Source organism: Pseudomonas moraviensis subsp. stanleyae, from assembly GCF_036283065.1.
Taxonomy (GTDB): domain Bacteria; phylum Pseudomonadota; class Gammaproteobacteria; order Pseudomonadales; family Pseudomonadaceae; genus Aquipseudomonas; species Aquipseudomonas stanleyae.
On record NZ_JAADJI010000007.1, the window covers coordinates 1 to 57,671 of the forward strand.

Here is a 57,671-nt window from a genome sequence, read left to right on the forward strand (position 1 = left end):
AGAAAGTTCTTACAGCCTTCGCAGACCTCGTCCGGCTGTCACAGCCGGACGACAATGCTAAGGTTCTGCCTCGGCTTTAGCGATTTTCCAAGGAATCCATATGTCGGACGCCCAGTCCCTCAACGCTGCATTCATGGTGGTTCAGAGCAACAGTCTCGATGAGCTGCGCAGTCTTGTGGTCAGCATCATGCGGCGCTACCCACTGGCACCCTTGGAGAACGAAATCGCCTTGGTGCAAAGCAACGGCATCGCCCAATGGCTCAAACTGGCATTGGCCGAAGATCCTGAAGACGACGACCTTGGCGGTTGCGGGATCGCTGCGGCGATTGACGTTCAACTACCCGGCAGTTTCATGTGGCAGCTCTATCGCATGGTCTTAGGGCGAGAAGAGATTCCGGCGAAATCCCTGCTCGATAAAGCTCCGCTGACCTGGCGCCTGATGCGCCTTTTGCCACAGGTAATCGACCGGCCACATTTCGAGCCGCTGCAACGCTTCCTCACCCATGACAGCGATCTACGCAAGCGCTATCAATTGTCAGAGCGTCTGGCCGATCTGTTCGACCAATATCAGGTCTACCGGGCCGACTGGCTGGAAGATTGGGCGGAAGGCCGCCACCAACTGCGCAATGTGCGAGGTGAAATCAAGCCTCTGCCTGCGACCAGTTGCTGGCAGGCAGAGTTGTGGCGAGCGCTGCTGGATGACGTCGGCGAACAAGGCATGGCGCAGAGTCGTGCCGGCGTGCATCAACGCTTCATGGAGCGCATCAACACACTCGACAAGGCTCCCGCGGCGCTGCCACCGCGAGTGATCGTCTTTGGTATCTCTTCGTTGCCTGCGCAGGTACTTGAAGCGCTCGCCGGTCTGGCTCGCTTCAGCCAGGTACTGCTTTGCGTACACAATCCTTGCCGTCATCACTGGGCGGATATCGTCGCCGACAAGGATCTACTGAGGCATCAATACAAACGGCAACAGCGCAAAAGCGGAATGCCCGTCGTGCTCGATGCCGAGACCCTGCATCAGCACGCGCATCCCCTATTGGCCGCGTGGGGCAAACAAGGTCGCGACTATATCAACCTGCTCGACAGCTACGACGACCCTAACAGCTACCGCGCAGCCTTCCGTGACGGCCGCATCGACCTGTTCAGCGAAGCCCAGCCGCACAACATGCTTAACCAGCTTCAGGACGACATCCTTGAATTGCGCCCCCTCAACGAGACTCGTGAGCTCTGGCCTGCTGTCGACCTGGCACAAGACCAATCGATCCGTTTTCATATCGCCCACAGTGCCCAGCGCGAAGTTGAAATCCTGCACGATCAACTCTTGGCGCGTTTCAGTGCCGACCCGGATCTGCGCCCACGGGACGTGATCGTCATGGTCCCTGATATCGACAGCTATGCGCCGCATATCCGTGCGGTTTTCGGTCAGCTCGATCGCCATGATCCACGCTTCATTCCGTTCACACTGGCGGATCAGGGCCAACGTGGACGCGACCCTTTACTGATCGCCGTCGAGCATCTGCTCAAATTGCCGGATAGCCGTTTCCCCGTCAGTGAGATCCTCGACCTGCTCGATGTTCCGGCCCTGCGTGCTCGCTTTGGCGTAGAAGAACGCGACCTGCCAACTCTGCACCGCTGGATCGAAGGCGCCGGCGTGCGTTGGGGCATGAGCGCCGAGCAACGGGCCGGTCTCGGTTTGCCGGAGGAACTGGAGCAGAACAGCTGGCATTTCGGCCTGCGCCGAATGCTGTTGGGTTACGCCGTCGGCAGTGCCGACGCGTGTGCCGGGATCGAGCCTTACGACGAAATTGGTGGGCTTGACGCTGCCTTGATCGGGCCGCTTGTCGCGCTGCTGGATGCCTTGGAAATTGCTCACCAGCAACTCACCCAACCAGCTCAACCTAAGGAATGGGGCATGCGCTTGCAGGCGCTGATGCAGGTGTTCTTCCAGGCCAGCAATGAGCACGATGACTACCTGCTGACCCAGCTGGAAGAGCTTCGCGAAACCTGGCTGGAAACCTGCCAGGCGGTCGGGCTGACTGACGAGCTGCCGCTGACTGTCGTGCGCGAAGCCTGGCTCGCCGGGCTGGATCAGGGGCGGTTGTCGCAACGATTCCTCGCCGGCGCGGTAAATTTCTGCACCTTGATGCCGATGCGTGCCATTCCTTTCAAACTGGTCTGTCTGCTGGGCATGAATGACGGCGATTATCCCCGCGCCCAACCGCCCCTGGATTTCGACCTGATGGGCAGCGATTACCGCCCGGGCGATCGCTCGCGGCGTGAAGACGACCGCTATCTGTTACTCGAAGCGCTGTTGTCCGCACGCACCCAGCTCTATATCAGTTGGGTCGGTCGCAGCATCCGCGATAACAGCGAACGACCCGCCTCGGTGCTGATCGGCCAGTTGCGCGATCACCTCGCCAGCGGCTGGCGTTCAATAGACCCAAACCAGGACCTATTAGAGGCGCTGACGGAAGAACATCCTCTGCAACCTTTCAGCGCCCGCTATTTCCACGAAGGCGAGCAGCTGTTCAGCTATGCCAGTGAGTGGCAAGTGTTGCATCAAGAGCAAACGCATCAAAGCGAGACGCCATTACTCGCGCCGTATGTTCAGGAAGAACCGCTGACGCTGGCCTTACTGCAGGATTTTCTGCGAAACCCGGTGAGGCATTTTTTCACCCAGCGACTCAAGGTTTACTTCGAGGCCGCGCAAGCGCCGTTGGCCGATGAAGAACCTTTCGTGCTGGACGCGTTGCAGCGCTATACGCTGAGCGACAGTTTGCTGGAAGCCGCGCTCACCCAGCCGGAGAATATCGATCAAGCACTGCAAGCCCGGGCGCTGCGCTTGCAAAACAGTGGTCTGCTGCCTATGGCGGGTTTCGGCGAATGCCTGCAGCGTGAACTGATCGAACCGCTGCCGGATCTTCTGCAACGTTATCAGCAGTTGCTGACGTTATGGCCGACGCCGTTGACCAGCGCGATCCCGGTCAGTCTCGATTTGCAGGGGCTGCGTCTGGAGGGATGGCTCGCAAGTCTGCACCAGCGCGCCGATGGCGGACTGCTGTCAGTCACCACCATTCCCAACAGCATCGGCTCGATCAAAACGCGCAAGTGGCATCGGCTGACCAAACCGTGGGTGACCCATCTGGTCGCCTGCGCCAGCGAGCATGCGTTGACCACAGCATTGGTCGCGAGCGACGACACACTGTTGCTTGAACCCATGGAGCGAGACCGAGCGCTGCGGTTCCTCGGTGACCTGCTACTCGCCTGGCAAACCGGCATGTGCCAACCCTTGCCGATTGCGATAAAAACCGCATTCGCCTGGCTATCTCAGACTGATCCGGTCAAAGCCGAAGCCGCGGCGCGAAAAGCCTATGAGGGTGACGGACAGACCAGCGACGGCGAGCGGCGTGAAAGCCCGGCGCTGCTCCGACAATATCCCGACTTCGGTGCATTGTTGGCAGACGAAACCTTCAACGGCTGGTGCGACGCCCTGTACCGCCCATTATTCGAAGCGCCGTGGCGTTCCTTGTCCAGCGAAGGTGCACGCGCATGAGTACCAAGACACCGTTGGCTCTGGCGTTCCCGTTGCGCGGTAGCCAACTGATCGAGGCGAGCGCCGGCACCGGCAAAACCTTCACCATCTCGGCGCTTTATCTGCGGCTGATTCTCGGCCATGGCGGTGAGACAAGCGGTTTCGCGCGCGAATTGCTGCCGCCGCAAATCCTAGTAGTCACGTTCACCGACGCTGCCACCAAAGAGCTGCGTGAGCGCATTCGAACCCGCTTGGCCGAGGCCGCGCGTTTCTTCCGCGATGAAATAACCGCCCCAGACGGACTGATCGCCGAACTGCGCTATCAGTTCGATTCGCAGCAGTGGTCGGGCTGTGCCAACCGCCTCGATATCGCCGCGCAGTGGATGGACGAAGCTGCCGTCTCGACCATTCACAGCTGGTGTCAGCGCATGCTGCGTGAGCACGCGTTCGACAGCGGCAGCCTGTTCACGCAGTCGCTGGAAACCGATCACAGCGATTTGCTTGGCGAAGTGCTGCGCGATTACTGGCGACTGTTTTGCTACCCGATGCAGGGTGACGCGCTGAACTGGGTGCGCAGTAATTGGGGTGGCCCCGCAGCGTTGTTGCCTCGGGTCCGCGGCTTGTTCGCCAGCGAGCGTGACACCGATGAAGGAAAGGTGCCGGCGGACCTGATCGCTGAATGTTTGCTGGAGCGGCGAGCGGCGTTGGTCGAACTGAAAATGCCTTGGCGGGACTGGGCAGACGAACTGCTTGCTCTCTGCCATGAGGGCGTGGCCAGCAAAACCGTCGATGGCCGCAAGATGCAGGCGCGTTATTTCGAGCCCTGGTTCGAGAAGCTCAAGACCTGGGCCGAAGACGAGTCGCTTGAGCAACTGGACATTGGCACTGGTTTCACCCGGCTGACACCCGATGGCATGGCTGAAGCCTGGAAAGGTCAGGCTCCAAGTCACCCAGGGCTGGACGCCATGTCCGGACTCAAGTCGAGCCTCGACGCTCTGCCGACGCCCGATGCCGCGGTGCTGCAACACGCCGCCAAATGGGTCGGCGCGCGTTTTGAAGAAGAGAAGCGTCGCCGCGCGGAAATGGGCTTCGACGACATGTTGTTGCGTCTGGATGCCGCGCTGCAATCGGAGGGCGGCGAGCGTCTGGCGACGCTGATCCGCGAGCAGTTTCCGGTGGCACTGATCGATGAATTCCAGGACACCGATCCGGTGCAATACCGCATCTTTGAGAGTATCTACCGCATCGAAGACAACCATCCTGACACCGGCCTGTTCCTGATCGGCGACCCCAAGCAGGCGATCTATGCCTTTCGCGGAGCTGACATCTACACCTACCTGCGCGCACGTCAGGCCACCACCGGACGTTTGCATACGTTAGGCACTAACTTCCGCTCCAGCCACGGCATGGTCACAGCGGTCAATCACGTATTCGAACGCGCCGAGTCCCGAGAACAGGGACGCGGCGCGTTTTTGTTTCGCGAGGAAAATGGCGAGAACCCGGTGCCGTTCCTTCCCGTCGAGTCCCAGGGGCGCAAGGAAACCCTGCAGATCGCCGGGCAAGACGTCGCGGCGCTGAATGTCTGGCTATTGCCGAGCGATCAACCGCTGTCCGGTGCAATCTATCGCCAGCAAATGGCCGCGGCCTGTGCCAGTCAGATCACCGCACTGCTCAATGGCGGGCAAACCGGCAGCGCTGGGTTTATCCAGGCAGACGACTTCAGAGGTTTGCGTCCTTCGGACATCGCGATCCTCGTCCGCGACGGTAAAGAAGCCCAAGCCGTGCGAGCTGAACTCGCCGCCCGCGGGGTACGAAGTGTTTATCTCTCGGACAAGGACTCGGTCTTCGTCGCGCAAGAGGCGCATGACCTGCTCTCTTGGCTGAAGGCTTGCGCCGAACCCGATGTCGAGCGTTCGCTCAAGGCCGCGCTGGCATGCGCCACGCTGAACCTGCCGCTGATCGAGCTGGAGCGCCTGAACCAGGATGAAATGGTCTGGGAAGCCCGGGTCATGCAGTTCCGCGGCTATCGCGAACTCTGGCGCAAACAGGGCGTGTTGCCGATGCTGCGCCGCCTGCTTCACGATTTCCACTTGCCGCAGACCCTGATGCAGCGCAGTGATGGCGAGCGCGTGCTGACCAACCTTTTGCACCTCTCGGAACTGATGCAGCAAGCCGCCGCGGAGCTCGACGGTGAGCAAGCGTTGATCCGCCATCTGGCCGAGTTGCTGGCACTGTCCGGTCAGGCCGGCGAAGAACAGATCCTGCGTCTGGAAAGCGACGAGCAACTGGTCAAGGTGGTGACCATCCACAAATCCAAAGGCCTGGAATATCCGCTGGTATTCCTGCCATTCATTTGCTCGGCGAAACCGGTGGATGGCAGCCGTTTGCCGTTGCATTACCACGACGCTGCGGGCAAAGCGCAGATCAGCCTCAAGCCGACCGCCGAGTTGATCGCACAGGCTGATGATGAGCGTCTGGCCGAAGACTTGCGTCTTCTGTATGTCGCATTGACCCGGGCGCAACATGCCTGTTGGCTGGGCGTCACTGACCTGAAGCGCGGCAATAACAACAGCTCGGTGCTGCACCTGTCTGCGTTGGGTTACTTGCTGGGGGGCGGTGCTGCTTTGGGCGAGTCCAGCCAATTGAATCGATGGCTGCAGGATCTGCAGCAAGACTGCCCGGCCATCGGTATCGGCGAAATGCCTCATCCCACTGAGGAGCATTACCAGCCGCCGCGCAATGATGCAGTTTTGCGAGCCACGCTTCGGCCCAAGCGCAAAGCCAGTGAGAACTGGTGGATCGCTTCCTATAGTGCTTTGCGTATCAGCGATGTATTAAGCGTCGGCAGCGATGAAGCACCGGACAGTCCGCAGGCGCAAAAGCTCTTTGACGACGAGCGCCTCGATCCCGACGCGCCCCGAGAAATCATCAGCGGTGGCGCCGATATTCACCGTTTTCCTCGCGGACCGAATCCCGGCACGTTTCTGCATGGCTTGCTCGAGTGGGCGGGCGCTGAAGGTTTTGCGGTTACCCGCGAAGCGCTGGAAGATGCGATTGCCCGGCGCTGCAACCTGCGAGGCTGGCAAGGCTGGATAACCACGCTGACCGACCGGCTGCAGCATTTGCTCAAGTCGCCTTTGCCGATCGCGGGCGGGCAACCGCCGGTGGTTTTCGAGCAACTGAAGCAATACCGCGTCGAGATGGAATTCTGGTTCGCCAGCCACAAAGTCGACGTGCTCAAGCTCGACGAACAGGTGCGCCAGCACACCCACAATGGCGTCGCCCGCGTGGCGGCAGAGCCGGTGCAACTCAACGGCATGTTCAAGGGTTTTATCGACCTGACCTTCGAGCACGCCGGCCGCTATTACGTCGCCGATTACAAATCCAATTGGCTCGGTGTGGATGATCAGGCCTACACCGTGCAGGCCATGGAGCAGTCGATCCTCGACAATCGTTACGACCTGCAATACGTGCTGTATCTGTTGGCTTTGCATCGCCAGTTGAAGGCGCGGTTGGCGGATTACGATTACGACCGGCATGTCGGTGGGGCGCTGTATCTGTTCCTGCGCGGGACGCGTGCGGAGAGTCGCGGGGTGTACTTCGTGCGCCCGCCACGGGAATTGATCGAACGCCTCGACCGGATGTTCCAGGGCAAACCCGAACCCAAGTCCGAACCCGCCTGGGAACAGGGAGTCCTGCTATGAGCCGCACATTCGCCGATCTGCTGCCGACACCACTGGAAGCGGACAGCCTGTCGAAACTCTCGCCGCTGACTCGCGCCGATGATTTGCTGTTGTTGCTGAGCCGGTGGGTCGAGCGAGGCTGGTTGCGTGCGCTTGACCGGGCCTTTGTCGCCTTCCTGCACGAACTCGAGCCCGAGACCGATCCGCTGGTGCTGCTTGCGGCGGCGCTGACCAGCCACCAGCTCGGCCATGGTCATGTGTGTCTGGACCTGTTCGAGACCCTCAAGGCGCCGGATTTTGCACTGTCATTGCCGCCCGAAGGCGACGTGCAGGGCGGTGTGTTGTTGCTGCCTTCGCAACTGCTCGAAACGCTGGACGGGGCTCATTGGTGCAAAGTGCTGGCAAGCAGCTCGCTGGTGGCCCTGGCCGCTGACGCGAGTGATACGGCGCAGACCCGGCCATTGGTGCTGTCCTCGAAACGCCTTTACTTGCGCCGGTACTGGACGTACGAGCGCCGCATCGATGCCGCGCTGCGCCAGCGGCTGATGCAGCAGGAACCGACGCCGGATGATCTGCCGCAACGCCTCAATGAGTTATTCGGCGGGGCGAAGTCCGCAGCTGTCATCGACTGGCAGAAACTCGCCTGCGCAATCGCGACACGTAGCGCCTTCAGCATCATCACCGGCGGCCCGGGCACTGGCAAAACCACCACGGTGGTGCGCTTGCTTGCGTTGCTGCAGGCACCGGCCGTCGAGGCTGGCCATCCGCTGCGCATTCGTCTGGCGGCACCGACCGGCAAGGCCGCTGCACGCTTGACCGAGTCGATCAGCCAGCAAGTGCAGTCGCTGCAAGTCGCCGAAGCGGTGCGCGCGGCTATCCCTAGCGATGTCACCACCGTGCACCGTTTGCTCGGCAGTCGACCGGGTACCCGTCACTTCCGTCACCATGCCGGTAACCGCTTGCCGCTGGATGTGCTGGTAGTCGACGAGGCTTCGATGATCGACCTGGAAATGATGGCCAACGTGCTCGACGCCATGCCGGCCCATGCACGGCTGGTGCTGCTGGGCGACAAGGATCAGTTGGCTTCGGTCGAGGCCGGTGCGGTGCTGGGCGATCTGTGTCGTGACGCCGAGGGCGGTTGGTACAGCCCGCAGACGCGGCAGTGGCTGGAGTCAGTCAGCGGCGAGTCGTTGCAAGGCAGCGGTTTGCATGAAGACCGCGACGGCGCCCATCCGCTGGCGCAACAAGTGGTGATGCTGCGTCACTCGCGCCGCTTCGGCGAGGGCAGCGGCATCGGTCAGCTTGCGCGACGGGTCAACCAGCAATCGGCCGACGAGGCGCGCCAGTTGCTCGCTACCGGTGGCTATGAAGACGTGTATTCGCTGCCGCTCAAGGGTGAGCATGATCACAAGCTTGAACGGCTGTTGCTCGAAGGTCACGGCAACGGCCCGCAAGGTTATCGCCATTACCTGAGCGTCCTGCGCGATCAGCGTCCAGCGTCGACGCGGCCACTGGAGCATGCGGACTGGACCGACTGGGCCCGGGAAGTCTTGCAGGCGTTCGATACGTTCCAGTTGTTGTGCGCCGTGCGCAAAGGCCCATGGGGCGTTGAAGGCCTGAACCAGCGCATCACCGCCGCGTTGCTCAAGGCGCGTCTGATCGAGAGCGATCAGCAGTGGTACGAAGGTCGGCCGGTGCTGATGACACGCAACGACTATGGTCTGGGCCTGATGAACGGTGACATTGGCATCGCCCTGAAACTGCCCGAGCGCGATGGGCCCGAGATCGGCAAAACGGTTTTGCGCGTGGCCTTCCCGCGTAACGATGGTCAGGGCGGCGTGCGCTTCGTGTTGCCGAGTCGGCTCAATGACGTCGAAACCGTGTATGCCATGACGGTGCACAAATCCCAGGGTTCGGAGTTTGCACACACGGCGCTGATCCTGCCGGATGCGCTGAATCCGGTGCTGACCAAAGAGCTGATCTACACCGGAATCACTCGCGCCCGGCATTGGTTCACCTTGATCGAGCCGCGTGCCGGCGTGTTCGAGGAGGCGGTGCAGCGCAAGGTCAAGCGTCTGAGCGGGCTGATGCTGGAACTGGAGGAGGGCGCCGAGCCTCGGGAATGAAACGCTGAATGATCGGCAACGATTACTGACCAACCGGTCAGGGCCCGGCGCCTCGCTGGCGTTCTGGCGCTGTGCTATCGTTGCGGCATCATTTCGTTACGCTCCAAGAGAATCCCTGCATGAAGGTCGCCGTCCGGACGACAGAGCGTGTGGTTGCCTGCCAGCGCGCCTTGCTGATCGTTTTGCTCTGGTTGTTGACGGGCAGCGCCCTCGCACAAGCGCAAACCGGGCCGGCCGAGCAACGGGCCAAAGCGGTGACGCAGGTGGTCCTTGGCATCCTCAGTTATGCACGCTGGCCAGTGGAGCCGGCGCAGTTGCGCCTGTGCATCGTCGGCCCCACCGAATACACCGATGACCTGGTCAAAGGCACTACACAAGCCAGCGGCCGGCCGGTGGCGGTGCGTCGTCTGCTGGCGAACAATCCTGCCATCGTCAGCGAGTGCGACGCGGTGTACATCGGCAAGCTCACCGCCGATGAACGCAGTCGCCTGTTCGCATCGTTGATCGGGCATCCGGTGCTGAGCATCAGCGAAGCGGACGATCAATGCACGGTCGGCAGTCTGTTTTGCCTGCGCGTCGGTGATGAGCAAGTGTCGTTCGAGGTCAATCTCGACTCAGTAGCTCGCAGCGGCGTGCGCATTCACCCCAGCGTGTTGCAGTTGTCCCGTCGCAAAGCGGCGGCGCCATGAAGCTGTTCAGCTGGAAGGCTCGCCCGACCCTGGGCTCGGTCATTGGCCGTGGGCATTTGATCGTCGCGCTGGTAGCGGTGGCGATGGCCAGTGTTTCGCTGACCTTGCTGGGCGTGCTGGCGCTGCGGGTGTATGCCGATCACAACCTGCACTTGATCGCCCGTTCGATCAGCTACACCGTCGAAGCGGCCGTGGTGTTCAACGACAAAGCGGCGGCAACCGAAGCGCTGGCAATCATCGCCGCCACCGAAGAGGTCGCGGATGCCCGAGTGCTGGACGCGCAAGGCCAATTGATTGCGCAGTGGCAGCGCGCTGAAACCGGTTTGTTCTCCGAGCTGGAAATGCAGATCACGCGGGCTCTTCTGGAAAAACCGGTCAGCCTGCCGATCGAACATCAGGACCGTGAAATCGGTCGCGTCCTGCTCATCGGTCACGGCGGCAGCCTGATGCGCTTCCTCCTCAGTGGCCTGGCCGGGATTGTGCTGTGCACCGCGATCAGCGCCTGGGTCGCGCTCTATCTGGCGCGACGGCAACTGCGCGCAATCATCGGCCCATTGCACAGCCTCGCCTCCGTCGCTCATGCCGCCCGCAGTGAGCGAGCGCTGGATCGGCGCGTGCCGCCGGCACAAATCGCCGAACTGGATAATCTCGGCAACGACTTCAATGCCTTGCTCGGCGAACTCGAGTCCTGGCAAACCCATCTGCAAAACGAAAACGAAACCCTCGCCCATCAAGCGACCCACGACAGCCTCACCGGGTTGCCCAACCGCGCGTTTTTCGAAGGCCGCTTGATCCGCGCATTGCGCAACGCGAAAAAACACGATGAGCGGGTCGCCGTGCTGTTCCTCGACAGCGACCGCTTCAAAGGCATCAACGATAATTTCGGTCACGCCTCGGGCGACGCAGTGCTGGTAGCCATTGCCAATCGTGTGCGCGCGCAATTGCGCGAGGACGATCTGGTCGCGCGGTTGGGCGGCGACGAGTTCGCCGTGCTGCTCGCGCCGCTGCACACTGTTGAAGACGCTGAGCACATCGCTGACAAGATCCTCACCAGCATGGACATGCCGATCAGCCTGCCCGGCGGAACCAGTGTGATGACCTCGCTCAGTATCGGCATCGCTGTTTACCCCGATCATGGCGCCACGCCGGGCACCCTGCTCAACGCAGCCGACGCGGCGATGTATCAGGCCAAGCGCCTGTCACGCGGTGCGCAATTCACGGCCGGGTCGGAGCACCCGGTCGATTCCGTTCACACCAGGAGCTGATGTTCGTGTTCACATTTCCCGTTCGACATTTTTCCGCATTGCTGTTGCTTGTCGCGCTGACCCTGAGCGGTTGCCAGACCGCCCCGCAAAAGGGCCTGACACCGGCGCAGGTCGCCGTGCTCAAACAGCAGGGTTTCGAATTGACCGACGACGGCTGGGAGTTCGGCCTGTCGGGCAAAGTACTGTTTGGCAGCGACGTCGAAAGCCTGAACGCACCCAGCACTGAAATCGTCGAACGCATCGGCAAGGCGCTGCTCGGCGTGGGTATCGAGCGGGTGCGCGTCGATGGCCACACCGATGCGTCGGGCAAGGAAACCTACAATCAGCAACTGTCACTGCGTCGGGCCAAGAGCGTCGCCAACGTCCTCGCCACGGTCGGCATGAAGCAGGAAAACATCCAGCTGCAAGGCCTCGGCAGCAGCGAACCGGTAGCCTCCAATGACACCGCAGCGGGGCGCACGGAAAATCGCCGGGTGTCGATCGTGGTCAGCGCCGACTAATCGGCAAAACGCATCTCCCGCGTTTCCCCCATCAACAACGCCTGATTACGCTCAGTCACCTCGCGAATGTAATCCCACAACAACGTAATCCGCTTCAACTTGCGCAGATCCTCCCGGCAGTACATCCAGAACTGCCGGGTGATGTCGACTTCCTCCGGCAACACCGGCAGTAAACGCGGGTCCTGGGCGGCGAGGAAGCACGGCAGGATCGCCAGTGAGCGCCCCTGCTGGGCGGCGACGTATTGCGCGATCACGCTGGTGCTGCGCAAATTTGCGCTGGCGCCGGGCAGCACGTTGGCCAGATAGAGCAGCTCCGAGCTGAATGCCAGATCGTCGACATAACTGATGAATTGATGCTTGCTCAAGTCTGCCGGGCGGCGGATGGGTGGGTGTTTGTCGAGATAGTCCTGGGTTGCATACAGCTGCAAACGGTAGTCGCAGAGTTTGCAGCAGACGTACGGCCCATGCTCCGGCCGTTCCAGGGCGATGACGATGTCGGCCTCGCGCTTGGACAGGCTGATGAAGTGCGGCAGCGGCAGGATGTCCACCGAGATTGCCGGGTAGGCGTCGACGAAATGACTGAGCTGCGGGGTGATGAAAAAACTGCCGAAGCCTTCGGTGCAGCCCATGCGCACATGCCCTGACAGCGCCACGCCCGAGCCGGAAACCTGCTCGCAGGCCATGTGCAACGTGCTTTCGATCGACTCGGCATAGCCGAGCAAGCGCTGGCCTTCGGTGGTCAGGACGAAGCCGCTGGTGCGGGATTTTTCGAACAATAGCGTGCCGAGCGCCGCTTCCAGCGAACTGATCCGTCGCGACACCGTGGTGTAGTCGACGGCCAGGCGTTTGGCGGCGGTGCTGGCCTTGCGGGTGCGGGCGACTTCGAGGAAAAACTTCAGGTCGTCCCAGTTCAGCGAGCCTAGCGAGGTGATGTTTTTTTGCATGATGGACGGGCTTATATGTGCGTTCTTATTAGAAGTTTGCACATCTATACTCCAAAAACCGTCCGACAACCATTCTGGACACACGCCTCATCTCAGGGCGAACCTTTCGCCTTGGCTCCTACGATAAAAACAAGTTCTGGAGACCAGCATGAACGCATCGCTTACGCCCAACGACACCACGCTGCAAAAGGTCAAACTGCTGATCGACGGCGAATGGGTCGAGTCGCAGACCACCGAGTGGCACGACATCGTCAACCCGGCGACCCAGCAAGTGCTGGCCAAAGTTCCGTTCGCCACCGCCGCTGAGGTCGATGCTGCTGTCAGCGCCGCCCAGCGCGCGTTCCAGACCTGGAAACTGACCCCGATCGGCGCGCGGATGCGCATCATGCTCAAGCTGCAAGCGCTGATCCGCGAGCACTCCAAACGCATCGCCGTGGTCCTCAGCGCCGAGCAGGGCAAGACCGTTGCCGACGCCGAGGGCGATATTTTCCGCGGTCTCGAAGTGGTCGAGCACGCTTGCTCGATCGGCACCCTGCAAATGGGCGAGTTCGCCGAAAACGTCGCCGGCGGTGTCGACACCTACACCCTGCGCCAGCCGATCGGCGTCTGCGCCGGCATCACCCCGTTCAACTTCCCGGCGATGATTCCGCTGTGGATGTTCCCGATGGCGATCGCCTGCGGCAACACCTTCGTGCTGAAGCCTTCGGAACAGGATCCGCTGTCGACCATGTTGCTGGTGGAACTGGCGATCGAGGCTGGCGTTCCTGCAGGCGTGCTCAACGTCGTTCACGGCGGCAAGGATGTGGTCGATGGCCTGTGCACGCACAAGGACATCAAAGCCGTGTCGTTCGTCGGTTCGACCGCCGTCGGCACCCATGTTTATGACCTGGCCGGCAAACACGGCAAACGCGTGCAATCGATGATGGGCGCGAAAAACCACGCCGTGGTGCTGCCCGATGCCAACCGCGAACAAGCGCTGAATGCCTTGGTCGGTGCCGGTTTCGGTGCCGCCGGGCAACGCTGCATGGCCACCTCGGTGGTGGTTCTCGTTGGTGCGGCGAAACAGTGGCTGCCGGACCTGAAAGCGCTGGCACAAAAACTCAAGGTCAACGCCGGCAGCGAGCCGGGCACCGATGTCGGCCCGGTAATCTCGAAAAAGGCCAAGGCGCGGATCCTTGAACTGATCGAAAGCGGCATCAAGGAAGGCGCCAAGCTGGAGCTCGATGGTCGCGACATCAGCGTGCCGGGTTATGAACAAGGCAACTTTGTTGGCCCGACCCTGTTCTCCGGGGTGACCACTGAGATGCAGATCTACACCCAGGAAATCTTCGGCCCGGTCCTAGTGGTGCTGGAGGTCGATACCCTCGATCAGGCGATTGCGCTGGTCAATGCCAACCCGTTCGGCAACGGCACCGGCCTGTTCACCCAGAGCGGCGCTGCGGCGCGCAAATTCCAGACTGAAATCGACGTCGGTCAGGTTGGCATCAACATTCCGATTCCGGTGCCGGTACCGTTCTTCAGCTTCACCGGTTCGCGCGGTTCGAAACTCGGCGATCTCGGCCCGTACGGCAAGCAAGTGGTGCAGTTCTACACCCAGACCAAAACGGTTACGGCGCGCTGGTTCGACGACGACAGCGTCAACGACGGCGTGAACACCACCATCAACCTGCGCTGAGGATTCGATCATGAAAGTCGCATTTATCGGGCTGGGCAACATGGGCGCGCCGATGGCGCGCAACCTGATCAAGGCTGGCCACTCGCTGAACCTGGTCGACCTGAACAAAACCGTGCTGGCGGAACTGGAACAACTGGGCGGCACCATCCGCGCTTCGGCGCGCGAGGCGGCGGAAGATGCCGAACTGGTGATCACCATGCTCCCGGCCGCTGTGCATGTGCGCAGTGTCTGGCTGGGTGAGGAGGGCGTGCTCGCCGGCATTCGCCAAGGCGTACCGGCGGTTGATTGCAGCACCATCGATCCGCAGACCGCCCGCGACGTCGCAGCGGCCGCCGCCAAACACGGCGTGGCCATGGCCGATGCGCCGGTCTCCGGCGGCACGGGCGGTGCGACGGCCGGCACATTGACCTTCATGGTCGGCGCCACCCCGGAACTGTTCGCCACCCTGCAACCGGTGCTGGCGCAGATGGGCCGCAACATCGTGCATTGCGGTGAAGTCGGCACTGGCCAGATCGCCAAGATCTGCAACAACCTGCTGCTGGCGATCTCGATGGTCGGCGTCAGTGAAGCGATGGCTTTGGGCGATGCGCTGGGGATCGACACCGGCGTGCTGGCCGGCATCATCAACAGCTCGACCGGCCGCTGCTGGAGTTCGGAGATGTACAACCCGTGGCCGGGCATCGTCGAAACGGCGCCGGCCTCGCGAGGTTATACCGGCGGTTTCGGCGCGGAGCTGATGCTCAAGGATCTCGGGCTGGCGACGGAAGCGGCGCGGCAAGCGCACCAACCGGTGGTGCTCGGCGCGGTGGCGCAGCAGTTGTATCAGGCGATGAGCCAGCGCGGTGACGGTGGGAAGGATTTCTCGGCGATCATCAACAGCTATCGCAAACCGCAGTAACTGTTCAAAAAACTGAGGTGAAAGGGTTTTTTGTGGCGAGGGAGCTTGCTCCCGCTGGTCTGCGCAGCAGACCTGAACACGGCAGATGAGGTTCTTCAGAAAAACCGCATTTGCTGAAGTTACGTCTGCTGCGCAGCCGAGCGGGAGCAAGCTCCCTCGCCACAGGGGATTTCCCGGCTTTTTTGTGCAGGAAGAAAAGATCGCAGCCTTCGGCAGCACCTACATGGGAATGCGTTTCTGTAGGAGCTGCCGAAGGCTGCGATCTTTTGCTTTGTCAGGCGAAGACGAAATACTTGCGCACGGTTTCGACCACTTCCCACGTGCCTTTCATGCCCGGCTCAACCACGAAGATATCGCCGGCGCGCAGGTGAATCGGCGCCATGCCGTCCGGGGTGATCACGCAGTAGCCTTCCTGGAAATGGCAGTATTCCCACTTCACATAATCGACGCGCCACTTGCCCGGCGTGCAGATCCAGGTGCCCATGATCTTGCTGCCGTCTTCGCTGGTGTAGGCGTTGAGGTTGACGGTGTGCGGGTCGCCTTCGAGTTTTTCCCACTTGCAGGCATCGAGTACTGGCAGCGGGTGAGTGTCGCGCAGAACGGTGATAGGGGCGGTCGCGGTCATGAGGGACTCCGGGCAAGTGGACTTGAGAATTGAAGTCGCACCCTATAGCGCCCGGTCGTCGCTCGGTTGTCTGGGGTCGACATCGGAGTGCTCAGAAACGCGCGCAGCGGTGAGCGCTTGTAACAATGCCTGGGCATAACCCGGTAGCGCGGCGAAGTCTCTCGCGCAAAGCAATAACGTGCGGCGCGCCCACGGTTCATTGAGCGCCACACATTTGAAGCGTTCGACCGTCGAGCGTTCGACAGCGGCCAACGGCACGATGGCCAGTCCGGCGCCTCGGGCGACCATGCGCATCGCCCCGTCGAAGCCATCGGCGCGAATGCGCACCTGCATCCGTGCGCCGCTGTGCAGCGCCTGTTCTTCCAGATAGATCGCCAGTGCGCTGTCGGTACTCAGTCCGACAAAGTCATGCTGCAACGCGTCGCTGAAACTGACCTCGGCGGCGTCAGACAACGGGTGGTCAAGCGGCAGAATCAGCACCAGCGGATCGTCGCGAAACGCCTGGGTCTGTAGGCCGTTAATGTCGACCGCGTCGGACACAATCCCCAGATCCGCTGCGCCTTCACGCAAGGCATGGGTGATCCGCGCGCTCGGCAGTTCCTGTAGATCGATGTCGAGATTGGGATGGCTGCGCAGAAAATCCGCGAGCACTTCCGGCAGGTATTCGGTGATCGCCGTGGTGTTGCACAACAGCCGCACCTGGCCTTTGACGCCTTGTGCGTATTCAGCGAGTTCCTGTTGCAGACGTTCGGTCTGTTGCAAAAGAATGCGCGCGTGGCGGGCGAGGGCTTTGCCAGCGGGCGTCGGGGTGACGCCACGCCGACCGCGTTCGAGGAATTCGGCGCCCAGCGAGGCTTCCATCGCGCGGATTCGAGCGCTGGCGGCGGCGAGGGATAAATGACTGCGCAGGGCCCCGGCGGTGATGTTGCCGGTGTCGAGGATATGCAGGTAGAGGCGCAGGTCGGTGAGGTCGAAGTGCATGGGTTCGCCTGTGGTTTTTGTGGTGTCTGGGCTGGCCCTTTCGCGAGCAGGCTCGCTCCCACAGGGACTCATGTACACCGCAGATCCCGTGTGGGAGCGAGCCTGCTCGCGAAGAGTCCAGATGCTTCGAAGTCGATTCCAGCCTCTTGCAAAGGAAGAGGCAGCCTCAGTATATGGCAGATTTTCACCCGCTCCGGATCAGCGCACATTACCCCAATGCACATGCTAACCGACTTCTACCAAACCCTCGGCCTGACCCTTTCGCTGCTGGTCGTTGCCACCTTCATCCTCGCCGGCATGGTCAAAGGCGTCATCGGCCTCGGCCTGCCCACCGTTGCCATGGGCCTGCTCGGTCTGGCTATGGCGCCAGCGCAGGCAGCCGCGCTGTTGATCATCCCCGCGACCCTGACCAACCTCTGGCAACTGGCCTTCGGCGGGCATCTGCAAGGATTGATCAAACGCCTCTGGCCTATGCTGCTGATGATCTTCCTCGGCACCGGCGTCGGCACCCTCGGGATCGGCATGTCCAGCGGACATTGGGTGGTGCGCGGACTTGGCGCGGCGCTGTTGCTGTATGCGTTGAGCGGACTGTTTCTACCGACGCTGCACGTCAACCCGCGTCATGAACGCTGGCTCGGCCCGCTGTGTGGCCTGATCACCGGCGTCATCACCTCCGCCACCGGCGTCTTCGTGATTCCGGCGGTGCCGTATCTGCAGGCCCTGGGGCTGAGCCGCGATGAGCTGGTGCAGGCGCTCGGTCTGTCCTTCACTGTTTCGACCTTGGCGCTGGCGCTTGGGCTGCTCTGGCACGGCGCACTTGGCGGTGGCGAATTGAGCGCGTCGCTGCTGGCGCTGATCCCGGCCATGCTCGGCATGTGGCTTGGCCAATGGCTGCGTCAGCGTATCAGTGCGGCGCTGTTCAAGCGGGTGTTCTTTATCGGACTGGGCGCGCTCGGCGCCCACTTGCTGGTCAGCGGCTAGCCGACGATTCGCTGAGCATGTCGATCGGGCGGATATCGAAATCGCGTTCCAGGTACTCCATGCGTTTGGCGAAAAACTCTTTCATGTGCGGCAACGCTGAGTGCACATCCAGATGCGCCTGGCTTGCCCAGATCTCGTAGAAGATAAACAGCGTCGGATCCTGCTTGTCGCGCAGCATGTGGTACTCGATGCAGCCCGGTTCGGCGCGGCTCGGCTCGACATAGGCGCGAAACAGCGCTTCGAACTCGGCGGCTTTTTCCGGGCGGGTCTTGGCGTGCAGGATGAAACCCTGTCGTTCACTCATCACAACTTCCTCGGATGCAGAAAGCGCCGAATCTTACGGCAACAATAGGTTATTGATTCGTGCGTTTTGATCAAATGTATTTTGCGTCGATGTGGCTGTTTCCGCGCGAGGTCGATGGTTAATCTGCCGCCATTCCATTTAATGTTGCCACCAGCCCCAAGGGCTGCGCCGAGGTTTTCCGATGAAAAAAGTCCTGTTGCTCAATGGCGGTAAAAAATTCGCCCACTCCGATGGCCGCTACAACACCACCCTGCACGAAACTGCGCTGAGCGTGCTCGATCGCGGCGGTGTCGACGTCAAGACCACCTTCATTGATGAGGGCTACGACGTTGCTGAAGAAGTGGCGAAATTCCTTTGGGCCGACGTGATCATTTATCAGATGCCGGGCTGGTGGATGGGCGCGCCGTGGACGGTGAAAAAGTACATCGACGAAGTTTTCACCGAAGGCCACGGCAGCCTCTACGCCAGCGACGGCCGCACCCGTTCCGATGCCTCGCAGAAGTACGGCAGTGGTGGTCTGATTCAGGGCAAGCAATACATGCTGTCGCTGACCTGGAACGCGCCGCAGCAAGCCTTCGATGATCCGACGGATTTCTTCGAAGCCAAAGGCGTGGACGCGGTGTACTTCCCGTTCCACAAGGCCAACGAATTCCTTGGCATGACCGCATTGCCGACCTTCCTCTGCGTCGACGTGATGAAGCGTCCGAACATCGAGAATGATGTGGTGCGTTATGAGCAGCATCTGACTGAGGTGTTTGGCCTCAAGGCTTGAGGCTTTCAGGCTAATATCGGGGTCACAGCAAAAGATCGCAGCCTTCGGCAGCTCCTACAGAGGGCATGGCGCCTGGCTGCGATCGGCGATTCCAGCGAGGACACCCGTGAAAGCCAGATCCGATGAGTTGCAGATTTTCGTCTGCGTGATCGAATGCGGTTCGATTTCCGCCGCCGCCGAGCAGGTCGGGCAGACGCCGTCGGCCGTCAGTCGCACGCTGTCGAAGCTCGAAGCCAAACTCGACACCACGCTGATCAACCGCACCACGCGGCGCATGGATCTGACCGAGGAGGGCAAATATTTCTTCGAACAGGCCAAGCTGATTCTCGATCAGATGGACCAACTCGAAGAACGCCTGTCCTCGCGCCAGCAAACCCCGTCCGGACGCCTGCGCATCAACGCCGCCTCGCCGTTCATGCTCCACGCCATCGTTCCCTACATCGACGAATTCCGGCAGTTGTATCCAGACATTCAGCTCGAACTCAACAGCAATGACCTGATCATTGACCTGCTGGAACAAAGCACCGACGTCGCCATCCGCATCGGCACCCTCGCCGATTCAACGCTGCATGCGCGTTCGCTCGGCTGCAGTCCGTTATTGATTGTCGCCAGCCCGGCCTACCTGAAAAAGCACGGCGCGCCCCGGCAAGTCGCAGACTTGAGTGAGCACACGCTGCTCGGCTTCACCCAGAACGAAGGCCTCAACCAATGGCCGCTGCGCTATGTGCATGGCGATCGCTGGCCGATCACCCCGGCGATCAGCGCCTCCAGCGGCGAGACCGTGCGTCATTTGGTGCTGGAAGGGCAGGGCATCGCTTGTCTGTCGCACTTCATGACCATCGACGATATTCGCGCTGGACGCCTGAAAGTCCTGCTCGGCGAATTCAACAGCGGCTACCGCCAGCCGATCAATGCGGTGTACTACCGCAACTCGCAACTGGCGTTGCGTATCCAGTGCTTCCTCGACTTCATCCAGGGCAAACTCGCCGCCTACGCCAGCGCCGAATTCAAGGGCTGATTCGTGATCCCTGCGCAAGAGTGAATTGGCCTGTGGCGGGTTTTTCGCTGGGGTTCATCGGCCGATACTCGTTGCATCACTTATTCACGCAGGGGGTTTCTCCATGAATGTTTTCGTTACCGGCGCGGCCGGTTTTATTGGTGGTTCCATCGCCACCGGCCTAGTGCAGACCGGGCACAAAGTTACTGGTCTGGTGCGTAGTGCCGAGCAGGCGGATGAGCTGAAAGCATTGGGCATGCATGCGGTGATTGGCACCCTTGATGACAGCCAGTTGCTGGCGGAACAGGCGCGTGCTGCCGATGCGGTAATCAACGCCGCCAGCAGCGATCATCGCGGCGCGGTTGAAGCGTTGCTCGACGCTTTGCGCGGTTCCAATAAAGTTTTTCTGCACACCAGCGGTTCAAGCATTGTCGGCGATGCTTCCGGCGGCAAATCCAGCGACGTCATTTACTACGAAGACAATCTGCCGGAACCGACCGTCGATAAAGCCGATCGCGTGGCCATCGACAACCTGGTGCTCGCGGCGGCGAAGGATGGCGTGAATTCGGCGGTGATCTGCAACACGCTGATCTACGGCCACAGCCTGGGCGTAAAACGCGACAGCGTGCAATTGCCGCGACTGCTGAAACAGGCGCGCAAGAGCGGCATCGTGCGCCACGTCGGGACAGGGCAGAACATCTGGTCCAACGTGCACATCGAAGACGTCGTCGCCCTGTATCTGCTGGCGCTGACCAGGAATGTGCCGGGCACGTTCTACTTCGTTGAAAGCGGTGAAGCGTCGTTCATCGACATGACCACCGCCATGGCCGAAGCCCTCAACCTGGGCAAGCCGCAAGACTGGCCACTGCAGGACGCCGAAGCCGAATGGGGCTACGAAATGGCCAACTACGGCCTCGGCTCCAACAGCCGCGTACGCGGCAAACACGCCCGCGAACTGCTGGGCTGGACGCCGAAGCGCACCTCGGTGGTCGAATGGATTCGTAACGAAATGGTGTGAGTCCAGTGCACACCGAGTGAAGCCATTCGCGAGCAGGCTCGCTCCCACAGGTTTATCGCGATGTAGCTGGAGGAATGCGATCCAAACTGTGGGAGCGAGCCTGCTCGCGAATGCGGTGGGTCAGTCAGCAGAGATGTTGGATGTGAAGCCGTCTTCGCGAGCAGGCTCGCTCCCACAGGTTTATCGCGATGTAGCTGGAAGAATGCGATCAAAACTGTGGGAGCGAGCCTGCTCGCGAAGGCGGTGGGTCAGTCAGCAGAGATGTTGGATGTGAAGCCGTCTTCGCGAGCAAGCTCGCTCCACAGGTTTATCGCGATGTAGCTGGAAGAATGCGATCAAAACTGTGGGAGCGAGCCTGCTCGCGAATGCGGTGGGTCAGTCAGCAGAGATGTTGGATGTGAAGCCGTCTTCGCGAGCAGGCTCGCTCCCACAGGGTATGCGTCGATCTGAAATGCCATGAAAATCCCGCCGCGCAATTTTCATTAATCACGACACGCCATACCCATCAGCGACACACCTTATCTCTCCACGAAAATTACTTTCATGCGGTTTGAAATCTCGATCTCGAAATGATTTATGAGTTTCACAACCCATTCGAACGTGACCCTTTCGAGGAGTACCGCATGACGCCTTCCTTCGGCTATTGGCTGCTGGTCTACGCCGCCGTGGCCATCATTGCGCTGATCGTGTTGATCGCCCGTTACCGGCTCAATCCGTTTATTGTCATCACCCTGATTTCCCTGGGCCTGGCGCTGGTGGCCGGGATGCCGCCGTCGGCGGTGGTCGGTGCGTATGAGGCTGGCGTCGGCAAGACGCTGGGGCATATTGCGCTGGTGGTGGCGTTGGGGACGATGCTCGGCAAGATGATGGCCGAGTCCGGTGGGGCCGAGCAGATGGCGCGGACGCTGATCGAGCGATTCGGCGAGAAGAACGCGCACTGGGCGATGGTCTGCATTGCGTTCCTGGTCGGCTTACCGCTGTTCTTCGAGGTCGGTTTCGTCTTGCTGGTGCCGATCGCCTTCACCGTGGCGCGCCGCGTTGGCGTGTCGATTCTGATGGTCGGTCTGCCGATGGTTGCCGGGCTCTCGGTGGTGCATGCGCTGGTGCCACCGCACCCGGCGGCGATGCTCGCGGTGCAGGCCTATCAGGCCTCGGTCGGGCAGACCTTGCTGTACGCCATCGCGATCGGCATTCCGACCGCGATCATCGCCGGCCCGCTGTACGCCAAGTTCATCGTGCCGCGCATTCAATTGCCGGCGGACAACCCGCTGGAAAAGCAATTTCTCGAGCGCGAACCGCGCGACAAACTGCCGGGTTTCGGCATCACCATGGCGACCATTCTGCTGCCGGTGGTGCTGATGCTGATCGGCGGCTGGGCCAACCTGATATCCATACCCGGCAGCGCGTTCAACCAGTTTCTGCTGTTCATCGGCAACTCGGTGATCGCGCTGCTGCTGGCGACTTTGCTGAGCTTCTGGACGCTGGGCATTGCTCAGGGCTTCAACCGCGAATCGATCCTCAAGTTCACCAACGAATGCCTCGCGCCCACCGCCAGCATCACCTTGCTGGTCGGCGCTGGCGGTGGCTTGAACCGGATTCTGGTGGATGCCGGTGTGACCGATCAGATCGTCGGCCTCGCTCACGAATTTCACCTGTCGCCGTTGATCATGGGCTGGTTGTTCGCAGCGCTGATGCGCGTTGCCACCGGTTCTGCAACCGTGGCGATGACCACCGCATCAGGCGTGGTCGCGCCGGTGGCCATCGGTCTGGGTTACCCCCACCCTGAGCTTTTAGTGCTAGCGACTGGCGCCGGCTCGGTTATCTTTTCCCACGTCAACGACGGCGGCTTCTGGTTGATCAAGGAATACTTCAACATGACGGTCGCGCAGACGTTCAAGACCTGGACCGTGCTTGAGACGTTGATTTCGCTGGTCGCTTTCGCGCTGACCGTCGGCCTTTCCTACTTGCTGTAACCGGAGCCCGCCGCCCATGGACATCCTCTACCAGATCCGCGCCCGCCAGGATTCCTTCAGCGCCGGCGAGGGTCGCATCGCCCGGCTGATGCTCGACGATGTCGGGTATGCCGCGAGCGCCAGCCTCGAAGACCTCGCGCAACGCGCCGAAGTCAGCACCGCCACGCTGTCGCGGTTTGCCCGCACGGTTGGCTGCCGCGACCTGCGTGACCTGCGCCTGCAACTGGCCCAGGCCAGCGGCGTCGGCAGCCGTTTTCTCGACCCGGCGGGCACGCCCGAGCAATCGGCGTTCTACGGGCAGATCGTCGGCGATATCGAAACCACGCTGCGCCAGCATCTGGCCGGTTTCGACGAATCGCGTTTTGCCGACGCAGTGAAATTGCTCAGCCAGGCGCGGATGATTCACGCGTTCGGCATGGGCGGTTGCTCGACTTTGTGCAGCGATGAATTGCAGGTGCGACTGGTGCGGCTCGGCTACCCGATTGCGGTGTGTCATGACGCGGTGATGATGCGCGTCACCGCCGCCAGCCTCAACGCTGAACAGGTGCTGATCGTCTGCTCGCTGACCGGCATCACCCCGGAGCTTTTGGAAACCGTGGAGCTGGCGCGAAACTACGGCGCGCGCATTCTCGCCATCACTCGCGGCGATTCACCGCTGGCGGAACTGGCCGACGTCGTGCTGCCGCTGCAAGGCGCGGAAACCTCGTTCATCTACAAACCGACGGCGGCGCGCTACGGCATGCTGCTGGCCATCGACGTGCTCGCCACCGAGCTGGCGCTGGCCAGCCCTGAAGACAATCAAGAACGTCTGCGGCGAATCAAACTCGCCCTCGACGAATACCGTGGCGGCGACGATCACCTGCCGCTGGGAGACTGACATGCAGTACGACACCCTGATCCGCAATGCCCTGGTCATCGACGGCAGCAACACGCCGGGCTACCGCGCAGACGTGGCGATTCTCAATGGTCGCATCGAGCGTATCGGCGATCTGCCTGACGCCCGCGCCACGGAAGAAATCGACGCCGCCGGCCGGGTGCTGGCGCCGGGTTTCATTGACGTGCACACCCACGACGACACCGTGGTCATCCGCCAGCCCGAGATGCTGCCCAAGCTCAGCCAGGGCGTGACCACGGTGATTGTTGGCAACTGCGGGATCAGCGCTTCGCCAGTGAGTTTGAAGGGCAATCCGCCGGATCCGATGAACCTGCTCGGCACTGCCGCAGCGTTTGTTTATCCACGTTTCAGCGACTATCGCGCCGCCGTCGAAGCGGCCAACCCCACGTTGAACGTCGCCGCACTGGTTGGCCACACCGCACTGCGCAGCAATCACCTCGACGACTTGTTCCGCACTGCAACGCCCGGCGAAATCACTGCCATGCGCGAGCAGTTGCGCGACAGCCTCGAGGCTGGCGCGTTGGGTTTATCCACAGGTCTGGCCTACGCCAGCGCCTTCAACGCCTCGACCGATGAAGTCATGCAGCTGACCGAAGAACTGACGGCGTTCGGCGCGGTGTACACCACCCATTTGCGCAGCGAATTCGCCCCGGTCTTGGAGGCGATGGATGAAGCATTTCAGATCGGCCGCCACGCGCAGTCACCGGTGATCATTTCCCACCTCAAATGCGCCGGCGTCGGCAACTGGGGACGCAGTCCGCAATTGCTCGCAGCGCTGGAAGAGGCAGCGAAAACTCACCCGGTCGGCTGCGATTGCTACCCGTACGCAGCGAGCTCTTCGACGCTGGATTTGAAGCAGGTTACCGACGCCCACCGCATCACCATCACCTGGTCGACACCGCACCCGGAAGTCAGCGGGCGCGACCTGATCGACATTGCTGGCGAATGGAAGCTGTCGCTGGAAGAAACCGCGAAACGTCTGCAACCGGCCGGCGCGGTGTACTACGGCATGGATGAGGCCGACGTCAGAAGAATCCTCGCCCATCCGCTGTCGATGGTCGGTTCTGACGGACTGCCGGAAGACCCGTTCCCGCATCCGCGCCTGTGGGGCGCTTTCCCACGGGTGCTCGGCCATTTCAGTCGCGATGTCGGCCTGTTTCCGCTGCACACCGCCGTACACAAGATGACCGGCCTGTCGGCGGCGCGTTTTGGCTTGCAGGAACGCGGCGAGATTCGTGAAGGACACTGGGCGGATCTGGTGTTGTTCGATCCGCAAACCGTGCGGGATGTGGCCGATTTCAATGATCCGCAACGGGCCGCGCAGGGGATTGACGGGGTTTGGGTCAACGGCGTGTTGAGCTATTGCGACGGGCAGGCGAATGGGGCGAGGGCAGGGCGGTTTTTACCGAGAGACGGGAGTTTGCGCGAAGGGTTTCGTTGATTCGAATGACGCCAAAAGATCGCAGCCTTCGGCAGCTCCTACAGGTGTACGCCCGGCTGCGATGTTTTGATTTTATGCGGTGATGGCACTATGAGATTAAAGAAAGCCATCAACAAGCCGATTTGCTGACATCCTCCCCGTCTACACTGTGGGGCCAATCAGTCAGGGAGCACCCCATGAGCTTCGGCAAAACCACCCCGATCCTGCGGATCTTCGATGAGGCCAAGGCTGTCGAGTTCTACGTCGATTTTCTCGGTTTCAAGATCGACTGGCAGCATCGCTTCGAAGCGAATTATCCGCTGTATCTGCAGGTGTCGCGCGGTGAGTGTGTGCTGCATTTGTCCGAGCATCACGGCGATGCGTGCCCGGGTTCGGCGTTGCGTATCGAGACCGATGAACTGGAAGTGTTTCAGCAGCAACTGATGGCCAAGGACTATAAGTTTTCCCATCCGCAGATTCAGGCGATGCCTTGGGGGAGTCAGGACATGACCATTGCCGATCCGTTTGGTAATCGGTTGGTGTTTACCAATGCGATCAGTCTTTGAGCTTGGCGCCCAAGATCAACAGCCCCTCACCCTAGCCCTCTCCCGGGGGGAGAGGGGACCGACCGAGTTGACCGTGCTTCAAACGTCGACCTGAACGACCGTGTCGAATATGGATTCACAGCGATCATTTCAGGTCGGCGTATTTCGTGAGCATCGCACGGTCGGCCCCCTCTCCCTCTGGGAGAGGGCTGGGGTGAGGGCAACCCCTGACACCCCACCAAAACCAGCCCACACCAAATCCCCCAAAAATCCTCAATCAGTCGGCACCAACCGATCCAGCACGCGATTCACCGCCATCTCCGCGACCATCACAATCTGCGCGATGCCCTGCAAAGTCTTGCGCTGCGAGCCGTTCACCAGCCCCGCCTGATCGTTGAGCATCACCGTCGCCGACCCCAGGGTTTCGCAGGCATCGGCCAGCAGCGATTCGTTGTCGGCGTCGGGATTGGCCATGTACAGCGTGTTGGGTTTGTAGGGCGGGGCCATGAATTCGGCGCTGGATGGGCCGAGGTAATGATCGAGGGCGCGGTCGGCGGCTTCGTGGAATTTCTTCGAGTCGGGGGATTCGTAGGGCGATGCGGGGTCAGTGGTTGGCGGGTTTGGGGTTACTTTGAACATATCCAGATCCTCATTTTGGCTGGCCACCGCTTTCCTACTAAAGAAAGTGGAGGCAGCTGTGCGCAGGTTAGTAGACCGGGGATCTGGGAAACCGGCGCGCCCGAGGGCGCCCTGCGCACAACCACCATTAAGTTCAGGCGAGACCTGACTGTCTGATGAGCTATGCACCCCAAATACTCCGGGCTACTAAACCCGATCACTGATGGGCAGTGACGCAATCACAGTAGCGATGAGGTCTGGGGCGCACAAGCCGGCGGATTCTGGCGCAGGCGTAGGCAGCGGCGCAAGGAATTGTGGGTGGTTTCGCGGAATGCCTGGCGGTTTTAAACAGTTGTGCCAAGACGTGTTTAATCGGTGTGGCGAATGACGCCTTCGCGAGCAGGCTCGCTCCCACAGGTGGGCGGCGGTGAGTTCGGAAATGCAGGCAACCGAGAACTACTGTGGGAGCGAGCCTGCTCGCGAAGAAGCCATCAGCATCACCGCCGATTCCGCAGCCGAAACTCCCCCGGCGGTATCCCGCGCCAGCTCTTGAACGTGCGATGAAACGAACGCGGTTCTGTAAAGCCCAGATACTGCGCAATGTCCTGAATCGGCAACGTGCTGTTGAGCAAATAGTGCTCCGCCAGTTCCTGACGCAGCTCATCGAGAATCTGCTGATACGACGTCCCGGCCTGCTGCAACTGCCGCTGCAATGTGCGCACCGACACGCTGAGCTGTTCCGCCACTTGCTCCTTGCGCGGCAAGCCCTCCTTGAGCAAACCGCGCAGAATGTTCTTCACCTGCTGCGCCAGCGACGCCTCTTCCAGCGTCGCCAGCAAACCCATCGCATGTTCTTCCAGGGCTCGCAGCAATTGCGCATCGGCCTGGCGCAGCGGCAACTGCAAATACGCCAGCGGCACCACCAGCGCCGAATACGCCTGACCGAACAGCACCGGGCAACCGAAAAACGCTTCGTACTGGGTCTGCGTCACCTCATCCGGCCGCGCATGCTCCAGCCACACGCTGGCCGGCGACAGCTGCGTGTCGGCGATCCAGCGCGCGTAGTGCAGCCACGAACCGAGCACGTTTTCCACCAGATGTCGGCGAATCCGTGGCCGCTGGTAGCGGCAGGTCCAGATCAGATGCACGTGCTCGCCCTGCACCTCGGCGCGGCTGACGCCCATATCACCGACGAGTTTTTCGAACGGCATGATCCGGCTCATCGCATCGCCCAACGTGGCGCAATTCATGGTGATGTAACCAAGCACGCTCCATGAATTGGGCAGGACGAAATTTGCCGCGTGCAGCCCGAACAAGCCATCGCCCGAGTGCTCGCAGAAATAGTCCAGCAAGCGCTCGTGAACCTCACCCGGCAGGCGCAAGGTGTTGTCGCTCAACTGCTGCGCCTGCAACCCGGCCGCCGCCAACGCAGGCTCGATGGCCATGCCCAACTGTTCGGCATGGCGCAGGTATTTGAGCAGCGGCGGAACGGAAGTGAAGCCGAGCGATGGCATGGTCGCGGTCCTTTGATCGACGGCGCGTGAGCGAATGAATGCCGCAAGGTAAGTGGATTGCCCGACGAAAGTAAATGCCCGGACGTTTGGCGCCATTCGCTACAGGATCTGGCCGGATGTGACCGTGACAGTTTCCCAGCGCTGACTAGTATGCAAGCTTGATCCGACGGCAAAAAAAGGACACACGCATGCGACGCTGGAACGGCTGGGGAGAGGCGGGCACGGTGGTCGAACTGCCGGCCCAGGGCGCGACATTTCTCGACGAACGCTTGGGCGCTGGCCGGGCATTGCCCGATGCGACGTTGGCGGCGGCGTTGGCGCAAGTGCCGACCTCGCGCTTGGTGCCACACCGCTTGTACAGCGTCGATACTCACGATCGCCTGCTGCACGCGCGCGGCCAGAGTCTGGCGGACTGGCTGGCGTTGCGCGAAGGCGCATTGGGGACTTATCCCGATGCCGTGGCGTTTCCGGAAACCGCCGAGCAGATCCGCCAATTGCTCGCGCTCGCCCATGATCAGGATTTGTGCCTGATCCCCTATGGCGGCGGCACGTCAGTGGCCGGACACATCAATCCGCCGACATCCGCGCGCCCGGTGCTGACGGTGTCGCTGGCGCGGATGAATCGCCTGACCGACCTCGACGAACAAAGCCTGTTGGCGACGTTCGGCCCTGGCGCCAGCGGGCCGCAAGTGGAAAGCCAATTGCGCGCGCGCGGCTACACGCTGGGGCATTTTCCGCAGTCGTGGGAACTGTCGACGCTGGGCGGTTGGGTGGCCAGTCGTTCCAGCGGCCAGCAGTCGTTGCGCTATGGGCGGATCGAGCAATTGTTTGCCGGCGGCACCCTGGAAACCTTCGCCGGGCCTTTGCAGATTCCGACATTCCCGGCGTCGGCGGCCGGACCGGATCTGCGTGAAATGGTGCTCGGTTGCGAAGGCCGTTTCGGGATCATTTCCGAGGTCAAGGTGCGGGTCAGTGCGTTGCCCGCAGACGAACGTTTTTACGGCGTGTTTCTGCCCGACTGGCCGCAGGCGCTGCAAGCGATCCGGCAACTGGCGCAGGCGCGCGTGCCGCTGTCGATGCTGCGCCTGTCCAACGCGGTGGAAACCGAAACGCAACTGGCGCTGGCCGGCCATCCGCAGCAGATCGCCTGGCTGGAAAAGTACCTCAAGCTGCGCGGCGCCGGCGACGGCAAATGCCTGCTGACCTTCGGCGTGACCGGCAATCGCCAGCAAAACGCACTGTCGTTGAAACAGGCGCGCGCGCATCTGAAAGCCTTCGGTGGCGTGTTTACCGGCACTCTGCTGGGCAAGAAGTGGGCGCAGAACCGCTTCCGCTTTCCCTACCTGCGCGAGAACCTGTGGAACGCCGGTTACGTGGTCGACACCCTCGAAACCGCCACCGACTGGAGCAACGTCAACCACTTGCTCAGCCTCATCGAAAACAGCCTGCGCGACGCCTTGGCCGCCGAGGGCGAACGCGTGCATGTCTTCACCCATCTCTCGCACGTCTACGGCGAGGGCTCAAGCATCTACACCACCTATGTGTTTCGCCCGGCGGCGGACTATGCCGCGACGCTGGCGCGCTGGCGGGCGCTCAAACATGCCGCCAGCCAGATCATCGTCGACCACCACGGCACCATCAGCCATCAGCATGGCGTCGGCAAGGATCACGCGCCCTATCTGCTACGGGAAAAAGGCCCGCTGGCGATGCAGACGTTGCAGGCGCTGAGCGAACATTTCGACCCGGAAGGGCGCCTCAATCCCGGCACGCTGTTGCCAGAGTCGCGGCCATGACGGCGGAATGGAACGCGCGATGGCGCGAGCAGATGCTGCCGACGCTGGCGGATCAAACCTGGGACCTGATCGTCATCGGCGGCGGCATCAGCGGCGCCGGAATTGTCCGCGAAGCCGCGCGCCGGGGCTGGCGCTGTCTGCTGCTGGAGCAGCGGGATTTTGCCTGGGGCACCTCCAGCCGATCATCGAAAATGGTCCACGGCGGTTTGCGTTACATCGCCAAGGGCCAGTGGCGCCTGACCCGCGATTCCGTGCGCGAGCGCCAGCGCCTGCTCGACGAAGCGCCGGGGCTGGTCGAGCCGATGAGTTTCATGATGCCGCACTATCGCGGCGGCTTTCCTGGGCCGCGCGTCATGGGCGGATTGCTCTCGGTGTACGACGCGCTGGCGGGGCGGCGCAACCATGGTTTTCATGACGCGCAGCAACTGCGGTTTCTCGCCCCTGGAGTGAAGGAACACGGTTTGCTTGGCGGCAGCTGTTTTGTCGATGCGTTGACCGATGATGCGCGGCTGGTGATGCGCGTACTGCGCGAGGCCCGAGCTGACGGCGCGGTGATAATCAATGCTGTGCGGGTCACGCAACTGCTTCGTGAAGGCGGGCGCGTGTGCGGGGTTCAGGTTGAGGATTGCGAGGGCGGCACGACGCTGCAACTGCGCTCCTCTGTGCTGGCCGTGGCCACGGGTGCATGGGCTGAGCGCTTGCGTCCCGCTGAAGCTGTCAAACAATTACGACCGTTGCGCGGTAGTCATCTGTTGCTGCCGGGCTGGCGCTTGCCGGTGGCGCAGGCGTTCACTTTTTTGCATGCGCGCGATCGGCGTCCGGTGTTTGTTTTTCCCTGGGAAGGCGCGACGGTGGTCGGCACCACGGACCTCGATCACCGCGACGATCTCCACTTGAGCGCACGCATTTCCAGCGAAGAACTCGACTACCTGCTCGCCGCGTGCCAGCAGCAATTTCCCGGCGCCGAAGTAGGCGTCGACCATGTGCTGTCGACCTGGTCAGGCGTGCGTCCAGTGGTCGGAAGCGCGGCGGGTGCGCATCAGCACAAACCGTCCAACGAAACCCGCGAACATGTGCTGTGGCAGGAGCCCGGTTGCGTGACTTTGGCCGGCGGCAAACTGACCACGTTTCGCCCGCAGGCGATCGAAGTGCTCAAGGCTTGTGCGGCGATGCTTGGGCGATCCTTCGTTGACGACGGCGCGCCTGTGTTTGCCGCTGTGCCGCCACTGAGTATTCCAGGATTTAGCGGACATCAATGGCGGCGCCTGGTCGGGCGTCACGGTCGAGACCTGCCGAGGCTGGCGCAATTGCTCGCTGAACTCGGTCTGGAAACGGTTGGCGCCACCGATACCTTGTGGGCAGAACTGGCGTTCGCCTGCGAGGCGGAAATGATTCTGCATCTGGATGATTTGCTCCTGCGTCGCACCCGTTTGGGCCTGTTGCTGCCGCGCGGTGGCGAGGATTATTTTCCGGCGATCCGCACGCTGTGCCAGCCACGATTGGCCTGGGATGATGAGCGCTGGCTAGCGGAAATCCAGCGCTACCGCTTGCTGTGGCTACGCGATCACGGCTTGCCGGAGATCACGCCATGAAATACCTATTAGCGATCGACAACGGCACCCAGAGCGTGCGCGCATTGCTCTTCGATCTGCAGGGCAATCTGCTCGGCAAAGGCAAAGTCGACTTGCAGGCGTACTACTCGACGCAACCCGGTTGGGCCGAGCAGGATCCGGAATATTACTGGGCGAAACTTGGCGAGGCCTGCCAGCAACTCTGGCAGCAGACCGGTATCGACCGTGCGCAGATTGCCGGGGTGTCCCTGACCACTCAGCGCGGCACCGTAATTAACGTCGATGCCGACGGCAAACCGCTGCGCCCTGCGATTGTCTGGCTCGATCAACGTCAGGCTGAGGTCGAGGGCGGCATCAAAGGGCCGTGGGGCTGGCTGTTCAAATTGGTCGGCGCCAAGGCAACGGTGAATTATTTTCGCGCCCAGGCCGAGGCCAACTGGATCGCCCGGCATCAGCCCGAAGTGTGGGCTGCGACCGAAAAATATTTACTGCTTTCAGGCTTCCTAACCCATCGCTTGTGCGGGCGCTTCGTTGATTCGGTCGGGTGCTGCGTCGGCTATCTGCCCTTCGACTTCAAACGACTGAAATGGGCGGCCCCGCGTGACTGGAAATGGCAGGCGCTGGCGGTGCGCCCGGAGCAGTTGCCGACCCTGCACAAACCCGGAGAAATCCTCGGCTACATCAGCGCGGAAGCCGCCCGCCACACCGGCATTCCCGAAGGCATGCCGCTGATCGCGGCGGGCGCGGACAAGGCCTGCGAAGTGATCGGCTCCGGCGTGGTCGATGCGAGCACCGTGTGCCTGTCCTACGGCACCACCGCGACCATCACCAGCACGCGCTCACGCTACCTGGAAATCGTCCCGCTGATCCCGCCGTATCCCTCGGCCGTGCCCGATCAGTACAACTGCGAAGTGATGATCTATCGCGGCTACTGGATGGTCAGCTGGTTCAAGAATCAGTTCGGCCTGCGCGAGATGCAACAGGCGAAAGCCCAGGGCATCGAACCGGAGCAACTGTTCGACGCACTGGTCGACGAAGTGCCGCCGGGCTCGATGGGCCTGATGCTGCAACCCTACTGGTCACCGGGCATCTGCGAACCGGGCGTGGAGGCCAAAGGCGCGATGATCGGCTTCGGCGACGTGCACACCCGCGCGCATATTTACCGCGCGATTCTCGAAGGCCTGGCCTACGCGCTACGCCAGGGCATGGAGAACATTGAGCGACGCTCTAAAGTCTCGATCAAACGCCTGCGCGTCGCCGGCGGCGGCTCACAAAGCGACGCCGCCATGCAACTGACTGCCAACATCTTCGGCCTGCCGGCAGAGCGTCCGCATGTGTATGAAGCGTCCGGGTTGGGGGCGGCGATTTGCTGTGCGGTGGGGTTGGGATTGCACAGGGATTTTCCATCGGCCATTGCGGCGATGACCCGGGTTGGAGCGGTCTTCAATCCACAACCCGAGGCGCAGGAGATTTACCAGCAACTGTACAAAGACGTCTACCTGCGCATGTACCGGCAGCTCAAACCGCTGTATCAAAGCATCCGCAAAATCACCGGATATCCCGTGTAGGAGTGAGCCTGCTCGCGATAGCGGAGTGTCAGTCAGCCTACCTGTTACTGACCCACCGCTATCGCGAGCAGGCTCACTCCTACAAGGGCACCCCGGTGTACTTGAGATGGCACTGCCGGTCGGCGGCCCTGACTCCAATCAGACCTGAATATGCTAGTCTGCAATCAATGATTTCATTGATTGCAGGAGGACGACATGGCTAGCATCACTATTCGAAACCTTGACGAGACGCTCAAGGAGCAGCTGCGCATTACCGCTGCACACAATGGACATTCCATGGAAGAAGAAGCTCGGCTGATTCTGGGCCGAGCGCTCACCAAGGTTGATCGTGCCGGAGGGCTCGGCAGTCGGATTCACCAGCGTTTCAGCGCCGAGGGCGGAGTCGACCTCGATCTGCCTGCGCGTGCAGAGAAACCGGTCGGTGTGGACTTCTCTGAATGATAGTGCTCGATACCAATGTTCTATCCGAATTCATGCGCATCGAACCCGAGGCTCAAGTGCTGGCCTGGGTGGATGCGCAACCGGCCATGGACCTGGCCATCAGCGCGATCACTGTGGCGGAGATACTGCACGGCATCGCTCGATTACCTTCCGGCAAGCGCAAACAAAAACTCCAGGCCCACGCGTTGGCAATGTTCGAAGAGGATTTTGCCGGGCGGATTTTGCCATTCGATGCGCACGCGGCCGTCGAGTACGCGACGCTGGTAGCCGATGCAGAGGCGAAGGGGCGGGGGATTGCAATGGCCGATGCGCAAATCGCAGCGATCTGCCGAGGTCGTGGAGCCGCGATTGCTACGCGCAATGTCCGGGATTTCGAGTTTTCCGGGATTGAAGTGATCAATCCGTGGCAGGTCTGAAAATTTGCTCTGTCATTTAAACCGCTTTCGCGGGCAAGCCCGCTCCCACAGGGATTTTCGGTGTGTTCAAAATCCAGCGAGCCACACAAATCCAAATGTGGGAGCGAGCCTGCTCGCGAAGGCGGAGTGTCAGACAACGGTGATTTGATTGACCCGACGCCTTCGCGAGCAGGCTCGCTCCCACAGAGATTTTCGTGGTGTTCAAAATCCGGTGAGTCACGCAAATCCAAAATGTGGGAGCGAGCCTGCTCGCGAATGCGAAGTGTCAGGCACTGTTGATTTGGCTGACCCACCGCTTTCGCGAGCAGGCTCGCTCCCACAGGGATTCTGATGTGCGCTCAAAATCCGGTGAGTCACACAAATCCAAATGTGGGAGCGAGCCTGCTCGCGAAGGCGGAGTGTCAGACAACGGTGATTTGATTGACCCACCGCCATCGCGAGCAGGTTCACTCCTACACGGTTCCGAGGTGTTCACAGATTTTGTGTTCGACCTGGGACCTGTAGGAGTGAGCCTGCTCGCGATTTGGTTTCAGCTACAGCGCAAAACCAAAATCAAACGCGGAAGTGGCTAACCATCTGCTGCAACTGACCACCCAACCGCGCCAGCTCAACACTCGACGCTGCCGTCTCATCACTCGCTGCGGCGGTCTGCTCGGACACGTCGCGTACGTTGATGATGCTGCGGCTGATCTCTTCAGCCACTGCACTTTGCTGTTCAGCCGCCGCAGCGATCTGCTGGTTCATCGACTGGATGTTCGACACCGTGCGGGTGATGTTTTCCAGCGAGACACCGGCCTTGCGCGTCAGGGCGACGCTGCTGTCGGTCAGCGCGCGGCTGTTGTTCATCACCGCCGAAACCTGCTGGGTGCCGTTTTGCAGACCGGCGACCAGACCTTCGATTTCCTCGGTGGATTTCTGCGTGCGCTGAGCCAAACCGCGCACCTCATCCGCAACCACGGCAAACCCACGCCCGGCTTCACCGGCACGCGCGGCTTCGATCGCTGCGTTGAGGGCGAGCAGGTTGGTCTGTTCGGCGACTGCCTTGATCACGTCCATGACGCTGCCGATCTTGTCGCTTTCCTGTTGCAGCACGCTCATCGCTTCGGTCGAACGCACCACTTCGCTGGCCAGACGCTCGATCTGCGCGATGGCCTCATTCACAACCTTGTCACCTTCACGGGCTTCGCCATCCGCAGCAGCGGCAGCTTGCGACGCTTCCTCGGCATTGCGCGCAACTTCCTGCACCGTGGCAGTCATTTCGTGCATGGCGGTGGCGACCTGATCGGTCTCGATTTTCTGGCTGTTCACGCCGGCGCTGGTCTGCTCGGTCACGGCCGAAAGTTCTTCAGCGGCGCTGGCAATCTGCGTGACGCCGTCGCGGATGCCACTGATCAAATCACGCAGGGTCACGCCCATGCGTGCGATGCCTTGCTGCAATACGCCGAGTTCGTCGCGGCGGGTGACGGTGACGTTCTGGGTCAGGTCGCCGCTGGCGATGCGCTCGACCACGGCCAGGGTTTCGCGCAATGGACGGGTGATCTGACGGGTGATGATCACCGCCGCAATCACGCCAACCAACAGCGCAAGCAAGGTGCTGATCAGCTGGAAGGTGCGCGCCTGGGCGCTTTCAGCGTCACGGCGATCAAGCTGGATTTGGTACAACTGCTCGCTCAGGGCGACGATGGTGGTGCCCTGATCGGTCATTTCCTTACGCGCCTGCACGGCATCGGTGTTGGCGTTCTTGTACGCCATCAACGCGCTGCGATAGCTGGTCAGCGCGGTTTCCAATTGGCGCAGGGCATCCTGCTGAGTCGCGGCAAATTGCGCGTTCAACGGTTTGAGGCTGGCGATGGCCGCGTCGATCTGGCCGACGGCTTTCTGCTCGGTCTCGGCATTGCTGGTCGCGGTGTAACCACGCACTTCATAGCGCGCGAGAATGAACGCTTCCTTGGCCGCAGTAACAGCCTGGAATTGCTCGAAACGCTGATCGCTCAACTCCATCTGCTGCACGCGCTGGCTGATCGATTCGATCAGGTTGTACGCGGTCTGAGCGTTGACGCTCATGGTGTCGCGGGCGCTGTTGCCGGTGCGATAGGCGTTGCGCATTTTGTTCAGCGAGGTCTGGTACTCAGCAATGGTCGCCGCCTGCTGCTTGAGCAGCGCGACGTTCTCCGGGCTCTTGAATTTGCTGATCAGCGCCTGCTGCTGCGCGGCGAAACTTTCCAGGGTGGTCTGCACATTCTGCGCGGCGGTTTCGTCGCCGTTGGTCAGCATGTACTGCAGGCGCACCACACGCAGTTTGGTCAGACCGGCGTTGAGCTGGGTGATGTCGCTCATCCAGTTGCTGCGGTCGATCAGGCCGCCGAGGCTGGTCCAGCCGGTCAACGCCAGAATGCAGGTCAGGGCCAGCACCAGGCCGAAGCCCAGGCCGAGTTTCATGTTCACGCTGATGTTACCGAACCAGCTATTCATGCAAATCCTCCAGAAACATTGGGTTTCTTGGTCGTCAGTTAAGCTGGAAGATTGTTGTTCTTTTGAGCCAGCAGGGGTGTTAGCAGGTCTGTATCGGCCGCAAACCCGAGAGCTGAAAGGATTTTTGTCTGACAGGTTTCGTGCAACTCAACCCAGGCGCCGCGACCACCGCTGATCCGGCGCCTCGAACCCCGGATTGACCAGCGCCGTCAGCACATGATCCTGCCAACGCCCGGCAATGTTCAGATACGCCTTCGCATACCCCTCACGCTCAAAACCCAAACGCTCAAGCAAACGCGCACTGCGCTCATTGCCCGGAATGTAATTGGCCATGATCCGATGCAGATTCTGCACATCGAACATATAACCAATCCCCGCCTCCAGCCCCTCCTGCATCAAACCCTGCCCCTGATGCGCCTCATCGATGTGATAACCCAAATAACACGCCTGAAACGCCCCACGAATAATCCCGCTGAAATTGCACGCCCCGATCATCTGCTGACCGTCCGCCGACAGCAGCGCGAAATGCATCGCCAGGCCTGCTTCGAAGGCACTGGCCTGGATCTCCAGACGACGGCGGATGTTGGCGGTGGAGAAGTAGTCGGTGGTGCGGATGGGCGACCAGCGCGCCAGGTGCCGCTGGTTGCGCTGGTAGAACGCGCTTTCAAGCTCGGCCTGATCGGGGGAGAGGATCGCCAGTGTCAGGCGCGGGCAGGGCAGGGATAACAGCGGCATCGAGCGCTCCTTGGCGAGGGATCTGCAGGCAGAGTCGCGCATATGGTGGGGAGCGGCAAGGTGTGCTGGATGGCAGACGAAAAAAAGCCCGCTAGGAGCGCGGGCGAACCGTAGTTTCTTGAATGAGCGGGGGGATTTTATCGGTTCGCGGGGCGGGGTGCGGTGAAGAAAAATTCATGTCGAAACAGGCGCATCAATTTCTCGCCATGCTTTCTGACGGGCCGCTACCCATAAACCGCTAACGGCTTCAATACCTGCAAAACCAAGCGATGATTCTCAGAACATCTTTGCTCACAAAATCGCGCATGGCGAAATTTTGATACTAGACGTCGAGTTGGCGGGAGCGACGACAGACTGGCGGCGATTATTGTTTTCGCACAAGTGCAGGAAACAAAAATCATGCTGCCGTTGATTGAAAGAACAGACAGTCACGTTCATTTTTTTACTTCGCAAGACCTGCGCCGAGTGTCCGCTGCGCTGCCCTATGCATTACCTGAGCCGCACTCGCTGACGGCTTATCTGGATACCTTGGTGGCTGCCGGTATTGCTCCGACGCTGATCAATAACGTCCATCTCAGTATTCTGCCGGACTCGGAAAACGTATTTGCCTCGTTTGACGAACTCAAGAATCTTCAGGCAGTCGACCCTCAGCGCTACGGCGGCGTGAGATTGGTTGGGACGCTCAAGGCAGACCCGGCTTACGCCACCAAAGAACGGCTCTCGCACCCACAGGTGATTGGCGCCCGCATCGTTTTGCACGATGCACGGCCGGAAAGCGTTTCTCCTACCCAGTTCGGCGATGAGCAATGGCTGGCGTTTTATCAATGCCTGCAACCGCATCAACATCTGCACATTTACGCGAAAGAAGCCGAGACGAATTTGCGCGTACTGCGCCAGATCCCTCGCGATGTGCGGGTCGTCATCGATCACCTTGGCACTTGCCACCCCGAGCGGGGCATCACCGAGCCTGCCTGGATCGCGCTGCTTGCCGAAGCCAGCGTACGCGGCAACGTGTGCTTCAAGGGGCCCGGCTATCGAACCAGCAGCCGTCCCGAAGAAACCGCTCGTTTCGTGACGCAAATCGTCCGCGCAGTCGGCGCAGACAAGATCCTGCTGGAAGCCACCGATGCCCCTCATGTCGGAACAGACAACGAGGGGATGAAGTATTCCGAGCGGCTCAATCCGACCGAGGCATTCAACTTTGTTGATGCCGTTGCACTGCATGTTTCCCAAGCGACCCGAATTCCTGTTGGCCAACTTCTGCGAGGAGCGTCTGGCCAGTTGGCAAGTTGATCTACGCCCACACCTCTCACTTCGAGATCACTCAGAAATGACGAACATTACAACAAGAGACATCAACTTCAGCGTCAACTACGGCGATGAAACCCTCAGCCTAAAAGGCACGGTTTTTCAGCCGGAACACCACGACGCTGAATCGCAAAAACTGCCACCGGTGATTTTCAACTCCGGCTTCACTGGCGGAGTCACGATGTATGGCCAACTGTTCGGTCGCGCCCTGGCGGCACTTGGTTATCGGGTCATGACGTACGACGTGGCAGGCTTCTTTTCCAACAAGCACATCCGTAACACCATCGAGTCCGGCGATAAAGTCATCACCAACGTCATTCTCGAAGACCAGAAAGATGAAGTGCTGGGGGCCATTGCGTGGGCACGGGAAAATTTCGGTGAAATGCCGGTGGTCGCCTCGTGGGCGATGGGTTCGGTGGCAAGCCTTGGAGCGGTGGCTGAACTCGCCGCGGTCGGCGCTGAACAGATCCGCTTCTGGGTGCCGATGAGCTACACCAACATCCGCAAATTGCAGGCCTTGCGCGCGGATCCGGCGGCAGCGGACGCGGCCATCGCGCAACTCGCCGATGACGCGCCGATCCCGCCGTTCGACACCGGCACCGATGAGACCCGACTCGGCTACTACCCGCTGGATCCGGAAACCCAGGCCTACGTCGACCAGCAACTGGGCGGCTACACCGAAGCGGGCGGCGCGGACCGTTGGCCGGGCTGCACCCACGTGACGGCGAAATCCTACAAGTCCTATGTGCAATATGACCCGGAGCAATCCATCGAAGGTGCAAAAGGCTTCCCGCCCGCGCTGATCATTCACGGCGCTGACAACACTTTGCACATGCCGTCGGAGTCCGTGCGCCTGCATAAGAACTATCCGGGCGATGCCGGCCCGCACGCGTTGATCATTTCGAAGATGCAACATGGTCAGCAGAATCAGGCCGACCACCCGGTGTTCAAATCGATGATCCAGAGCATCGACGAAGCCATCCGCGCACGGGCCTGATCCGCTCGCCATTCTCCTGCGGGACCTCGGATATCGAGGTCTCTCAGCGATTCCCCAGCCTCGCGGGGCTTGTCCTGTCTGGCTGAATGCGTGCCCACCCCCTAACATGCGGGTCGAAAGCCGTTCGCTCGAACGGCTGGCCCCATGAAAGGATCCGGCGATGACAGCCCCCATCGATTCAGCGACGTCTGTGAATAACTGTACGAGCAAGCGAATCGGGCTGCTCATTCTCCCGCAGTTCTCCATGATGGCGCTGGCGGGTGCCAGTGAGCCGCTGCGTGCGGCCAATCGGCTGTCTGGCAAAACGCTTTATGAGTGGACCCTGCTGACTGAAACGGGCGGACCGGTCAGCTCCAGCAGCGGCATCGAAATCCACACCGTGCCGGTTGATCAGGCGCCGGAACTGGATCGCGTGTTTGTTCTGGCGAGCCTGGACATCGAGCATCAGAAACCACCGAAAATCCTGCGGTTCCTCCAGCGTGCCGCTTCGCGCGGGATCACCGTAGGCGCACTGAGCACCGGCACGTTCATCCTCGCCCGCGCCGGTTTATTGGAAGGCAAGCGCTGTACCTTGCACTGGGAATCCATCGGCCAGTTTTCCGAAGAATTCCCGACGATCGAAGTCACCCGAGAGCTCTACGTCAACCATGACAACCGCTGGACCTGTGCCGGAGGTACGGCGGCGATTGACCTGATGCTGGCGCAGATCGCGCTCGATTTCGGTAACCAGCTCGCGGCGAGTATCGCCGAGCAATTTCTGCACGCGCGGATACGTGCGCCGGAAGAGCATCAGCGAATGTCGATCCAGTGGCGCTTCGGCATTCACGATCGCCGGCTGACCGCCGCCATCGCGTTCATGGAAAACAATCTGGAGAACATCGTCGGCATCGAAGAAATTGCCGACCGCTGCAACCTGTCCCATCGGCAACTCGAGCGTCTGTGGCACCAGCACTTCGGCATGACGCCGAAAAAGTTCTATCTGGAGCTGCGCTTGAACGAAGCACGGCGGTTACTGCGCGAGAGTACCCAGCCCATTGCGTCGATTGCCTACAGCTGCGGGTTCGTTTCGGCATCACATCTGGGCGCTGCTTACCGTCGTGTCTGGGGCTGTACGCCCGGAGAAGAACGGCGGAAATTTGATGATGCTCACTCCTGATTCCTTTACACGGAACATCCACCGTAAAACCTGCGGACCACTCACTCCGCTAAATCCCATAGCTAGCTAATGACTCGGCCCGCCAAGCGAAGAGCTCCGGCGAGCCTTTTCATTTGACGACCGCGCCTACAACTATCTGCCATCACTGCAAAACACTGCACTTCATGCGAGCTGGTTGCGTCACGTCGATTTTTTGATAGAAATCGTCGAACTCCAAGCTCAGAGTGCTTGCACGGGCGCGGTACTGTTTCGTCCAGACACGGCGTTCACTCCAGATGCGCGACCGATAAAAACAACAATGACGTACAGAAGGCACAACCCTCATGGAAACCTTGAGTTTCATTCTGGAAAACCCTGGGCTGATCGGGCTGCTGCTCGGCCAGCACCTGTTCATCGTGGCGGTAGCGGTGGGGCTGGCAATTCTGACCGGCGTGCCCGTGGGAATCTTCATCTCCCAGCACCCCAGAACACGCCGCTGGGTCCTGGCCTTCGCCGCCGTTCTGATGACCATTCCCTCCGCCGCGCTGTTCGGGCTGATGATTCCGGCGCTCTCGCAGATCGGCTACGGCATCGGCGTGGTGCCGGCGGTCATTGCGCTGTTTCTCTACTCCCAGTTGCCGATCATCCGCAACACCACCACGGCGATCGCCAACATCGACCCTGCGTTGCGGGAAGCCGCGATCGGCATGGGCATGTCGACCGGGCAACGACTGCGCAAGGTTGAGCTGCCGATTGCGGTGCCGCTGATCATGGCCGGCGTGAGGATGGCCACCGTTATCAACATCGGCATCGCAGCCATCGCCGCTTACATCGGCGCCGGCGGCCTCGGCAGCCTGATCATTCGCGGCATCGCGCAATCGGATACTCGACAGCTTCTGGCCGGTGCGATCGTCATCAGTGTCATCGCCATCGCCGCCGATTATGCGCTGTACGGCTTGCAGCGCCTGCTGACGCCCAACGGCTTGAACAAGAACAAACTGGCCACCGGCCGAATGAAGGAAGCGACGACGTGATCCAGATCGAGAACCTGAACAAGCAATTCGGCGCTGTCACGGCGGTAGAAGATGTCTCATTCAATGTCGAAGAGGGACAGATCTGCGTACTGCTCGGGCCGTCCGGCTGTGGCAAAACCACGACGCTGAAAATGATCAACCGACTGATCACGCCGACCTCCGGCACGATCAGAATCAATGGTCGCGACACGTCCGAACTGGACAGCGTTACGCTCAAGCGCTCCATCGGCTATGTGATCCAGCAAGTCGGTCTGTTCCCGAATATGACCGTCGAGGAAAACATCTGCGTCGTGCCCAATCTGTTGGGCTGGGACAAAAACAAAAGCCGCAAGCGTGCAGCCGAGTTGCTCGAAGTGGTCGCGCTGGATCCGGGGAAATTTCTCAAGCGCTATCCCTGTGAGCTGTCCGGTGGGCAACAGCAGCGCATCGGCGTAGCGCGGGCGCTGGCCGCGGATCCGCCGGTGATGCTGATGGACGAGCCCTTCGGCGCCATCGACCCGATCAACCGCGAAGTGATCCAGGACGAATTCATGCGCATCCAGCGCCTCGTCAACAAGACCGTGTTGTTCGTCAGCCACGACATCGACGAAGCGGTGAAGATGGCCGACTGCGTCGCCCTGTTCCACAACGGCAAAATCCAGCAGTTCGGCAGCTCGGATGATCTGCTGGCCCGTCCCAACAGCGACTTCGTGGCGAACTTCATGGGCGGCGATCGGATCATGAAACGCTTGCGCCTGCTGCGCGCGGCGGACGTCGTCAGCAAGATTGCGCCGCGCGAACACATGCAGATCGTCGGCAGCAACAGCGGCCTCGCGGCGCACTCGCACCTGATCGTCAAACCGGGCGATGACCTGCGCCAGGTGCTCTCGCAACTGCTCGGGCGCGGCCAGGACTGGGCGCTTTGCAACGACAGCGACGGGCGCTTTATCGGCTATGTGCACCAGGCTGACATCCTTGCGCGTCTGGTTGAAAACATCACTCCGGCGGTGCACTGACCATGACGGACTTACTCAACCGATTCTGGCAGGGGCTGCAGTTCTACTGGGGCGACATCAGTTACCTGACCGTCCAGCATTTGCAGATCGTCGCCGTCAGCGGGGTGTTGGCCATCGCCATTGCGCTTCCATTGGGCGTGTGGATGAGCCGTCCGGCGAACCAGCGTTATGCCATGGCCAGCATGCAGGTCCTGAACGTGGGGCAGGCAATTCCCAAACTCGCGCTGTTGGCCTTGGCCATGAGCTTGATCGGCGTTGGCAGCGGGGCAGCGATCATCGGCTTGTTTGTCGCGACCTTGCTCCCCGTCGCGGTCAACACCTACGAAGGCTTGCGCGCGGTGCCGCAGCACCTGGTCGAAGCAGCCGAAGCCATGGGCATGACGCCACGGGAAACGCTGTGGAAAGTCGAAATTCCCAATGCACTGAACGTGATATTCGCCGGCATCCGCACCGCACTGGCGATCAACGTCGGCACCGCACCGCTGGCCTTCCTGGTCGGCGGCGGCGGACTGGGCGAGTTGATCTTCACCGGAATCGACCTGAACGACTTCGGCATGATGCTCGCCGGCGCCGTATCGACCGCGCTCCTGGCAATTGCCGTTGATCTGGGCTGCGGCTTGATTCAAACCGTTGCAGTCTCCCGAGGCTTGCGCATGGCCGGACGCCAATGAATCCGAACACCCTTCACCTAAATCAATAACATGAGGTGCACGATGATTTATCGAATCCTGGCCAGTCTGATCTTCAGCTTTAGTCTCGTTGCCGGTGTTGTCGGCAACGCTACTGCCGATACCAAAATTGTCGTCGGCGGCAAGAAATTTACCGAACAACAACTGGTCGCCGAAATGACCACACAACTGCTGCGCGCCAACGGCTACAAGGTCGATAAACGCGCGGACCTGGGTTCATCTGTACTGCGCGCGGCGCAAGAGAACGGCCAGGTCGATGTGTATTGGGAATACACCGGTACCTCCCTGATTACTTACAACAAAGTCACCGAAAAACTCAGTGCAGAGGAAACCTACAAAAAAATCAGCGAACTGGATGCGCAAAAGGGCATCACTTGGCTGAACCCCTCCAAAGCCAACAACACCTACGCGCTAGCGATGCGCAAAGTCGACGCCGAAAAGGATGGCGTCGTCTCGATCAGCGATCTGGCAAAAAACATCGAAGCGGGCAAATCGTACAAGTTTGCGTCGAATGCTGAGTTCTTCTCCCGGCCCGATGGGCTGCGTCCTCTTCAGGAGGAGTACGGGTTTGAATTCGAGCGGAAGAATATTGTGCGGATGGATGGTGGGTTGACGTACCAGGCGCTTAGGGATGGTCAGGTTGATTTGGCGTTGGTGCTGTCGACCGATGGGCGGATTCCGGCGTTTGGGTTTGTGGTGTTGAAGGATGATAAGGGGTTCTTTCCTGGTTATGCGTTGACGCCTGTTGTTCGGACAAAGGTGCTTGAGGCGAATCCGAAGATTGGGGAATTGCTGAATGCGCTGTCTTCCAAGCTGGATGACGGGACGATTGCGGGGCTTAATTCGCGGGTTGATGTGGGGCGGGAGTCGATTGAGGGGGTGGCTAAAGAATTCCTGCAAAAGAATAATTTGCTCTAGTTATGCTGCGATGGCGTTTTAGCCATCGGTTACAGCATGTTCGGGTCAGCAAGATCTCGCTGGCCCGTCTTAATCCTGCTTGTTTGTTGCGCTTACCCCAAGAACCTTGGGGCATGAGCTCATTCCGTTCGCCTGTCGTTATGCGGAGAATCACCCATGCGGTTGAATAAAAAGTTCGTGGCGTGCTCGTTTTTGTTAGTGGCGGCAAGTGTTCAGGCGGATGACGGTATCGACCGTATGACCCTCGCCGATATGCGTCATGCACTGGATAGCGGCGAACTTACTTCTGAGCAACTCGTCCGGCATTATCTGGAAAACATTCAGGCGAACAATCACCAGGGCCAGAACATCAACGCGCTGGTGACCATCAACGAACAGGCGATCGAACAAGCCCGGAAGTGGGATGCTCAGCGAGAGAAAAAAACCAACGCCAAATACGCACCGCTGGCCGGCATTCCCTTTGTCGTAAAGGATAACTTCGACACCGCTGGCATGGTTACCAGCGGTGGCTCTTACGTACTGCGCTCGTCGGTGCCGAGCCAGGATGCCTTCACCGTGAAGAAGCTGCTCGACGAGCAAGCGATTCTTCTCGGCAAGGCTAACCTGTCGGAACTCGCCGCGTCCTTTGGCTGGTTTGGCTACAGCTCGTTCGGCGGCCAGACACTGAATCCAAGAAACACCAAACGTGATGCTTCCGGCTCAAGCAGCGGTTCAGCCGCCGCCGTGGCTGCAGGATTTGCACCGTTTGCACTAGGGTCGGACACCAGCGGCTCAATCCGCGCCCCGGCCAGCGTCACTGGCACCGTGGGTTTCCGACCTTCGCAGGGTTTGATCAGCCGCAGCGGCATCATCCCGCTGTCGCTCACGTTCGATACTGCTGGCGTGATCACCAACAGCGTGATGGACCAAGCCATCGTGCTCGATGCGATCAAGGGCCAGGACAAAAGCGACGCGGCGACCCTTGATTTACCCGCAGACAACATTCAGTTCCAACCCACGCTCAGCCGCGCGACGCTGCAAGGCAAAACCATCGGCGTGGTCAGCAACTTCAAAGGCGCCAATTCAGAGGTGGATGCGGTGTTCGAGGCAGCCCAGGAGACCCTTCGCAAACGCGGCGCGCATGTTGTCTCCATCGTTCTTCCCAAGGCTTTTGAAACGCTATGGACCGATGTGTTGGGGCCAGTTGGCGAGGGCGAATTCAAACCGCAATTTGAACGGTATCTGTCCAGCCTCGGTCTAGGGCAACCGCGAACCCTTGCGCAATTTCTCGATCTGGCAAAACAGAATCAGGCTGAAAATGGAGCGCATGGCATGAACCCGGCGCGCTTGGCCGAACTTGAAGCCGTATCGAAAACGGCGAGTACCGATTCGCCGCTGTATATCTCCATCCTCTCGAGAAAGATTCCGCAGCTGCGCGCGCAACTGACGGACATCATGAACGGGAGCGGGGTGGACAGTCTTTTCTTCGCGACAATCAATTGCCCGGCTTCGGTGGTGCATGGGGTTACGGATGAGAGTTATGTGTGTGGGGCTGGGGATACTTATGCGTCGTCGTATATTGCGTCTGCGACGGGGTTTCCTGAGGTCAGTGTTCCGGCGGGGGTGATCAAGGGGGATTTGCCGGTGGGGGTTTCGTTTTTGGGTGGGGAAGGGGATGACGCGAAGGTTTTGGGGTTTGGGTATGCGTTTTTTGGGCGGTGAGTTGTGGGGGCGGCCCGGCGATTGAGCTGTATCGAGGTGGTAAGGAAGCAGTTTCTTGAAGATCTAGTCTGGCTGAAACCAGTATCTGACTGCCATTGTCTGCAGATGGACAAGCGTCTGTTGAGCTCCGACCCACTCAAGCATTTGGGGTCGGTTCTATCAAACAAAAGTCGTAAGAACGTCAGCCATCGTTAGTGGGGAAATACAGCTGATCGGCACCTGCTCATAGGCCCTTACCTGCCCAAAGGTAAAGTCGCCCCTTAGTCGAAGGCGATGTCAGTGTTTGTTGTGTTATTCAGGCGACTCTGAAAGTAGTGCGCAGTCTCTTTGTCGGTGCAGTACAGGTAGCAACCCTTCATCCCGCGCGTCATCAGGGTTCGGTAGGTATTTTTGATGATCAAGTCTGTTTCTTTTTTTGCTAGGGAAGGCTGCTCCTTCATCATTTTTTTCCAGCCACGAATTGATTTATCGTGCTTGTCGCGCTCATCCGGGGATGTCACTACGTTGCCGTCACGTACGACTAGGTCTGGTCCGATGATCACTCCGATATAGTCGACTTCCAGACCTTGGCAGGTATGAATGCAGCCAACCTGCTCGATGGAGTTTTCAGCGATGATCCACAGGCTGCCATCCTGATCCAGGTTCCATTGGCGCTTGTAGTCACCAATGACGATATCTGCTGCGGTGGAGTCTTTCTTACTCAACCAAGGCCAGCAATAGCCCGCGACCACACGAGCCTTGTTTCCATGGTTTTTCTCGTCAATGGCGGCATGCAGCGCCTGAGGTGAGTCGAATACCTTGAACTCGTACTCCGAGGTGCTGAGCGTCGGATTTGCTGTCGAGCGAATGCCTAGTACGTCATCCAGCCATGCCATGTAACCGTTAGAACCACTGCAGCGAAACTGTGAAGACAGCACATATTCCTCGACCACAGCACCCTTGGCTTTGGCATAGGCGCGTATAGCCTGCTTGCTGCCGATGTCGCTCAGGGTCACACGCTGGTCTTCATCAATGAAGAAAATTGAGCATTTCGCTGATTCGATCAGCTCCTTGATCTGGTTCTCGCCAAGATTCCCATAAAGCCCGCTTTTCTCATTCAGCCGATGAGCTTCGTCCACGATAAGCGCATCGAATGTATTGGGCTCAGTGTCAATGAACGCCCCGGAGCCTGAAAAGAAATTCGAGAAATGGCTGCGTTTTATTGTGCCAACCAGTTTGCTTTCGTAGACCTTGCGTGGGGCGGCATTCTTGGAGACATATTTGCTCAACAACTTCAGTTCGGTGAGCTTCACCAGCAGATTGATAGCCAGAACAGTTTTCCCGGTACCTGGTCCTCCCTCAATAATCAGCACTTTTGGCGCTTGGTCCGAAGCTTCGCTTGCCGCAGCGAGTGCTGACTCGAAAATTGCTTTCTGATCGTCAATCAATATGAATTCTGGTTTGCCCTTCATCAGTCCGCTTAACGCTTCCGCCAGCGCTTTGGAGGGGCGGATTTTTCCATCCGACAGTTCGTACAGAATCTCTTTATTGTCGCCGTGAACAATATGCGTCTTCAGGAAGCTTCGGAGCTTGCCAAGTTCTTCCGGACCTTTCAGGAACAGTGGAGCTTTACTGATGTGAGGGTCGTAGTGAGCCGAGTCTATGATGCCGTCGCTGACGTAGTTGTGAAGGTAGGCACACGGACGGATCTCGATGCTTTTGTCATACACGGCCTCGTTGAAGCCTTCCAGCAACGCTGCGTATGACCATACTTGGTAAGACGGGTGAATGGTTTCAACGAGCCCGCCACCCAATGCAGTTTTGACGATGGCATCCTTGGGAGTTGCGCTGGCCTTGCTCCATTGCTTCAACTCGATCAATACGGCTTTTTTTGCCTGGCTCTCGTCGCGACCGGTGAGTAGAAAATCAATTCGCTTCGACGACTGCGGAATATGCAGTTCGATTGCCAAGCCTGCATCGCAGGGCAGGCCTTCATCTCTAAGAACCTTGGCCATGTATGTCAGGGAGCCTTGCCACGACCTGATTTCCGAAGTGCCGACGTTCTTGCCAGTAGCATCCTTGTAATGCCTGAGGATCACCTCCTCAATGTCGTCGTTATCGTTGTCTTTAAGAAATTGCTGTTTGGTCGCAGCGTAAACGATCACGGGTCGTCCTTAGATTCGGATAGGTCAGAGTCGGTCGTACTTTTTGCTGTTGCTTTTGGCTTTATCCACGGGATATTTCTGGCCGTTCGAGGCGAGTTTCCGTGTAGCCGCTTCGTTGAGGTCAACGCCGAGTACGCTGCTGAGGCGAACCAAGTACATCAGCACGTCCGCCAGTTCGTCCCGGACGGCTTGGCCGATCTCGGGGTCTGCTGCTGCAGAAAGCGAATCGGCATCGCTCATCCACTGGAAGATCTCGCACAGCTCCCCTACCTCACCGGTGAGAGCCAAGATGAGATTCTTGGGGGAGTGGAACTGCTGCCAGTCGCGATCATCTGCGAAACGCTGAAGGGACGCGGCCAGCGTACTTACGTCGACGAGTGGCGCGGATGAGATGTCTGAGTCGCTCACGGGGCTATCTCTTGTGTCTGTAAGGACGAAAACGGCCGTATGAAATCTGGAGCTGGATTGTAAGAGTTTTCGCTGATTGCGTAGGATTTTTTGTTATTTGCTTCCAGCACTTTTCTGCTGATTCACTCCTGCTTGCGCTCGATATGTTCTATGAGCGTGGCGAAGCGGACCTGCTGATCGAGTCGTCTAGAAAAGGAAAGCGGTATCTGTCGCGTGATGTTGCGCCGGTAATCTTGGCGTAGACTGGAATGAAAAGGTTTTTTCTGCGTTCAAAGCACGCGACGACGATCGTCCGAGAAGTGAATGGTTTCTACCCGCTTGGCGTCTATTGTGAAGCTTCTATTAATAAGCTCCCCGTTTACAACATCTGGGGTACTCGAGTTCCACAACGGCGATCCGTTGCTTACTAGACGGAACGCGGTTCGTCGCGGTCGGTGAATTGAACGCAGGGCTGCTTTCCTCAAGCCGCCATCGTAGAAAGGTCAGCGGAAAGATAGACATTCCACTGAGCTCGGCTCTCAAGAAGTAGCGTGAGTAATTCAGAATCTGTCGAAAGTCAAAATCTGAAAGAACTCAAAAAAATCCTTTCAAGGAAGCCACGAACGGATCAAACCCATGTGCTATTGATTTTCAGGCACAAAAAAAGACGTCCGTGGACGTCTTTAGATGATGAAGTGGTGGAGCCGGGGGGATTTGAACCCCCGTCCGCCAGTACTCCGCTGTCGGTACTACATGCGTAGCCGTGTCTATTAAGTTAACCCTCAGCGACCCGACGGGCAGGGTGCTTTGGGCGAGTTGTGTAAGTTTTAGCCGCTTCGTCCACAACGTACTGCACGGCGATTCTGTTCTATATGACAATCATTTCGGGTTTACAGACATCCCCTGATGATTGCTGGACCCGAAGGTACCAGGAGCATTGTCAGCTGCAATTAAGCAGCGAGAGCAACACCGTATTGGTCGTCATTGGCAACTATAAGTAGTTGCAACAGTGGATTTACGACTTCTGTTACCAAGTCGGCATGCACCTAGAGTTTCGCAACCGGCGTCGAATCCTAAACGGCCCCGAACTCATTGCCCGGTGAATCTGATCGGGCAACAAGCGTGCACAGTGTACGTCAATCTGCCGACGAGGCCAACCCGCAGATTGGCCCGTCAGCATGGATCAGTTGTTGGTGCCTGTGGCTTTTTGAAGTTCCAGAATGGTCTGCTGGGTTTCCGCAACGCAATTGTCGATTTGGCCTTTGGACTTCAGGTCGTGTGCTCTCGTCAGAGTGGCATCAGCCTTTTGGCTCAGCTCTGGCTTCGCTGACAGCTGACCCTTCATGTTCTCGATGGTTTTGACATTGGCATCGCACAGATCGGCAGGCTTGTCTGCGGCGAACGAAGTGGACGCCATCATCGAGGCAGTAACGAACAGACCTAACAGTACAGAACGCTTCATGTGTATCTCCTTGAACTGAGGGATCCAGGCTTCGCTGACCGCTGCGCGAGCCACCGAATGGAGGAAAAGCCCCGATTTGTCGGGGCCTGTTCTGTGGATTGCCGCTTCGCTCAAGAGTTCTATTTTTCTTCAGACGACTTTTGCCTGCGTCACCCGATCCACCAGATACACCAGACCGTGGTAGTCGATGCCACCATGTTGGGTCAGGCCGATTTCGCAGGTGCGGCTGGTGGAAATCCCCTCGCTGCAGTGCTGCACGGCGTCCTTGAGCGTACGCAGTGAATGGCTGTTCAGCTCCGGTGTGGTGAAGCCTTTGTCGCCGGCGAATCCGCAGCAATGTATGCCTTCGGGAATCACCACGGTGTTGCTGCATTTGCGCGCCAGATCGATCAGCGCCTGGCTTTCGCCCAGGTGCTGGGTGCTGCAGGTCACGTGGACGGCAATCGGCGCTTCCTGGGGTGTGAAGTCCAGACGATCCAGCAGATGCGTACGGATAAAGCGCACCGGATCGTACAGATCCAGTCGCGTTTCGCCGATGTCCTGAACCAGACGCAACGTACACGGGCTGGTGTCGCAATAGATCGGGTCGAGGCCGCCGCGGCTGGCGTGGAGCAGGGCACTGATCAGCTCCTGACGTTTGTGCTCGGCCTGTTCGGCGTAGCCTTTGGAGGCGAACGGCTGACCGCAGCAGAGGTTGTCCTGGTTGTCGGGGAAGACTACCTGGTAACCGGCTTTTTCCAGCAGGCCACGGGTTTTGTCGTACAGCGACATCTGTTCTTTATCACCCGCCGCTGGACCCATGACCCGCGACACGCAAGCCGCCAGATAGACCACGCGCGGGCGCTCGTCCGCCACGCTCGGGCTGAAGCGAATGGCTTTTTCCGGTTGTGGCATGGCGTTGGTCCACAGCGGCACCTGGCCTTTGGATAAACGCGTCAGCGTCGCCGACAACTTCGCCAGACGCGGCGCCCCGAGCATCATCCGCGCGCCGTTGGCGACGTGCAGAGTGAAGCGCGCGCCTTGCAGGGTTTTGGCGAAATTTCCTTCAATCCAGTCGGCGGTTTTCTGATGCGTGGCGTGGCGGCCACGGAGTTTTTTCACCAGCTCGCCGGTGTTGATCCCTACAGGGCAGCGTTGCGCACACAGACCGGTCGCAGCGCAGGTGTCGATGCCTTGGTAGTCGAAGGCTTTTTCCAGTTCGGTGGTGTCGACGCCGGCACGTTTTTTCGCCTGGATATCACGCCATATAACGATGCGCTGGCGCGGGCTCAGGGTCAGGCCTTTGGATGGGCAGACCGGTTCGCAAAAGCCGCACTCGATGCACTTATCCACAATCTCGTCCGCCGCCGGCAGTGGTTTCAGGTGCTTGAGGTGGATCTGCGGATCTTCGCTGAGCACCACGTCCGGATTGAGGATACCGTTAGGGTCGAGCAGGCGTTTGAGCTGCCACATCAGTTGGTAGGCGTCGCTGCCCCATTCGAGTTCGACGAACGGCGCCATGTTGCGACCGGTGCCGTGTTCGGCCTTCAGCGAGCCGCCGAATTCCACTGCCACCAGTTGCGCGACGTCGTCCATGAACGCTTGGTAGCGTGCGATTTCTTCCGGGCTGTTGAAGCCTTGGGTGAAGACGAAGTGCAGATTGCCTTCCAGTGCATGTCCGAAAAGGATCGCTTCGTCGTAGGCATGTTTGTCGAACAGCTCGATCAGGCGATTGACGCCGATCGCCAGTTGTTCGACCGGGAAGGTCACGTCTTCGATGATCACCGTGGTGCCGGTTTTGCGCACGGCGCCGACGGCGGGGAAGGTGTCTTTGCGGATGGCCCAGAGTCGGGCGTTTTCCACTGGGTCTTCGGTGAAATCGACCTGCTTCTCGACGGGGAAATCGCGCAGCGACGCCATGATTTGCGCCAGTTGCTCCTGCAGCAATGTCGACGAGGCGGCGCGGGATTCGATGAGCAGCGCGCAGGCATTTTCCGACAGCAGCTGTACGAAAGCCGGCATGCCCTTTTTGTCCTGCACCGAGCGAAGACTGCGTCGATCAAGCAGCTCCAACGCGGATACCGGTTGGCTTTTCAGCACGGTGACCGCGTTGCAGCAGGTCTCAACATCGGGGAACACGATCAGCGCCGAGGCCTTGTTCGGGTGATCGATGACGGTGTCGTAGGTCACCGCGCTGATAAAGCCGAGGGTGCCCTCGGAGCCGACCAGCAGGTGGCTCAAGATATCCACAGGCTCGTCGAAATCCACCAGGGCATTCAGCGACAGGCCGGTAGTATTTTTCAGACGGTATTTGTGGCGGATTCGTGCGGCCAGTTCGGCATTGGCGCGGGTCTCGCGGCCCAATGTCGCCAGGCGTTCGAGCAATTCGCCGTGGCTTGAACGAAATGCCGCGACGCTGACGGGGTCTTCGGTGTCGAGGCGCGTGCCGTCGGCCAGCACCAGACGAATCCCGGCCAGGGTGTGATAGGTATTTTGCGCAGTGCCGCAGCACATGCCGCTGGCGTTGTTGGCGACGATGCCGCCGATTTTGCAGGCGTTGATCGACGCCGGATCCGGGCCAATCTTGCGCCCGAACGGTGCCAGCCAGACGTTGGCTTGCGCGCCGATCACTCCCGGTTGCAGGCGGATTTGCGTGCCCTGGCCACGAATCTCGCGGGCGTTCCAGTTATCCCCAAGCACAATCAGCACCGAGTCGCTGATCGCCTGCCCGGACAGGCTGGTGCCGGCGGCGCGGAAGGTCACCGGCACTTTGTCGCGTTGGGCCAGTTGCAGCAGCGCCACCACTTCGTCTTCGGATTCGACGCGGATCACCAGTTTCGGGATCAGTCGATAGAAACTGGCGTCGGTGCCAAAGGCCAGGGTCGACAGCGGATCGTCGAAGCGCCGCTCTGGCGGTATCAGTTGCTCGGCATCACGCAGGAAAGCGGCAGGAAGACTCATTGATCCTCCAGAATCAGCACGACCAGATCTTTCGGGCCATGCGCGCCATACGCCAGCACCTGTTCAATATCGGCGGTTTTCGACGGACCGGAGACCAGCAGCGCGTTGGTCGGCATACCTTGCGCCCACTCGAATTCCTGTTGCACCTGATAAAAGTTGTCGCGGATTTCGCTGGCCTTGAGCAGGGCGAAATGCACCGGCGGCACCAGGCTCATCAAGCGTGGCTCTTCACGGGTTGGCCAAATGATCAGGCTGCCGGTCGCGGCGATCGCGCCGAGGGTGCCGGTAAGGCTGGCCGGGGTGTCGTTGAACAGCTCGGTTTTCCACTCTTCCATCGGCCGGTCGTAGGATTTCAGTGCTGGCAGCTCGGGATTGTTCGCCCAGTGCTGTGTGATGCGTTGCCCGTGCGGTGTAGTCGGAGCGATCAGCAGGCTCGGCAGCTGGCGGTCGCGCAGCAGTTGCGCCAGTAATGCCGGCCACTCGGCGCCCGAGCTCAGGTGGATTTCGGTGTGCACCGCTTCCATCAGTTTGCGCAGCTGCGGGATGCGTTGCTCGGCGCTGTAGGTGTAGGGCTGGGTGACCAGATCGACGTCGAAGGTGTCGGCGATCGGCGTGGTGCCGGTCAGACTTTTCCGCAGCTTGCCGAGGATATTTTGCTTGGCGCTCATCGACGCTCTCCCTGTTTGCCCAGATGCTCGCGGGCCATGTCATGCAACGAACGCGCGGCGGGTTTTGGTGCGCTGTGATTTTGCGTCCACGGGCCGATGTTGCTGGGTGTCAGGCCGCGCAGACGCGTGGCGAAAAAAGCAAAGATCCGGTACAGAGTTGGCGAGCTGTTGAGTTTCGCCCAGGCGTTCCAGATAAAACGCTCCTTGCGCGAATACTTGCTGCCCTGACCGCGCATCACCTGATTCGGCGCGTCCGGGGCTTTGACGTTTTCTTCGCGCAGACGGCGCAGGATCGCCGGGATCGGGATTTTCACCGGGCAGACTTCACCGCAGGCGCCGCACAGTGAAGACGCGCTCGGGTGATCCGGGACTTTCGCCAGGCCGACCATGTGTGGGGTGATGATTTTGCCGATCGGCCCCGGGTAGACCTCGCCATAGGTGTGGCCGCCGACGCGGGTGTACACCGGGCAATGATTCATGCAGGCGCCGCAGCGGATGCAGTTGAGCGTCTGGCGCAATTCACTGTCGGCGAAGGCCTGGCTGCGACCGTTGTCGAGCAGCACCAAATGCACTTCCTGCGGGCCGTCGAGTTCATGTTCCTTGCGCGGGCCGGAGATCATGTTGACGTAGGTGGTGATCGGAATGCCCAGCGCCGAGCGCGTCAGCAGTGACAGCAGCGGCACCACGTCGCGCAGGTTTTCCACGACTTTTTCGATGCCGGTCACGGCGATGTGCACCGGCGGCACGGTGGTGGTCATGCGCCCGTTGCCTTCGTTTTCCACCAGCAGCAGGGTGCCGGTTTCTGCCACGGCGAAGTTGACGCCGGAGACGCCGATGTCGGCTTCGAAGAATTTCTGCCGCAGGACCCTACGACCGATCTGAATGAGTTGGTCAACGTCCTTGGTGTATTCCACGCCAAGTTTGTCGTGGAACAAGGACGCGACCTGACCGGCATTCTTGTGGATCGCCGGCATAATGATGTGTGAAGGCTTCTCGTGGTCGAGCTGGACGATGTACTCCCCCATGTCGGACTCCAGACATTCAATGTCCCGAGCCTCGAGGAAATGGTTCATCTCCATCTCTTCGCTGACCATCGATTTGCCCTTGATCACTTGCCGCGCCTCGTGAGCGCGGATGATCGATAAGACGATGCCATTGGCCTCGTCCACCGTTTCCGCCCAATGCACTGTCACACCGTTGCGGGTCAGGTTCTGTTCCAGTTGCTCGAGCAGGTCGGGCAATTTGGACAGCGCGCGGGCCTTGATCGAATTGCCCAGTGCGCGCAAGTGTTCTCTTTCGTGGGCATCGCTGAAAGCCGCTGCCCGCTTGGTCATCAGTGAATCCATGGCAGTGCGGAAGTTGTTCCGCAGCTGCTGATCACCCAGGGCATTGTGTGCCCGGGTGCGGAAATCTTCTTCTACGGCGACCGTAGGAATAATCGTCGAGGTGCTCATTGCGCACCTCCGGTTCGCTGCCAGAGGAAGCTCGCCAGATGTTGCCCGCGTAACGCTTCCTGCTGTTTCTCCAGCGCGCCGTTGATGTTCATCAAACAGCCGCAGTCGGCACTCAGTACCTGGTGCGCGCCGGACTCCTTCAACGCGCGGGTCTTGTCAGCCACCATCGCCCCGGAAATGTCTGGCATACGGACGCTGAATGTCCCACCAAAGCCACAGCATTCGCTTTCGTGGTCGTGATTGACCCGTTCCACATTGCTCAACTGCGCCAACAACTCGCGGCCGTGCAGGTGGGTGTTCATTTCGCGGCGTGCCGAACACGACGTGTGCAGCGCGACTTTCACCGGTGCGCCGCTGTCCTTGAGCTGCACCTTGCAGACGAACAGCAGAAACTCGGCCAGTTCATAAGTGCGCGCCGCAAGGGCCTGCACCTGTTTCAACGTCTCCGGCTCGTCCTTGAACAAGTCGGCGTAATGCTCGCGCAGCATGCCGGCGCAGGAACCCGACGGCACCACCACCGGATAATCCCCGGCAAACAGCGCCAATTGCGAGCGCGCTACCGTCCGCGCCTGCTCGGTGTAACCCGAGGTGTAGGCCGGTTGGCCGCAGCAACTCTGCCCCAGTGGATACTCGACGCGGATCCCTTCGCGCTCCAGCAAATGGATCGCGTCCATCCCGGCTTCGGGGTAGAACAGGTCGACCACGCACGTGCCGAACAGGTAGACCCGCGACGGTTTTTCGCTGGTGTATTGCCGAGGTTCGGGCAGTGGCGGTGCCACGCGGGTCGCGTTCGGCACAGCGTTGTAAAAAAGCTCGCTCATCAGGCGTGTCTCCGGGTGGGCCCGGTTATCCGTCTGCTGCGGCTGCCGAATATAAAGCGCGTTGCTTTCAGCAGCCTTACAGACCCGGTGGTGAATTGCTGACGCCGGATCACGGGCCGGCGTCGGTTATTTCCGTCTTTCTTGTAGGCGTCTTGTAGGTTTAGTGCACCAGCATGCCGGTGAACCAGTAGGCCTGCGCCAGGGTGATCAAACCGACAATCGTTGCAAAGAATAGGCTGTGCTTGAGGGTGAAGCGGAACAGATCCGATTCCTTGCCGACCAGACCGGTTGCGGCGCAGGCCACGGCGATCGATTGCGGCGAGATCATCTTGCCGGTCACGCCGCCACTGGTGTTGGCCGCTACCAGCAAGGTGTCGTTGACGCCGATCTGGTGTGCGGTGGTCGCTTGCAGCGAACTGAACAGCGCGTTCGACGAAGTATCCGAACCGGTGAGGAACACGCCCAGCCAGCCGAGGAACGGCGAGAAGAACGGGAACGCCGCGCCGGTACCTGCCAGTACCAACGCCATGGTCGAAGACATGCCGGAGTAGTTGGTGACGAAGGCGAACGCCAGCACCATGCCGATCGACAGGATTGGCCAACGCAGTTCGTAGAAGGTCTCTTTCAAAGTGGTCAGACCAGTTTTGAAGTCGATCTTCAGCACCAGCATCGAAATCAGCGCGGAGAAGAAAATCGCTGTGCCGGTGGCGGAAATCGGGTCGAGTTTGAACACCGCTGGAATGGCGGTCGGGTTGGCCACGATCGGCGCAGTCTTGATCACCAGTTGATCAAGGTGCGGAATCGCAAAGTTGAACACCCAGCTGTACATCGAACCGCCGGCGGCGAACATCGCTTTGAAAGGCTTAAGCGTCCAGATCGTCACCAGTACGGTGAGGATCAGGAACGGCGACCACGCCTTGAAAATTTCCCCGAGGCTGTAGGGCGAAGCCACGGTGGTGCGCTTCTGGCCGAAACCGCCGACGCTGGCGCTGACCACCGAAGCCGACACGGCGCCAACGATGTGCTGGCCGGCGGCGCGGCGTGGTTGCCAGACCTTGAGGAACAGGGTCAGGGAAATCAGGCTGGCGAGTGCCGAGGTGATGTCCGGCAGTTCCGGGCCGATGAAGTTCGAAGTGAAGTACTGGGTGATGGCGAAACTCAACCCTGCCACCAGCGCGGCTGGCCAGGTTTCCCGCACACCGCGCAGGCCGTCCATCATGAACACCAGCCAGAACGGCACGAACAGCGACAGCAGTGGCAACTGGCGACCGGTCATGGCGCCGATCTTGAAAGCGTCAATGCCAGTGACCTGACCCGCAACGATGATCGGAATCCCCAGCGCGCCGAATGCCACCGGAGCGGTGTTGGCGATCAGGCACAGGCCGGCGGCGTACAGTGGATTGAAGCCCAGTCCTACAAGGAGTGCGGCAGTAATCGCGACCGGCGCGCCGAAACCGGCGGCACCTTCCAGAAATGCACCGAAGCAGAAACCGATCAGCAGCACCTGCAGGCGCTGGTCATCGGTGATCGACAGGACCGAGCTGCGGATAACTTCGAACTGACCACTTTTCACCGTCAGTTTGTAAAGGAACACCGCCGCGACAATGATCCAGGCAATCGGCCACAGACCGTAAGCGAAGCCATAACCAGCGGCGGCGAACGCCATGTCCACAGGCATCTGGAAAGCGAAAATCGCCACGGCGATCGAAAGCGCGAGGGTAATACTGCCGGCCACATGGCCTTTGAGGCGGAACACCGCCAACGCGAGAAAGAAGAACACGATGGGAATGACGGCCGCGAGTGCGGAGATGCCGAGACTGCCGAGCGGGCTGTAGAGCTGTTGCCAGGTTTGCATAATGGGGTGGCCCCTAATTGTTGTTGGTCAGGCACTGTCAGCGAATTTGGATAATTGGTAAGACCAATTTACAAGCGCTGTTGGCTAGGGTAAAAGCCTTGGCGTAGGTGTGTCAATTTGCCGCCCTGAAACTTTCGTCGAAGATACGGTGCAGAGGCCAACTGACCCGGTTCGGCGAAGTGGTTTCTGGCAGGTGTCGGCGGCGCGCGGAT

45 protein-coding genes, 1 other RNA gene and 1 pseudogene are annotated in these 57,671 nt (G+C 60.1%); 29 read left to right on the plus strand and 18 right to left on the minus strand.

Annotated features, from left to right (window positions below; all coding sequences use genetic code 11):
* Window positions 1–100: 100 nt before the first annotated feature.
* From recC to GXB78_RS13610, 6 genes are all read left to right on the plus strand, one after another.
* On the plus strand, window positions 101–3,553 hold the full coding sequence (gene recC, locus GXB78_RS13585; protein ID WP_329515749.1) for an exodeoxyribonuclease V subunit gamma: 3,453 nt from the start codon (window positions 101–103) through the stop codon (window positions 3,551–3,553).
* Window positions 3,550–7,236, plus strand: coding sequence for an exodeoxyribonuclease V subunit beta (gene recB / locus GXB78_RS13590; protein WP_329515750.1), 3,687 nt, complete (start codon window positions 3,550–3,552; stop codon window positions 7,234–7,236). Before recC ends, recB begins: the two co-directional genes overlap by 4 nt.
* On the plus strand, window positions 7,233–9,341 hold the full coding sequence (recD, locus tag GXB78_RS13595) for an exodeoxyribonuclease V subunit alpha (protein ID WP_329515751.1): 2,109 nt from the start codon (window positions 7,233–7,235) through the stop codon (window positions 9,339–9,341). The genes recB and recD overlap by 4 nt, the downstream gene beginning before the upstream one ends.
* 119 nt (window positions 9,342–9,460) lie before the next feature.
* Complete coding sequence (locus tag GXB78_RS13600) at window positions 9,461–10,030, plus strand: YfiR family protein (protein ID WP_329515752.1); 570 nt, start codon at window positions 9,461–9,463, stop codon at window positions 10,028–10,030.
* Entirely contained in the window at window positions 10,027–11,295 is a 1,269-nt protein-coding gene (locus GXB78_RS13605; RefSeq protein ID WP_329515753.1) for a diguanylate cyclase domain-containing protein, read from the plus strand. Before GXB78_RS13600 ends, GXB78_RS13605 begins: the two co-directional genes overlap by 4 nt.
* On the plus strand, window positions 11,295–11,795 hold the full coding sequence (locus GXB78_RS13610; RefSeq protein WP_329515754.1) for an OmpA family protein: 501 nt from the start codon (window positions 11,295–11,297) through the stop codon (window positions 11,793–11,795). The genes GXB78_RS13605 and GXB78_RS13610 overlap by 1 nt, the downstream gene beginning before the upstream one ends.
* On the opposite strand, the gene GXB78_RS13615 is transcribed toward GXB78_RS13610, so the two are convergent.
* The gene (locus GXB78_RS13615; RefSeq protein ID WP_083354154.1) at window positions 11,792–12,739 is read right to left on the minus strand and encodes a LysR family transcriptional regulator; all 948 of its coding nucleotides are present in this window, start codon (window positions 12,737–12,739) and stop codon (window positions 11,792–11,794) included. The genes GXB78_RS13610 and GXB78_RS13615 overlap by 4 nt on opposite strands.
* A 148-nt stretch (window positions 12,740–12,887) precedes the next feature.
* Here GXB78_RS13615 and GXB78_RS13620 point away from each other — a divergent pair, with 148 nt between their 5' ends.
* Together GXB78_RS13620 and mmsB are read left to right on the plus strand one after the other, a co-directional pair.
* Window positions 12,888–14,414 (plus strand): CoA-acylating methylmalonate-semialdehyde dehydrogenase, encoded by a 1,527-nt coding sequence (locus GXB78_RS13620; RefSeq protein ID WP_329515755.1) that lies wholly within the window; start codon window positions 12,888–12,890, stop codon window positions 14,412–14,414.
* A gap of 10 nt (window positions 14,415–14,424) precedes the next feature.
* Window positions 14,425–15,312, plus strand: coding sequence for a 3-hydroxyisobutyrate dehydrogenase (gene mmsB / locus GXB78_RS13625; RefSeq protein WP_329515756.1), 888 nt, complete (start codon window positions 14,425–14,427; stop codon window positions 15,310–15,312).
* A 274-nt stretch (window positions 15,313–15,586) separates the two neighbouring features.
* Here mmsB and GXB78_RS13630 read toward each other — a convergent pair whose 3' ends face one another.
* Window positions 15,587–15,937, minus strand: a complete 351-nt coding sequence (locus GXB78_RS13630; protein ID WP_016770579.1) for a cupin domain-containing protein — start codon at window positions 15,935–15,937, stop codon at window positions 15,587–15,589.
* Window positions 15,938–15,979: 42 nt separating this feature from the next.
* Entirely contained in the window at window positions 15,980–16,918 is a 939-nt protein-coding gene (locus tag GXB78_RS13635) for a LysR family transcriptional regulator (protein ID WP_329515757.1), read from the minus strand.
* Window positions 16,919–17,134: 216 nt separating this feature from the next.
* Between GXB78_RS13635 and GXB78_RS13640 the strand changes: the two genes are divergently transcribed.
* Entirely contained in the window at window positions 17,135–17,899 is a 765-nt protein-coding gene (locus GXB78_RS13640) for a sulfite exporter TauE/SafE family protein (RefSeq protein ID WP_329515758.1), read from the plus strand.
* Here the strand turns inward: GXB78_RS13640 and GXB78_RS13645 are convergent.
* Window positions 17,889–18,203 (minus strand): putative quinol monooxygenase, encoded by a 315-nt coding sequence (locus GXB78_RS13645; protein WP_329515759.1) that lies wholly within the window; start codon window positions 18,201–18,203, stop codon window positions 17,889–17,891. The two genes, GXB78_RS13640 and GXB78_RS13645, sit on opposite strands and share 11 nt — an antisense overlap.
* A 181-nt stretch (window positions 18,204–18,384) precedes the next feature.
* Between GXB78_RS13645 and GXB78_RS13650 the strand changes: the two genes are divergently transcribed.
* From GXB78_RS13650 to GXB78_RS13680, 7 genes are all read left to right on the plus strand, one after another.
* The gene (locus GXB78_RS13650; protein ID WP_042608814.1) at window positions 18,385–18,975 is read left to right on the plus strand and encodes an NAD(P)H-dependent oxidoreductase; all 591 of its coding nucleotides are present in this window, start codon (window positions 18,385–18,387) and stop codon (window positions 18,973–18,975) included.
* A gap of 106 nt (window positions 18,976–19,081) precedes the next feature.
* Window positions 19,082–19,993, plus strand: coding sequence for a LysR family transcriptional regulator (locus GXB78_RS13655; RefSeq protein WP_329515760.1), 912 nt, complete (start codon window positions 19,082–19,084; stop codon window positions 19,991–19,993).
* A gap of 103 nt (window positions 19,994–20,096) precedes the next feature.
* Window positions 20,097–20,990 (plus strand): NAD-dependent epimerase/dehydratase family protein, encoded by an 894-nt coding sequence (locus GXB78_RS13660; protein ID WP_329515761.1) that lies wholly within the window; start codon window positions 20,097–20,099, stop codon window positions 20,988–20,990.
* A 623-nt stretch (window positions 20,991–21,613) separates the two neighbouring features.
* A complete protein-coding gene (locus GXB78_RS13665) occupies window positions 21,614–22,963 on the plus strand; it encodes a GntP family permease (RefSeq protein WP_329515762.1) in 1,350 nt (449 codons plus the stop codon).
* Between the two features lie 16 nt (window positions 22,964–22,979).
* Window positions 22,980–23,840, plus strand: a complete 861-nt coding sequence (locus GXB78_RS13670) for a MurR/RpiR family transcriptional regulator (protein ID WP_329515763.1) — start codon at window positions 22,980–22,982, stop codon at window positions 23,838–23,840.
* A gap of 1 nt (window position 23,841) precedes the next feature.
* Window positions 23,842–25,299 carry an N-acyl-D-amino-acid deacylase family protein gene (locus GXB78_RS13675; RefSeq protein ID WP_329515764.1) on the plus strand — a complete coding sequence of 486 codons (1,458 nt, stop codon included), beginning with the start codon at window positions 23,842–23,844 and terminating at the stop codon, window positions 25,297–25,299.
* Between the two features lie 176 nt (window positions 25,300–25,475).
* Window positions 25,476–25,844, plus strand: coding sequence for a glyoxalase superfamily protein (locus GXB78_RS13680; protein ID WP_065615707.1), 369 nt, complete (start codon window positions 25,476–25,478; stop codon window positions 25,842–25,844).
* 252 nt (window positions 25,845–26,096) lie between these two features.
* On the opposite strand, the gene GXB78_RS13685 is transcribed toward GXB78_RS13680, so the two are convergent.
* The gene (locus GXB78_RS13685) at window positions 26,097–26,462 is read right to left on the minus strand and encodes a DUF6124 family protein (RefSeq protein WP_253498857.1); all 366 of its coding nucleotides are present in this window, start codon (window positions 26,460–26,462) and stop codon (window positions 26,097–26,099) included.
* A gap of 476 nt (window positions 26,463–26,938) precedes the next feature.
* A complete protein-coding gene (gliR, locus tag GXB78_RS13690; protein WP_329515765.1) occupies window positions 26,939–27,955 on the minus strand; it encodes an AraC family transcriptional regulator GliR in 1,017 nt (338 codons plus the stop codon).
* Between the two features lie 188 nt (window positions 27,956–28,143).
* Between gliR and GXB78_RS13695 the strand changes: the two genes are divergently transcribed.
* From GXB78_RS13695 to GXB78_RS13715, 5 genes are all read left to right on the plus strand, one after another.
* A complete protein-coding gene (locus tag GXB78_RS13695; protein ID WP_329515766.1) occupies window positions 28,144–29,748 on the plus strand; it encodes an FAD-binding oxidoreductase in 1,605 nt (534 codons plus the stop codon).
* Window positions 29,745–31,340 carry a glycerol-3-phosphate dehydrogenase/oxidase gene (locus GXB78_RS13700; RefSeq protein ID WP_329515767.1) on the plus strand — a complete coding sequence of 532 codons (1,596 nt, stop codon included), beginning with the start codon at window positions 29,745–29,747 and terminating at the stop codon, window positions 31,338–31,340. Before GXB78_RS13695 ends, GXB78_RS13700 begins: the two co-directional genes overlap by 4 nt.
* Window positions 31,337–32,887, plus strand: coding sequence for an FGGY-family carbohydrate kinase (locus GXB78_RS13705; RefSeq protein ID WP_329515768.1), 1,551 nt, complete (start codon window positions 31,337–31,339; stop codon window positions 32,885–32,887). Before GXB78_RS13700 ends, GXB78_RS13705 begins: the two co-directional genes overlap by 4 nt.
* A 195-nt stretch (window positions 32,888–33,082) precedes the next feature.
* Window positions 33,083–33,328 carry a FitA-like ribbon-helix-helix domain-containing protein gene (locus GXB78_RS13710; protein WP_329515769.1) on the plus strand — a complete coding sequence of 82 codons (246 nt, stop codon included), beginning with the start codon at window positions 33,083–33,085 and terminating at the stop codon, window positions 33,326–33,328.
* Window positions 33,325–33,744 carry a type II toxin-antitoxin system VapC family toxin gene (locus tag GXB78_RS13715; protein WP_329515770.1) on the plus strand — a complete coding sequence of 140 codons (420 nt, stop codon included), beginning with the start codon at window positions 33,325–33,327 and terminating at the stop codon, window positions 33,742–33,744. Before GXB78_RS13710 ends, GXB78_RS13715 begins: the two co-directional genes overlap by 4 nt.
* A 552-nt stretch (window positions 33,745–34,296) precedes the next feature.
* On the opposite strand, the gene GXB78_RS28170 is transcribed toward GXB78_RS13715, so the two are convergent.
* From GXB78_RS28170 to GXB78_RS13725, 3 genes and pseudogenes are all read right to left on the minus strand, one after another.
* Window positions 34,297–35,160, minus strand: a complete 864-nt coding sequence (locus GXB78_RS28170) for a methyl-accepting chemotaxis protein (protein WP_408005131.1) — start codon at window positions 35,158–35,160, stop codon at window positions 34,297–34,299.
* Window positions 35,155–36,216: pseudogene (locus GXB78_RS28175) on the minus strand (methyl-accepting chemotaxis protein); the annotation flags it as partial. The pseudogene GXB78_RS28175 and the gene GXB78_RS28170, both read right to left, overlap by 6 nt.
* Window positions 36,217–36,363: 147 nt before the next feature.
* Window positions 36,364–36,951, minus strand: a complete 588-nt coding sequence (locus GXB78_RS13725) for a GNAT family N-acetyltransferase (RefSeq protein ID WP_310050552.1) — start codon at window positions 36,949–36,951, stop codon at window positions 36,364–36,366.
* A gap of 399 nt (window positions 36,952–37,350) precedes the next feature.
* Between GXB78_RS13725 and GXB78_RS13730 the strand changes: the two genes are divergently transcribed.
* The 8 genes from GXB78_RS13730 to GXB78_RS13765 all read left to right on the plus strand — a co-directional run bounded on the left by GXB78_RS13730 (window position 37,351) and on the right by GXB78_RS13765 (window position 45,728).
* Complete coding sequence (locus GXB78_RS13730) at window positions 37,351–38,244, plus strand: amidohydrolase family protein (RefSeq protein ID WP_329515772.1); 894 nt, start codon at window positions 37,351–37,353, stop codon at window positions 38,242–38,244.
* Between the two features lie 37 nt (window positions 38,245–38,281).
* A complete protein-coding gene (locus GXB78_RS13735; RefSeq protein WP_329515773.1) occupies window positions 38,282–39,256 on the plus strand; it encodes an alpha/beta hydrolase in 975 nt (324 codons plus the stop codon).
* 160 nt (window positions 39,257–39,416) lie between these two features.
* Window positions 39,417–40,412 carry a GlxA family transcriptional regulator gene (locus tag GXB78_RS13740; RefSeq protein WP_329515774.1) on the plus strand — a complete coding sequence of 332 codons (996 nt, stop codon included), beginning with the start codon at window positions 39,417–39,419 and terminating at the stop codon, window positions 40,410–40,412.
* 323 nt (window positions 40,413–40,735) lie between these two features.
* Window positions 40,736–41,425: an ABC transporter permease gene (locus GXB78_RS13745; RefSeq protein ID WP_041477901.1), complete on the plus strand. Its 690-nt coding sequence runs from the start codon at window positions 40,736–40,738 to the stop codon at window positions 41,423–41,425.
* Window positions 41,422–42,420, plus strand: coding sequence for an ABC transporter ATP-binding protein (locus GXB78_RS13750; RefSeq protein WP_329515775.1), 999 nt, complete (start codon window positions 41,422–41,424; stop codon window positions 42,418–42,420). The genes GXB78_RS13745 and GXB78_RS13750 overlap by 4 nt, the downstream gene beginning before the upstream one ends.
* Window positions 42,421–42,422: 2 nt before the next feature.
* Window positions 42,423–43,091, plus strand: coding sequence for an ABC transporter permease (locus GXB78_RS13755; protein ID WP_329515776.1), 669 nt, complete (start codon window positions 42,423–42,425; stop codon window positions 43,089–43,091).
* Between the two features lie 42 nt (window positions 43,092–43,133).
* Window positions 43,134–44,027, plus strand: a complete 894-nt coding sequence (locus GXB78_RS13760) for a glycine betaine ABC transporter substrate-binding protein (RefSeq protein ID WP_329515777.1) — start codon at window positions 43,134–43,136, stop codon at window positions 44,025–44,027.
* A gap of 156 nt (window positions 44,028–44,183) precedes the next feature.
* Window positions 44,184–45,728, plus strand: a complete 1,545-nt coding sequence (locus tag GXB78_RS13765; RefSeq protein ID WP_329515778.1) for an amidase family protein — start codon at window positions 44,184–44,186, stop codon at window positions 45,726–45,728.
* A gap of 260 nt (window positions 45,729–45,988) precedes the next feature.
* Here the strand turns inward: GXB78_RS13765 and GXB78_RS13770 are convergent, their stop codons facing one another.
* The 9 genes from GXB78_RS13770 to GXB78_RS13810 form a co-directional block, all read right to left on the minus strand.
* Window positions 45,989–47,872, minus strand: coding sequence for a DUF2075 domain-containing protein (locus tag GXB78_RS13770; RefSeq protein WP_329515779.1), 1,884 nt, complete (start codon window positions 47,870–47,872; stop codon window positions 45,989–45,991).
* Between the two features lie 24 nt (window positions 47,873–47,896).
* Window positions 47,897–48,280, minus strand: a complete 384-nt coding sequence (locus tag GXB78_RS13775) for a nucleotide pyrophosphohydrolase (protein WP_329515780.1) — start codon at window positions 48,278–48,280, stop codon at window positions 47,897–47,899.
* 675 nt (window positions 48,281–48,955) lie between these two features.
* Window positions 48,956–49,344, minus strand: a transfer-messenger RNA (tmRNA) gene (gene ssrA / locus GXB78_RS13780).
* Between the two features lie 98 nt (window positions 49,345–49,442).
* Entirely contained in the window at window positions 49,443–49,721 is a 279-nt protein-coding gene (locus GXB78_RS13785) for a hypothetical protein (RefSeq protein WP_329515781.1), read from the minus strand.
* A 129-nt stretch (window positions 49,722–49,850) separates the two neighbouring features.
* Complete coding sequence (locus tag GXB78_RS13790) at window positions 49,851–52,661, minus strand: FAD-binding and (Fe-S)-binding domain-containing protein (protein WP_329515782.1); 2,811 nt, start codon at window positions 52,659–52,661, stop codon at window positions 49,851–49,853.
* Window positions 52,658–53,329, minus strand: coding sequence for a LutC/YkgG family protein (locus GXB78_RS13795; RefSeq protein WP_329515783.1), 672 nt, complete (start codon window positions 53,327–53,329; stop codon window positions 52,658–52,660). The genes GXB78_RS13790 and GXB78_RS13795 overlap by 4 nt, the downstream gene beginning before the upstream one ends.
* Window positions 53,326–54,783 (minus strand): LutB/LldF family L-lactate oxidation iron-sulfur protein, encoded by a 1,458-nt coding sequence (locus GXB78_RS13800; RefSeq protein WP_329515784.1) that lies wholly within the window; start codon window positions 54,781–54,783, stop codon window positions 53,326–53,328. Before GXB78_RS13800 ends, GXB78_RS13795 begins: the two co-directional genes overlap by 4 nt.
* The gene (locus GXB78_RS13805) at window positions 54,780–55,604 is read right to left on the minus strand and encodes a (Fe-S)-binding protein (protein ID WP_329515785.1); all 825 of its coding nucleotides are present in this window, start codon (window positions 55,602–55,604) and stop codon (window positions 54,780–54,782) included. Before GXB78_RS13805 ends, GXB78_RS13800 begins: the two co-directional genes overlap by 4 nt.
* Window positions 55,605–55,764: 160 nt before the next feature.
* Window positions 55,765–57,459, minus strand: coding sequence for a lactate permease LctP family transporter (locus GXB78_RS13810; protein WP_329515786.1), 1,695 nt, complete (start codon window positions 57,457–57,459; stop codon window positions 55,765–55,767).
* Between the last annotated feature and the right edge of the window lie 212 nt (window positions 57,460–57,671).

What these genes read in the sequence shown, in the direction of transcription:
- GXB78_RS13645 (WP_329515759.1), bottom strand. Translation starts at nt 18,203, where the DNA reads ATGAGTGAACGACAGGGTTTCATCCTGCACGCCAAGACCCGCCCGGAA.
- recC (WP_329515749.1), top strand. Translation starts at nt 101, where the DNA reads ATGTCGGACGCCCAGTCCCTCAACGCTGCATTCATGGTGGTTCAGAGC.
- GXB78_RS13785 (WP_329515781.1), bottom strand. Translation starts at nt 49,721, where the DNA reads ATGAAGCGTTCTGTACTGTTAGGTCTGTTCGTTACTGCCTCGATGATG.
- GXB78_RS13660 (WP_329515761.1), top strand. Translation starts at nt 20,097, where the DNA reads ATGAATGTTTTCGTTACCGGCGCGGCCGGTTTTATTGGTGGTTCCATC.
- GXB78_RS13805 (WP_329515785.1), bottom strand. Translation starts at nt 55,604, where the DNA reads ATGAGCGAGCTTTTTTACAACGCTGTGCCGAACGCGACCCGCGTGGCA.
- GXB78_RS13680 (WP_065615707.1), top strand. Translation starts at nt 25,476, where the DNA reads ATGAGCTTCGGCAAAACCACCCCGATCCTGCGGATCTTCGATGAGGCC.
- GXB78_RS13630 (WP_016770579.1), bottom strand. Translation starts at nt 15,937, where the DNA reads ATGACCGCGACCGCCCCTATCACCGTTCTGCGCGACACTCACCCGCTG.
- GXB78_RS13670 (WP_329515763.1), top strand. Translation starts at nt 22,980, where the DNA reads ATGGACATCCTCTACCAGATCCGCGCCCGCCAGGATTCCTTCAGCGCC.
- GXB78_RS13810 (WP_329515786.1), bottom strand. Translation starts at nt 57,459, where the DNA reads ATGCAAACCTGGCAACAGCTCTACAGCCCGCTCGGCAGTCTCGGCATC.
- GXB78_RS13600 (WP_329515752.1), top strand. Translation starts at nt 9,461, where the DNA reads ATGAAGGTCGCCGTCCGGACGACAGAGCGTGTGGTTGCCTGCCAGCGC.
- GXB78_RS13665 (WP_329515762.1), top strand. Translation starts at nt 21,614, where the DNA reads ATGACGCCTTCCTTCGGCTATTGGCTGCTGGTCTACGCCGCCGTGGCC.
- GXB78_RS13725 (WP_310050552.1), bottom strand. Translation starts at nt 36,951, where the DNA reads ATGCCGCTGTTATCCCTGCCCTGCCCGCGCCTGACACTGGCGATCCTC.
- GXB78_RS13765 (WP_329515778.1), top strand. Translation starts at nt 44,184, where the DNA reads ATGCGGTTGAATAAAAAGTTCGTGGCGTGCTCGTTTTTGTTAGTGGCG.
- GXB78_RS13610 (WP_329515754.1), top strand. Translation starts at nt 11,295, where the DNA reads ATGTTCGTGTTCACATTTCCCGTTCGACATTTTTCCGCATTGCTGTTG.
- GXB78_RS13740 (WP_329515774.1), top strand. Translation starts at nt 39,417, where the DNA reads ATGACAGCCCCCATCGATTCAGCGACGTCTGTGAATAACTGTACGAGC.
- GXB78_RS28170 (WP_408005131.1), bottom strand. Translation starts at nt 35,160, where the DNA reads ATGGGCGTGACCCTGCGTGATTTGATCAGTGGCATCCGCGACGGCGTC.
- GXB78_RS13735 (WP_329515773.1), top strand. Translation starts at nt 38,282, where the DNA reads ATGACGAACATTACAACAAGAGACATCAACTTCAGCGTCAACTACGGC.
- GXB78_RS13730 (WP_329515772.1), top strand. Translation starts at nt 37,351, where the DNA reads ATGCTGCCGTTGATTGAAAGAACAGACAGTCACGTTCATTTTTTTACT.
- gliR (WP_329515765.1), bottom strand. Translation starts at nt 27,955, where the DNA reads ATGCCATCGCTCGGCTTCACTTCCGTTCCGCCGCTGCTCAAATACCTG.
- GXB78_RS13705 (WP_329515768.1), top strand. Translation starts at nt 31,337, where the DNA reads ATGAAATACCTATTAGCGATCGACAACGGCACCCAGAGCGTGCGCGCA.
- GXB78_RS13715 (WP_329515770.1), top strand. Translation starts at nt 33,325, where the DNA reads ATGATAGTGCTCGATACCAATGTTCTATCCGAATTCATGCGCATCGAA.
- GXB78_RS13650 (WP_042608814.1), top strand. Translation starts at nt 18,385, where the DNA reads ATGAAAAAAGTCCTGTTGCTCAATGGCGGTAAAAAATTCGCCCACTCC.
- GXB78_RS13700 (WP_329515767.1), top strand. Translation starts at nt 29,745, where the DNA reads ATGACGGCGGAATGGAACGCGCGATGGCGCGAGCAGATGCTGCCGACG.
- GXB78_RS13800 (WP_329515784.1), bottom strand. Translation starts at nt 54,783, where the DNA reads ATGAGCACCTCGACGATTATTCCTACGGTCGCCGTAGAAGAAGATTTC.
- GXB78_RS13755 (WP_329515776.1), top strand. Translation starts at nt 42,423, where the DNA reads ATGACGGACTTACTCAACCGATTCTGGCAGGGGCTGCAGTTCTACTGG.
- GXB78_RS13795 (WP_329515783.1), bottom strand. Translation starts at nt 53,329, where the DNA reads ATGAGCGCCAAGCAAAATATCCTCGGCAAGCTGCGGAAAAGTCTGACC.
- GXB78_RS13760 (WP_329515777.1), top strand. Translation starts at nt 43,134, where the DNA reads ATGATTTATCGAATCCTGGCCAGTCTGATCTTCAGCTTTAGTCTCGTT.
- GXB78_RS13685 (WP_253498857.1), bottom strand. Translation starts at nt 26,462, where the DNA reads ATGTTCAAAGTAACCCCAAACCCGCCAACCACTGACCCCGCATCGCCC.
- GXB78_RS13675 (WP_329515764.1), top strand. Translation starts at nt 23,842, where the DNA reads ATGCAGTACGACACCCTGATCCGCAATGCCCTGGTCATCGACGGCAGC.
- GXB78_RS13620 (WP_329515755.1), top strand. Translation starts at nt 12,888, where the DNA reads ATGAACGCATCGCTTACGCCCAACGACACCACGCTGCAAAAGGTCAAA.
- mmsB (WP_329515756.1), top strand. Translation starts at nt 14,425, where the DNA reads ATGAAAGTCGCATTTATCGGGCTGGGCAACATGGGCGCGCCGATGGCG.
- GXB78_RS13635 (WP_329515757.1), bottom strand. Translation starts at nt 16,918, where the DNA reads ATGCACTTCGACCTCACCGACCTGCGCCTCTACCTGCATATCCTCGAC.
- GXB78_RS13605 (WP_329515753.1), top strand. Translation starts at nt 10,027, where the DNA reads ATGAAGCTGTTCAGCTGGAAGGCTCGCCCGACCCTGGGCTCGGTCATT.
- GXB78_RS13640 (WP_329515758.1), top strand. Translation starts at nt 17,135, where the DNA reads ATGCACATGCTAACCGACTTCTACCAAACCCTCGGCCTGACCCTTTCG.
- GXB78_RS13615 (WP_083354154.1), bottom strand. Translation starts at nt 12,739, where the DNA reads ATGCAAAAAAACATCACCTCGCTAGGCTCGCTGAACTGGGACGACCTG.
- GXB78_RS13710 (WP_329515769.1), top strand. Translation starts at nt 33,083, where the DNA reads ATGGCTAGCATCACTATTCGAAACCTTGACGAGACGCTCAAGGAGCAG.
- GXB78_RS13790 (WP_329515782.1), bottom strand. Translation starts at nt 52,661, where the DNA reads ATGAGTCTTCCTGCCGCTTTCCTGCGTGATGCCGAGCAACTGATACCG.
- GXB78_RS13745 (WP_041477901.1), top strand. Translation starts at nt 40,736, where the DNA reads ATGGAAACCTTGAGTTTCATTCTGGAAAACCCTGGGCTGATCGGGCTG.
- recB (WP_329515750.1), top strand. Translation starts at nt 3,550, where the DNA reads ATGAGTACCAAGACACCGTTGGCTCTGGCGTTCCCGTTGCGCGGTAGC.
- GXB78_RS13695 (WP_329515766.1), top strand. Translation starts at nt 28,144, where the DNA reads ATGCGACGCTGGAACGGCTGGGGAGAGGCGGGCACGGTGGTCGAACTG.
- recD (WP_329515751.1), top strand. Translation starts at nt 7,233, where the DNA reads ATGAGCCGCACATTCGCCGATCTGCTGCCGACACCACTGGAAGCGGAC.